Annotated in this window: 48 protein-coding genes (1 of these 48 running past the window's edge); 23 read left to right on the top strand and 25 right to left on the bottom strand. The window is 69.0% G+C overall.

Features of this window, described 5'->3' with window-relative positions:
- The 3 genes in view from ACTMTF_RS40690 to ACTMTF_RS40680 are tightly spaced (at most 55 nt apart) and all read left to right on the top strand, a layout consistent with a single transcriptional unit that may run on beyond the window.
- Positions 1-21, top strand: the 3' end of a protein-coding gene (locus ACTMTF_RS40690) for a YceI family protein (RefSeq protein ID WP_441115452.1). Its footprint begins 546 nt before the window's first position; 21 of the gene's 567 nt are visible here — the last part of the coding sequence; the start codon falls outside the window, past its left edge; it ends in the stop codon at positions 19-21.
- Positions 22-76: 55 nt separating this feature from the next.
- A complete protein-coding gene (locus ACTMTF_RS40685) occupies positions 77-1,144 on the top strand; it encodes an LLM class flavin-dependent oxidoreductase (protein WP_441115451.1) in 1,068 nt (355 codons plus the stop codon).
- Complete coding sequence (locus ACTMTF_RS40680; protein ID WP_441115450.1) at positions 1,141-1,707, top strand: NAD(P)H-dependent oxidoreductase; 567 nt, start codon at positions 1,141-1,143, stop codon at positions 1,705-1,707. The genes ACTMTF_RS40685 and ACTMTF_RS40680 overlap by 4 nt, the downstream gene beginning before the upstream one ends.
- Here the strand turns inward: ACTMTF_RS40680 and ACTMTF_RS40675 are convergent.
- The 3 genes from ACTMTF_RS40675 to ftrA all read right to left on the bottom strand — a co-directional run bounded on the left by ACTMTF_RS40675 (position 1,704) and on the right by ftrA (position 3,841).
- Positions 1,704-1,880, bottom strand: a complete 177-nt coding sequence (locus ACTMTF_RS40675; RefSeq protein ID WP_441115449.1) for a hypothetical protein — start codon at positions 1,878-1,880, stop codon at positions 1,704-1,706. The two genes, ACTMTF_RS40680 and ACTMTF_RS40675, sit on opposite strands and share 4 nt — an antisense overlap.
- Positions 1,877-2,737, bottom strand: a complete 861-nt coding sequence (locus ACTMTF_RS40670) for an SDR family oxidoreductase (RefSeq protein WP_441115448.1) — start codon at positions 2,735-2,737, stop codon at positions 1,877-1,879. Before ACTMTF_RS40670 ends, ACTMTF_RS40675 begins: the two co-directional genes overlap by 4 nt.
- A 105-nt stretch (positions 2,738-2,842) precedes the next feature.
- On the bottom strand, positions 2,843-3,841 hold the full coding sequence (gene ftrA, locus ACTMTF_RS40665) for a transcriptional regulator FtrA (RefSeq protein WP_441115447.1): 999 nt from the start codon (positions 3,839-3,841) through the stop codon (positions 2,843-2,845).
- Between the two features lie 115 nt (positions 3,842-3,956).
- On the opposite strand from ftrA, the gene ACTMTF_RS40660 reads away from it, so the two are divergent.
- Positions 3,957-4,427: a rhodanese-like domain-containing protein gene (locus tag ACTMTF_RS40660; protein ID WP_441115446.1), complete on the top strand. Its 471-nt coding sequence runs from the start codon at positions 3,957-3,959 to the stop codon at positions 4,425-4,427.
- 88 nt (positions 4,428-4,515) lie between these two features.
- On the opposite strand, the gene ACTMTF_RS40655 is transcribed toward ACTMTF_RS40660, so the two are convergent.
- The 7 genes from ACTMTF_RS40655 to ACTMTF_RS40625 form a co-directional block, all read right to left on the bottom strand.
- A complete protein-coding gene (locus ACTMTF_RS40655; RefSeq protein ID WP_441115445.1) occupies positions 4,516-7,755 on the bottom strand; it encodes a BTAD domain-containing putative transcriptional regulator in 3,240 nt (1,079 codons plus the stop codon).
- Positions 7,756-7,936: 181 nt separating this feature from the next.
- On the bottom strand, positions 7,937-8,815 hold the full coding sequence (locus ACTMTF_RS40650; protein WP_441115444.1) for a C40 family peptidase: 879 nt from the start codon (positions 8,813-8,815) through the stop codon (positions 7,937-7,939).
- A 258-nt stretch (positions 8,816-9,073) separates the two neighbouring features.
- Complete coding sequence (locus tag ACTMTF_RS40645; RefSeq protein WP_441115443.1) at positions 9,074-11,026, bottom strand: ABC transporter ATP-binding protein; 1,953 nt, start codon at positions 11,024-11,026, stop codon at positions 9,074-9,076.
- Entirely contained in the window at positions 11,023-12,759 is a 1,737-nt protein-coding gene (locus ACTMTF_RS40640) for an ABC transporter ATP-binding protein (protein ID WP_441115442.1), read from the bottom strand. Before ACTMTF_RS40640 ends, ACTMTF_RS40645 begins: the two co-directional genes overlap by 4 nt.
- Positions 12,759-13,382, bottom strand: a complete 624-nt coding sequence (locus ACTMTF_RS40635; protein WP_441115441.1) for a TetR/AcrR family transcriptional regulator — start codon at positions 13,380-13,382, stop codon at positions 12,759-12,761. The genes ACTMTF_RS40640 and ACTMTF_RS40635 overlap by 1 nt, the downstream gene beginning before the upstream one ends.
- A 101-nt stretch (positions 13,383-13,483) precedes the next feature.
- Positions 13,484-16,663, bottom strand: coding sequence for an AfsR/SARP family transcriptional regulator (locus tag ACTMTF_RS40630; protein ID WP_441115440.1), 3,180 nt, complete (start codon positions 16,661-16,663; stop codon positions 13,484-13,486).
- A 238-nt stretch (positions 16,664-16,901) separates the two neighbouring features.
- A complete protein-coding gene (locus ACTMTF_RS40625) occupies positions 16,902-17,606 on the bottom strand; it encodes a carboxymuconolactone decarboxylase family protein (RefSeq protein WP_441115439.1) in 705 nt (234 codons plus the stop codon).
- A gap of 153 nt (positions 17,607-17,759) precedes the next feature.
- Here ACTMTF_RS40625 and sigJ point away from each other — a divergent pair, with 153 nt between their 5' ends.
- Both sigJ and ACTMTF_RS40615 read left to right on the top strand, forming a co-directional pair.
- A complete protein-coding gene (gene sigJ, locus ACTMTF_RS40620; RefSeq protein ID WP_441115438.1) occupies positions 17,760-18,647 on the top strand; it encodes an RNA polymerase sigma factor SigJ in 888 nt (295 codons plus the stop codon).
- Positions 18,648-18,705: 58 nt separating this feature from the next.
- On the top strand, positions 18,706-18,999 hold the full coding sequence (locus ACTMTF_RS40615) for a hypothetical protein (protein WP_441115437.1): 294 nt from the start codon (positions 18,706-18,708) through the stop codon (positions 18,997-18,999).
- A 40-nt stretch (positions 19,000-19,039) separates the two neighbouring features.
- Here ACTMTF_RS40615 and ACTMTF_RS40610 read toward each other — a convergent pair whose 3' ends face one another.
- The 6 genes from ACTMTF_RS40610 to ACTMTF_RS40585 form a co-directional block, all read right to left on the bottom strand.
- Positions 19,040-20,065 carry an SGNH/GDSL hydrolase family protein gene (locus tag ACTMTF_RS40610; RefSeq protein WP_441115436.1) on the bottom strand — a complete coding sequence of 342 codons (1,026 nt, stop codon included), beginning with the start codon at positions 20,063-20,065 and terminating at the stop codon, positions 19,040-19,042.
- A 67-nt stretch (positions 20,066-20,132) separates the two neighbouring features.
- Positions 20,133-22,382, bottom strand: coding sequence for an FAD-dependent oxidoreductase (locus ACTMTF_RS40605; RefSeq protein WP_441115435.1), 2,250 nt, complete (start codon positions 22,380-22,382; stop codon positions 20,133-20,135).
- A 20-nt stretch (positions 22,383-22,402) separates the two neighbouring features.
- On the bottom strand, positions 22,403-23,263 hold the full coding sequence (locus ACTMTF_RS40600) for a carbohydrate ABC transporter permease (RefSeq protein WP_441115434.1): 861 nt from the start codon (positions 23,261-23,263) through the stop codon (positions 22,403-22,405).
- Positions 23,260-24,162 carry a carbohydrate ABC transporter permease gene (locus ACTMTF_RS40595; RefSeq protein ID WP_441115433.1) on the bottom strand — a complete coding sequence of 301 codons (903 nt, stop codon included), beginning with the start codon at positions 24,160-24,162 and terminating at the stop codon, positions 23,260-23,262. The genes ACTMTF_RS40600 and ACTMTF_RS40595 overlap by 4 nt, the downstream gene beginning before the upstream one ends.
- The gene (locus ACTMTF_RS40590) at positions 24,159-25,478 is read right to left on the bottom strand and encodes an ABC transporter substrate-binding protein (protein ID WP_441115432.1); all 1,320 of its coding nucleotides are present in this window, start codon (positions 25,476-25,478) and stop codon (positions 24,159-24,161) included. Before ACTMTF_RS40590 ends, ACTMTF_RS40595 begins: the two co-directional genes overlap by 4 nt.
- Before the next feature lie 85 nt (positions 25,479-25,563).
- Positions 25,564-26,325 carry an IclR family transcriptional regulator gene (locus tag ACTMTF_RS40585; protein ID WP_441115431.1) on the bottom strand — a complete coding sequence of 254 codons (762 nt, stop codon included), beginning with the start codon at positions 26,323-26,325 and terminating at the stop codon, positions 25,564-25,566.
- 90 nt (positions 26,326-26,415) lie between these two features.
- On the opposite strand from ACTMTF_RS40585, the gene ACTMTF_RS40580 reads away from it, so the two are divergent.
- The 5 genes from ACTMTF_RS40580 to ACTMTF_RS40560 all read left to right on the top strand — a co-directional run bounded on the left by ACTMTF_RS40580 (position 26,416) and on the right by ACTMTF_RS40560 (position 36,496).
- Entirely contained in the window at positions 26,416-27,108 is a 693-nt protein-coding gene (locus ACTMTF_RS40580) for a FadR/GntR family transcriptional regulator (RefSeq protein ID WP_441115430.1), read from the top strand.
- Positions 27,105-28,574: a sulfatase family protein gene (locus ACTMTF_RS40575; RefSeq protein WP_441115429.1), complete on the top strand. Its 1,470-nt coding sequence runs from the start codon at positions 27,105-27,107 to the stop codon at positions 28,572-28,574. Before ACTMTF_RS40580 ends, ACTMTF_RS40575 begins: the two co-directional genes overlap by 4 nt.
- 85 nt (positions 28,575-28,659) lie before the next feature.
- A complete protein-coding gene (locus ACTMTF_RS40570; RefSeq protein ID WP_441115526.1) occupies positions 28,660-30,831 on the top strand; it encodes an alpha-galactosidase in 2,172 nt (723 codons plus the stop codon).
- A gap of 134 nt (positions 30,832-30,965) precedes the next feature.
- Positions 30,966-32,828, top strand: a complete 1,863-nt coding sequence (locus ACTMTF_RS40565) for an exo-alpha-sialidase (protein ID WP_441115428.1) — start codon at positions 30,966-30,968, stop codon at positions 32,826-32,828.
- Positions 32,829-33,034: 206 nt separating this feature from the next.
- Positions 33,035-36,496 carry a WD40 repeat domain-containing serine/threonine protein kinase gene (locus ACTMTF_RS40560; RefSeq protein ID WP_441115427.1) on the top strand — a complete coding sequence of 1,154 codons (3,462 nt, stop codon included), beginning with the start codon at positions 33,035-33,037 and terminating at the stop codon, positions 36,494-36,496.
- A 360-nt stretch (positions 36,497-36,856) separates the two neighbouring features.
- Here ACTMTF_RS40560 and ACTMTF_RS40555 read toward each other — a convergent pair whose 3' ends face one another.
- Positions 36,857-37,444, bottom strand: a complete 588-nt coding sequence (locus ACTMTF_RS40555; RefSeq protein ID WP_397013825.1) for a TetR/AcrR family transcriptional regulator — start codon at positions 37,442-37,444, stop codon at positions 36,857-36,859.
- A 118-nt stretch (positions 37,445-37,562) separates the two neighbouring features.
- Here ACTMTF_RS40555 and ACTMTF_RS40550 point away from each other — a divergent pair, with 118 nt between their 5' ends.
- The 4 genes from ACTMTF_RS40550 (at position 37,563) to ACTMTF_RS40535 (ending at position 42,084) form a co-directional block, all read left to right on the top strand.
- The gene (locus ACTMTF_RS40550; protein WP_441115426.1) at positions 37,563-38,423 is read left to right on the top strand and encodes an SDR family oxidoreductase; all 861 of its coding nucleotides are present in this window, start codon (positions 37,563-37,565) and stop codon (positions 38,421-38,423) included.
- Positions 38,424-38,460: 37 nt separating this feature from the next.
- Entirely contained in the window at positions 38,461-39,918 is a 1,458-nt protein-coding gene (locus ACTMTF_RS40545; protein WP_441115425.1) for an aldehyde dehydrogenase family protein, read from the top strand.
- A 283-nt stretch (positions 39,919-40,201) separates the two neighbouring features.
- Positions 40,202-40,825 carry a TetR/AcrR family transcriptional regulator gene (locus tag ACTMTF_RS40540; RefSeq protein ID WP_441115424.1) on the top strand — a complete coding sequence of 208 codons (624 nt, stop codon included), beginning with the start codon at positions 40,202-40,204 and terminating at the stop codon, positions 40,823-40,825.
- Positions 40,822-42,084: a glycosyltransferase gene (locus tag ACTMTF_RS40535; protein WP_441115423.1), complete on the top strand. Its 1,263-nt coding sequence runs from the start codon at positions 40,822-40,824 to the stop codon at positions 42,082-42,084. The genes ACTMTF_RS40540 and ACTMTF_RS40535 overlap by 4 nt, the downstream gene beginning before the upstream one ends.
- A gap of 221 nt (positions 42,085-42,305) precedes the next feature.
- Here the strand turns inward: ACTMTF_RS40535 and ACTMTF_RS40530 are convergent, their stop codons facing one another.
- From ACTMTF_RS40530 to ACTMTF_RS40515, 4 genes are all read right to left on the bottom strand, one after another.
- Positions 42,306-43,457 carry an alginate lyase family protein gene (locus ACTMTF_RS40530; RefSeq protein ID WP_441115422.1) on the bottom strand — a complete coding sequence of 384 codons (1,152 nt, stop codon included), beginning with the start codon at positions 43,455-43,457 and terminating at the stop codon, positions 42,306-42,308.
- Positions 43,458-43,665: 208 nt separating this feature from the next.
- Entirely contained in the window at positions 43,666-43,959 is a 294-nt protein-coding gene (locus tag ACTMTF_RS40525) for a putative quinol monooxygenase (RefSeq protein WP_441115421.1), read from the bottom strand.
- A gap of 350 nt (positions 43,960-44,309) precedes the next feature.
- Positions 44,310-44,729 carry a DUF6640 family protein gene (locus ACTMTF_RS40520; protein WP_441115420.1) on the bottom strand — a complete coding sequence of 140 codons (420 nt, stop codon included), beginning with the start codon at positions 44,727-44,729 and terminating at the stop codon, positions 44,310-44,312.
- A 201-nt stretch (positions 44,730-44,930) separates the two neighbouring features.
- Positions 44,931-45,869: an NADP-dependent oxidoreductase gene (locus ACTMTF_RS40515; RefSeq protein ID WP_441115525.1), complete on the bottom strand. Its 939-nt coding sequence runs from the start codon at positions 45,867-45,869 to the stop codon at positions 44,931-44,933.
- Between the two features lie 107 nt (positions 45,870-45,976).
- Here ACTMTF_RS40515 and ACTMTF_RS40510 point away from each other — a divergent pair, with 107 nt between their 5' ends.
- Positions 45,977-46,543: a TetR/AcrR family transcriptional regulator gene (locus tag ACTMTF_RS40510; protein ID WP_441115419.1), complete on the top strand. Its 567-nt coding sequence runs from the start codon at positions 45,977-45,979 to the stop codon at positions 46,541-46,543.
- Positions 46,544-46,815: 272 nt separating this feature from the next.
- On the opposite strand, the gene ACTMTF_RS40505 is transcribed toward ACTMTF_RS40510, so the two are convergent.
- On the bottom strand, positions 46,816-47,409 hold the full coding sequence (locus ACTMTF_RS40505) for a TetR/AcrR family transcriptional regulator (protein ID WP_441115418.1): 594 nt from the start codon (positions 47,407-47,409) through the stop codon (positions 46,816-46,818).
- A gap of 87 nt (positions 47,410-47,496) precedes the next feature.
- Between ACTMTF_RS40505 and ACTMTF_RS40500 the strand changes: the two genes are divergently transcribed.
- The 3 genes from ACTMTF_RS40500 to ACTMTF_RS40490 all read left to right on the top strand — a co-directional run bounded on the left by ACTMTF_RS40500 (position 47,497) and on the right by ACTMTF_RS40490 (position 49,036).
- Positions 47,497-47,958 carry a cupin domain-containing protein gene (locus ACTMTF_RS40500; RefSeq protein WP_441115417.1) on the top strand — a complete coding sequence of 154 codons (462 nt, stop codon included), beginning with the start codon at positions 47,497-47,499 and terminating at the stop codon, positions 47,956-47,958.
- A 182-nt stretch (positions 47,959-48,140) separates the two neighbouring features.
- On the top strand, positions 48,141-48,611 hold the full coding sequence (locus tag ACTMTF_RS40495; RefSeq protein ID WP_441115416.1) for a zinc ribbon domain-containing protein: 471 nt from the start codon (positions 48,141-48,143) through the stop codon (positions 48,609-48,611).
- A gap of 263 nt (positions 48,612-48,874) precedes the next feature.
- Positions 48,875-49,036 carry a hypothetical protein gene (locus ACTMTF_RS40490; protein ID WP_441115415.1) on the top strand — a complete coding sequence of 54 codons (162 nt, stop codon included), beginning with the start codon at positions 48,875-48,877 and terminating at the stop codon, positions 49,034-49,036.
- A gap of 253 nt (positions 49,037-49,289) precedes the next feature.
- On the opposite strand, the gene ACTMTF_RS40485 is transcribed toward ACTMTF_RS40490, so the two are convergent.
- Positions 49,290-49,880 (bottom strand): TetR/AcrR family transcriptional regulator, encoded by a 591-nt coding sequence (locus tag ACTMTF_RS40485; RefSeq protein WP_441115414.1) that lies wholly within the window; start codon positions 49,878-49,880, stop codon positions 49,290-49,292.
- 89 nt (positions 49,881-49,969) lie between these two features.
- Here ACTMTF_RS40485 and ACTMTF_RS40480 point away from each other — a divergent pair, with 89 nt between their 5' ends.
- Positions 49,970-50,869: an SDR family NAD(P)-dependent oxidoreductase gene (locus ACTMTF_RS40480; RefSeq protein WP_441115413.1), complete on the top strand. Its 900-nt coding sequence runs from the start codon at positions 49,970-49,972 to the stop codon at positions 50,867-50,869.
- 867 nt (positions 50,870-51,736) lie between these two features.
- Here ACTMTF_RS40480 and ACTMTF_RS40475 read toward each other — a convergent pair.
- Positions 51,737-53,590, bottom strand: coding sequence for an extracellular catalytic domain type 1 short-chain-length polyhydroxyalkanoate depolymerase (locus tag ACTMTF_RS40475; protein ID WP_441115412.1), 1,854 nt, complete (start codon positions 53,588-53,590; stop codon positions 51,737-51,739).
- Positions 53,591-53,835: 245 nt separating this feature from the next.
- Here ACTMTF_RS40475 and ACTMTF_RS40470 point away from each other — a divergent pair, with 245 nt between their 5' ends.
- The 3 genes from ACTMTF_RS40470 (at position 53,836) to ACTMTF_RS40460 (ending at position 56,098) form a co-directional block, all read left to right on the top strand.
- Positions 53,836-54,306, top strand: a complete 471-nt coding sequence (locus ACTMTF_RS40470) for a MarR family winged helix-turn-helix transcriptional regulator (protein WP_397013863.1) — start codon at positions 53,836-53,838, stop codon at positions 54,304-54,306.
- 578 nt (positions 54,307-54,884) lie between these two features.
- Positions 54,885-55,511 (top strand): ClpP family protease, encoded by a 627-nt coding sequence (locus tag ACTMTF_RS40465; protein WP_355041006.1) that lies wholly within the window; start codon positions 54,885-54,887, stop codon positions 55,509-55,511.
- On the top strand, positions 55,508-56,098 hold the full coding sequence (locus tag ACTMTF_RS40460; protein ID WP_091081201.1) for a ClpP family protease: 591 nt from the start codon (positions 55,508-55,510) through the stop codon (positions 56,096-56,098). The genes ACTMTF_RS40465 and ACTMTF_RS40460 overlap by 4 nt, the downstream gene beginning before the upstream one ends.
- Positions 56,099-56,124: 26 nt before the next feature.
- Here the strand turns inward: ACTMTF_RS40460 and ACTMTF_RS40455 are convergent, their stop codons facing one another.
- Positions 56,125-56,487: a helix-turn-helix domain-containing protein gene (locus ACTMTF_RS40455; RefSeq protein ID WP_091081204.1), complete on the bottom strand. Its 363-nt coding sequence runs from the start codon at positions 56,485-56,487 to the stop codon at positions 56,125-56,127.
- Between the last annotated feature and the right edge of the window lie 1,184 nt (positions 56,488-57,671).

Raw genomic sequence — 57,671 nt, 5'->3', positions numbered from 1 at the left:
GCCGCCACCAAGCCGGTCTGACATGTCACTGTCCGCCGGGGGCGGTCGCCTCCCAGATTCGCATTCGAGGACGGAAATGACCCATCCATTCGAAGTCGGGATCATCACCTTCGGCGAGATCAGTCCCGACCTCAGGACCGGCAAGCCGATGTCACCACGCGACCGCATGGCCGAGATCGTGGAGCAGGCGGTCGTCGCTGACGAAGCCGGTCTGGACCTTTACGGTGTCGGCGAGCATCACCGATCTGATTTCGTCGCGTCGGCCCCGCCGGTCATCCTGGCGGCGATAGCCGCCCGGACGAAACGCATCCGCCTGACCAGCGGCGTGACCGTGCTGAGCTCGGAAGACCCCGTCCGGGTCTTCCAGAACTTCGCGACCCTGGATCTGCTCTCCGGCGGCCGAGCCGAGATCATCGCCGGTCGAGGCTCCTTCAGCGAGTCGTTCCCGTTGTTCGGTTACGACACGGCCGACTACGCGGACCTGTACCGGGAGAAGCTCGACGCCCTTCTCGCGATCCGCGGCGGCAACCCCCCGGTCTGGCGTGGCGGGCCGTACACTCGCGACCTCACCGGACTCGACATCGCGCCCCGGCCGGTCGGCGAGCTGCCGATCTGGATCGGCAGCGGAGGCACCCCCGCCTCTGCCGTCCGAGCGGGCTCACTGGGCCTGCCCCTGGCACTCGGTCTGGTGCTGGGGCCGATCGGCCAGTTCGCCGACGGGGTGGCGAAGTACCGCGAGGCGTTCGAGGCCGCCGGCCATCCGGCGGCGAACGCGCGGGTCAGCATCACCGCCCACGGCTACGTCGGCGCGACCAGCCAGGGCGCTCGAGACACGATGTATCCGTATTTCACCGTAGGTATGCGCGAGAACAACCACCAGCGCGGAGCCGGATTCGACCTGCCGCGACGCGCCTTCGACGCGCAGGCCACGCCGGGCGGCGGGCTGCTCGTGGGAAGTCCACAGGAGATCATCGACAAGTTGATGACCTACCACGAGGTGTACGGGGTGACCCGAGCCGTCTTCCATCTCGGCTACGGACACATGCCGCACCGGGACCACCTCGCCGCCATCGAACGTCTCGGGGCCGAGGTCGCGCCGGTGATGCGGCGTGAGCTGTCCCGCACCGCCGGGAGCCTGGCATGAGCCACCCCCTGAGAGTCGTCGTCGTCAACGGCAGCCCCAACGAGCGGTCGAAGACCATGGGGCTCGCCGGCCTCGTCACGTCCCGGCTCAGCGAATCCCTGCCGGTCGAACTCCATCAAATCGATGTCTACCGGCTCGGGCCGAGCTTCGCCGGAGCCACCGTGCGCGAGGATGTGCCGCCCGAGGTCGAACACCAGATCCGTCTGGTCGAAGAAGCCGACGTGGTCATCGCGGCGACACCGGTGTTCCGGGCGTCGTACTCCGGAATGTTCAAGCACTTCTTCGACCTGGTCGACCAGTACGGCCTCGCCAACAAGCCCGTCATCCTGGTGGCCACCGGGGGAAGCGATCGGCACGCGCTCGTCATCGAGCACGCGCTCCGGCCGCTCTTCGGCTTCTTCCAGGCCGCGACCGCGCCGGTCGGCTTCTACGCCAACGCGGGTGACTTCGACGGCACCGTCGTCCTCAACGGCGAGGTGTACAGCCGCGTCGAAGTGGGGTTGGCCGACATCATGCCGCAGCTGAAGGCGCTGGCCGCCGGCCCGCACCGTGCGCGCGGCTAGCGGCGTATCTTGAACCTCAGATGCAGCACCCGTTCGCCCTGGATGACCACGTGGGGATCCTCCAGAAGATGCTGCCCGTCGATGCTGCCGAAGTAGCGTTTGCCCGACCCGAACACCACCGGCACCACGTCCATCGCCACCTCGTCCACGAGTCCGGCCGCGAGGACGTTCATCCGTCGGTTCCGGGGGCGGGTACGGCGTGTTCGGCGGCGCGGCTGACCTGCTCCCAGGCGGCCCAGGTCGCCATCCGCCGCCGGGAGATGTCGAAGGCCAGGTCGTAGACCATGCTGCCGAGCAGCAGCCGCAGCGGCGGGTCGTCGCTGTCGACCAGCTTCAGCAGCGCCTCGGCGGCCAGCCGCGGTTCGCTGTCGATCGAGCCCTCGGCCCACTGCTTTTCCAGCTCGGCGCGCAGCGGGCCGTACTGCGCCGAAGGCGACGTGGTGGTCATGCTGGTGTACAGGTCGGTCCAGTAGCCGCCGGGCTGGACGATGCTGAGCTTGACGCCGAACGTGGCGGCTTCCATCGCCAGCGCCTCGCTCATGCCCTCCAGCGCGAACTTGCTCGCGCTGTACATCCCGGTGCTCGGGAAGCCGCCCAGGGCCGCGATGCTGGAGACCTGCACGATGTGGCCGGAGCGCTGGGCGCGCAGCTGCGGCAGGACGGCCTGGCAGACCCACATCGCCCCGAAGAGATTGACCTCCAGCTGGGCGCGCGCCTCGGCTTCGGTGAACTCCTCGATCATGCCCGAGGACATGGTCCCGGCATTGTTCACCACGATGTCGAGCCGGCCGAAGTGCTCCACGGCGGTGTTCACGGCGGTGAACACCGCGTCGCGGTCGGTCACGTCCAGCGGAAGGGCGAGCAGCCGATCGCCGTACCGGTCGTCGAAGTCCTGTCGGGTGATGGTGCGGGCGGCGGCGGCCACGTGATCGCCGCGCTCCAGCGCGGCGAGAGCGAACGCACGGCCCAGGCCGCGGCTGGCTCCCGTGATGAACCAGGTGCGGGAAGGGACGGTTTCCGGGGTGCGCATATGCAGGACTCCGATGGGTTGCCTACCTTATACGAGACGGTTCGTCTCGCCTTGAGACGTGACAGTACCCACTCCTCTTCGCTGAGTCAAGACGGACCGTATCGTCTAGTTAGTGGCCGGCGCAGATCTCCCTGAACCCAAGTGGAAGGCGCGGCGGTAGGCGGACGGCGAGGTCCGCATCGCCTGGGCAAAGTGGTGGCGGTAGGTGACCGCGGTGTCGAAGCCGACCGTCCTGGCGATCTCCTCGATCGGCGTGCCGGTGGTCTCCAGCAGAGCCAGGCTTGCCTGGATCCGTTGGTCGATCAGCCACCGGATCGGTGTGGTGCCGGTCGAGCGGGTGAAGTGCCGCAGGTAGGTGCGGGCCGACATGCGCGCCTGCCGGGCGAGCGCGTCCACCGTGATGGGACTCGGGAGGTTCGCCAGCGCCCATGCCATGCTCCGCGCGACCCGGTCGTCGTCGGAGTGGGCGGACATGGGAGCCTCGATGAACTGTGCCTGACCGCCATCGCGGTGTGGTTGGATCACCAGCCGCCGGGCGACCGCGTTGGCGATCGCGGCCCCGAAGTCCCGTCGAACGATGTGCAGGCACAGATCCAGGCCGGCGGCGCTGCCGGCGCTGGTGAGCACGTCCCCGTTGTCGATGTAGAGGACGCCGGGGTCGACGTCGACGCCGGGATGGCGCCGGCGCAGTTGGTCGGCGTAGCGCCAATGGGTCGTGGCCCGGCGGCCGTCCAGCAGTCCGGCGCCGGCGAGGGCGAATGCTCCCGAGCAGATCGACATGATGCGCGCACCCCGGCGATGGGCCTGGCGCAGCGCGGCGACCAGCTCGGGCGACGGGTCTGCCGTGATGTCGGACACGCCGGGCACGATCACGGTCTGCGCCGTCGCGAACGCGTCCAGGCCGTGTGGCGTGTACAGGCTCGCGCCGCCGATGACGCGTAGCGGGCCGGGATCCTCGGCACACATGGTGAGGTCGTACCAGGCGACGTCGAACTCCGGCCGGGGCAGGCCGAACACCTCGGTGACGATGCCGGTCTCGAAGACCGACATGCCGTCGTAGGCCAGGACGGACACGCTCGGGCCGCGCCGCGCTGGTGGATGCATGGCGGAAACTTAGCAAACAGCGTCATCTACGCAACGTGACAGATGGCGGGATCTTAGCGGGGGACGTCGTTCCCGACACTGGTGCCGGCCGGTGGCCATGACCAGGATCGTGGACATGACAAACGTGATCTCGGTCGTCCTCTCAACCCCTCCGGCCGCGCCGGCGGCGGCCGCCGCCCACTTCGCCGCGCGGCTGACCTTCGAAGCCGATGTCAGCGACGTCCATGCCGACCTGGAGACCGGTGCGCCCGGGCTCGTCGTGGTCGATTCGCGCGGCGTCGAGGCATGGCAGCAGGGGCACCTGCCCGGCGCTGTGCACCTGCCGACCCGGGAGATCGCCGCTCGGGCGGCGGAGGTCATCCCGCCCGGCACCGCCGTCGTCACCTACTGCTGGGGGCCCGGCTGTAACGGCGCCACCCGGGCGGCTCTCGAGTTCGCCGAACTCGGCTACCAGGTCAAGGAGATGATCGGCGGCTACGAGTACTGGGTGCGCGAAGGCTTTCCGGTGCGGACGGAGGACGGCTTGATCCGCCGGCCGGTGGACGATCTGACCGCCCCGCCTCTCGCCGACTCCTGTGGCTGCTGACATGACCGCCGAATCGATCATGACGAGTCGCGTCCCCTCATGCAGGACGAGCGTGCGGGTCGGCCCTCCCCGATCGCGCCCGTGGCCCCTATCGTCTGGACGCGTGCAGCGCGGTCAGGGCCTGCCTTTCGAGCAGGCGGAAACCGCAGGATCCGGCGATCGCCACGGCCTGCTCGGCGTTGTAGCTCGCCGAGGCCGGGTCACCGGCGGCGAGCCGGGCGGTGGCGAGGCCGACCAGCGCCCGTGCCTCCACGTAGGGGTAGGTGTTGTGCGCGATCGTCACGCAGCGCTCGAACCACTGGGCGGCGGCCGTCGCGTCGCCGAGCGCGAGGTACGCCTGCGCCGCGGTGGCCGCGGTCTGCGCCGTGGCCTTCCTGTCGTGGACCGCGATCGCCATGTCGTGCGCTCGCCTGGCCACCTCCAGCGCGGTGGCGGCGTTCCCGCGCTGTCTGTGCACCTGGCTCAACTCGTCCAAGGTGGACAGCTCGCCGCGCAGGTTCGACCTCTTCCGGTACGCCGCGAGCACGTCGGTGAGCAGGTCGGCGGCGCGCGCCGGCGCTCCGAGCTGCCGTAACGCGCTCGCCAGATTGCCCCGGTTGGCCAGCGCCGACGTCTCCCGGCCGGTCGCCTCGTTGATCTCCAGGGCCGCTTTGAGCAGCTCGGCGGCGTCCCGCAGCTCGCCCTGGCACAGCCGCATCACCCCGAGCCCGTTGAGCGCGACCGCCCGCACGTGGCCGAGCCGGTCGTTCTCGGTCAGCTCAAGCGCGCGGTGCAGCCACTCCTCCGCGTCGGCGAGCTTGCCCTGCTCCAGATAGAGCCATCCGATGGAATGGGACAGGTACGCTGCGGCGGTCGTCCAGCCCGTGGTGACCGCCAGCTGTTCACCGGCCAGGCAGTCGGACAGCGCCTCCTCGTCCCGGCCGACCGACCACAGCGCCTGGCCACGGCTGATCAGCATCGCGGTCCGCGCGACGTCGTCGCCGGCTCTGGCGGCCGCGTCCAGACCGACTTCCGCCGCGGGCAGCCAGCCGTCGATGTGCCGGCGGATCAGGAAGTAGCCGCGGAGCTGGTCGGTGATCCGCCAGGACAGCGCGCGGTCGGCGGACTCGGCCGTGTGCCTGACGACGGCGACCAGCGCGGGCAGCTCGGCGTCCAGCCAGGCGAGCGCGTCGGCCTCGGTGGCGAAGAACGTGTCCCGCTCCGCATGCGTGTCGAGCCGTACGAGCTGCGGGTACACCCACTCCATCGCGGCCGTCACCGCGTCGGTGTACCAGGTGTACAGCCGGGAGCGCGCGCTTTCGCCCTCGGCGTCATCGGCGAGCAGCCGCCGGGCGTACAGGCCCAGCAGGTCGTGGAACCGGTAGCGGTCCGTCGCGTACTGCATCAGCATGTTGGTCTCGAGCAGGTCCTCCAGCACGCGGTCGGCGTCGGTCGGCGGCATCGCCAGCAGGACCCCGGTGCTGTCGGCGCCGAAGTCGTCACCGGGGTGCAGGCTGCACAGCCGGAACGCGCGCTGGGCGGCTGCGCTCAGATCGGCGTAGCTGAGCTGGAAACTGGTGAGCACGCTCGACTCGCCGGTGGACAGCTCGGTGAGTCTGCGGTTGTCGTCGTGCAGCCGACGGGTCAGGTCGGCGATGGTCCACGCCTGCCGGGTGGCCAGTCGCGCGCTCGCGATGCGCAGCGCGAGCGGCAGCCGTGCGCACGCCTCGGCGAGCTCGCCGGCCGCGTCGGGATCGGCGTCGATCCGATGTGATCCCGCGGTCGCGGCGATCAGGGTGATCGACTCCTCCCGGTTGAGCGGTTCGAGATGGACGGCGCACGCACCGGCGAGGCCGAGCATCCTGCGCCGGCTGGTCACGATCAGGTCGCTGCCGCCCGCACCTGGCAGCAGCGGCCGGGCCTGGTCGGCGTCATGCGCGTTGTCCAGCAGCACCAGCATCCGCCGGTCGGCGAGCTCACTGCGGAACAACGCGGCCGCCTCGGTCTCGTCGGTCCCGATCCGCCTGCTCGGCACGCCGAGGGCGCGCAGGAACCGGCCGAGCACCAGCATCGGTTCGAGTGCGGTCGCGGTGGTGCCGCGCAGGTCGGCGTAGAGCTGACCGTCGGGATACTGCGCGCGCAACCGGTGCGCGGTGGCGAGCGCGAGAGCGGTCTTACCGACTCCGGCGATGCCGTCGATCAGCACGATTCTGGACGAGGCCGGTCCGGACTCCTGGCCCGTCCTGGCGAGCGCGGCCTCGATCCTGGCCATTTCGTCCGCTCTGCCGACGAAGTCCGGCGGCGCGGCGGGCGCCTGCTGGATCGCGGTCCGCCCTCTTGTCCGTCGGCCGCGCCGCTCCTGCTGCCGGAGCACCGCCAGCTGGGCGGACCGCAGCCGGTCGCCGGGGTCGATGCCGAGCTGGTCGGCGAGTGCGGACCGGATCCGGTCGTACGCCGCGAGCGCCTCCGCCTGCCGGCCGCTCGCGGCCAGGGTCAGGATCAGCTCGACGTGCAGCGGCTCGTCCAGCTCGCGCCGATTCGCCAGCTCCCGCACCGGTTTCAGGGCCCGTTCCGGCTTGCCGAGATCGCGCGCCAGCGTGGCGAACGTCTGGACGGTGGTGGCGTACTCGGTGGCCAGCGCGGTGTACAGCGGACTCGACGCCACCCGCTCCGCGCCGATCTCACCGCGCCACAGCGCGATGGCTTCGGCGAGCCGGCCGAACGCCTCCTCCGGTGTGTCATACGCCGCCCGTGTGGTGAGGTCGCGGAACGCGAGCAGGTCCAGCTGGTCGGCGGTGACCGCGAGCCGGTAGCCGGTCTGACCGCCGAGGAGCACGCCGTCTGCGTCCAGCAGCCGCCGTAACCTGGCGACGAGCGTATGCAGCAGGCTCACCGGGTGCTGGGTTTCGCCGTGCTGCCACAGCAGGTCGATCAGCTCGTTCTGGCCGACCGCCGCACCGGCGCCGAGCGCGAGCCGCGCGAGCAGCGTGCGTTGCAGGTCGGAGCCGAGGGATGCCTGGACATCGCCGTGCCAGACCTCGATCGGACCGAGCACACGGATGCGCAGCGAGCCGCCACGGACCGGACCGGCGTCGGCGCGCTGGGCGCGATGGGTCTCGGCGGCGGCGGCGTGCAGTCGCTCGACGTCGGGCCCGCTCACCCCGAGTGCGGCGGCGATGGCCTGGACCGAGTCCCGCTTCGGGCTTCTCGTCCGGCCCTGTTCCAGATCGCGGATCGTGCCCGCGCTCACGCCCGCCCGCTCGGCGAGTTGCCGTTGCGTCAGTCCGGCTCGGAGGCGATGGGCTCGAAGCAGCCCGCCGAAGCTCGTCTCCCTCACTCGCGCCCACACCGAGTGAGCAGACCGTTGATCCGCGATCTCCGGGACACCAGACGATCCTAGGCCAGGAGACGCCACGAACCCCAGCGTGCGGCGGAAGCACGTTGGGGTCCGTGTCATGCGTATCTGCTGGGGGATCAGTAGTCGTCTGTCCTAGATGTCCCGGTCGCGGCCTGGATATCCAGGAGCGATGTCATCCGGTGGGGACGGTCGCGACACCGAGGATGCGGAAGGCGTCGACGCGGACGTTGCGGAGACCGCCTTCGGGATGGACCGAGACCTCGGTGCCCGGCTCGAGTGCGTCGAGGACGTTTCCGTCCCCCTCCCAGAAGGAGACGTGGCCGACCGCTTCGTCGGTCGTCTTGTAGAAGATCAGGTCACCGACCTTGAGGTCCGCGTAGTCGACCGACTTGGCGTAGAACTTCGACGGGGTCTGGTGGTCCTTGGCCCAGTTCCACATGTCGACGGCGCGGCGGACCGGCCAGCCGGGGAAGTTGCCGATCGGGTTGTAGGAGGCCATGACCAAGCCTGAGCAGTCGAGGCCCGGACGCTCCGGGGTGTCCTCACCCCCGAGGACGTAGGGTATGCCGCGCTTGCCCATGGCGTTCTTGTGGCCGATCATGGTCCAGTTGTAGATCTCCCGAACCTCGGTGCAGTGGGTTCCCTGATCGGTCGTCCCGTTCTGGACCTGCACCCTGAGGTGGTTGATGTTGGGGATGTTGTCGGGGTTCCAGTCGGACTTGAGCCCGACCTCGTGGTGGCCGTTGCCGCCTCTGAGGACGAAGTGCGGCTCGCCGCTGGGGAAGATGAAGGGCGCCCCGTCGTGGTCGGCGTCGTGGGCCTGGATCCGCAGCACCGGAGAGATGGCGGTCGCCGTGCCGGTGTCCTCGAGACGCCAGCGAACGGTCACCCTGTCGCCGGCCTTCCAGTCGACCTGAATGAAGGCCTTGGCACCCGGGCATTCGACGGTGAGGGTGCCGCTCGGGTTGCTCAACCCGTCGGCGGACGCCGGCGGCGCGGCCACGAAGACGGCACCGGAGATCGAGACGACGAAGGCCACGAGCAACGTCATGATTCTGGGTTTCACGTGCTTCCTCTCATGGTGGAGATTCCTGTCGTCGTGGAATCGGCGAGACTCGCAACCCCTGGCGGCCTGTCGCTTTCGAGGAATGTGGGAATGGCAAAGTCAGGCGTTGCCGCACGTCCACGGCTGTCGGCCGCGGGCCCGTACAGGTCATGGCGGCTTGCTCCGAACGTTAGGGATCGCCACTGGCACGGCGCTGTCCGTACTCCACCCGTACCGGACACGCGCCGTGGCGTGGTACGGGCGCTAGTCCACCTCGGCCACGGGCTGGGTGAACTGGGCGGCGTGCAGCCGGGCGTAGGCGCCGCCCGAGGCCAGCAGCGACTCGTGCGTGCCCTGCTCGACGATCCGCCCGTTCTCCATGACCAGGATCAGGCTGGCGTCGCGGATCGTGGACAGCCGGTGGGCGATGACGAAGCTGGTGCGGCCCTCGCGTAGCGAGCTCATCGCCTGCTGGATGAGCACCTCGGTCCGGGTGTCGACCGAGCTGGTCGCCTCGTCCAGGATCAGGATCGCCGGCTCGGACAGGAACGCCCGGGCGATCGTGATCAGCTGCTTCTCGCCCGCGCTGACGGTCGCGCCCTCCTCGTCGATCACCGTGTCGTAGCCGTCGGGCAGCGTGTGCGCGATGCGGTCCACGTGGGCGGCCGCCGCGGCGGCCTCGATCCGTTCGAGCGTGGCGCCTTCCGCGCCGTAGCCGATGTTCTCCGCGATCGTGCCGCCGAACAGCCAGGTGTCCTGCAGCACGATGCCGAGGTTGGCGCGCAGCTCTTCCCTGGACATCTCGGCGATGTCGACGCCGTCGAGGGTGATGCGGCCGCCGGTCACCTCGTAGAAGCGCATGATGAGGTTGACCAGCGTTGTCTTGCCCGCCCCCGTGGGGCCGACGATGGCGACGGTCTGGCCGGGCTCCACGGTCAGCGACAGGTCCTCGATCAGCGGCCGGTCCGGCGCGTAGCGGAAGGACACGTTCTCGAACGCCACCCGGCCCCTGACCTGCGCCGGCCGCGCGGGTTCGGCGGGCTCCGGTGACTGCTCCGGAGCCTCCAGCAGCTCGAAGACCCGCTCGGCCGAGGCGACGCCCGACTGCACCAGGTTCGCCATGCCGGCCACCTGGGTCAGTGGCTGGCTGAACTGGCGGGAGTACTGGATGAAGGCCTGCACGTCGCCCAGCGAGATCGAGCCCGAGGCCACCTTGAGCCCGCCCACCACGGCGACCAGCACATAGTTGAGGTTGCCGATGAACATCATCGCCGGCTGGATGAGGCCGGAGATGAACTGGGCGCGGAAGCTGGAGGTGAACAGGGCCTGGTTGTGCTCGGCGAAGGTCACGGCGGCCTCCTGCTGCCTGCCGAACACCTTCACCAGCGTGTGCCCGCCGTACATCTCCTCGATATGGCCGTTGAGCTTGCCCGTCGTCGCCCACTGCTCGATGAACTGCGGCTGCGACCGCTTGCCGATGACCGCGGTGACGTAGATCGACAGCGGCACCGTGACCAGCGCGATGAGCGCCAGGAGCGGCGAGATCCAGAACATCACCGCCAGCACCGCCACGACCGTCAGCACCGACGAGATGAGCTGGCTCATCGTCTGCTGCAGCGTCTGCGCGATGTTGTCGGTGTCGTTGGTGGCGCGGCTGAGGATCTCACCGCGTGACTGGCCGTCGAAGTGGCTCAGCGGCAGCCGCGCCAGCTTGGCCTCGATCCGCTCGCGCAGCCGGGACGCCGCCCGCTGCACGATGGTCGTGGTCAGCCGGAACTGCATGATCCCGAGCAGCGCCGCGAGCAGGTAGATCGCCAGCACCCAGCCCAGCACCTGGGCCAGCGCGGTGAAGTCGATGCCGCGGCCGGGCACCACGCTCATCGACGACACCATGTCGGCGAAGGTGCCCTGGCCGTCGGCGCGCAGCCCCGCCACGGCCTGCTCCTTGGTGCTCCCCGCGGGCAGCCGGGCTCCGATGATGCCGGCGAAGATCAGGTCCGTGGCGTGACCGAGGAGCTTGGGGCCCGTCACGGTCAGCGCGACGCTGGCCGTACCGAAGGCCAGGACGACGATCAGCAGCGCGCGCTCGGGACGCAGCAGGAGCAGCAGGCGGCGGAGTGAACCGCCGAAGTCGAGTGCCTTCTCGGCGGGTCCGGACATCATCGCGCCCGGGCCGATACCGCCCTGAGGACGGCGCGGGGGCGCCTGGGTGGTCATGCTGCGGCCTCCTGTTCGGTGAGCTGGGACAGCACGATCTCGCGATATGTCGGGCAGGTGGTCATGAGCTCGGCGTGGTCACCGGAGCCGACCACGCGGCCGTCGTCGAGCACGAGGATGCGGTCGGCGTCGCGGATCGTGTTCACGCGCTGGGCCACGATGACGAGCGTGGCGTCGGTCATCTCCGCTGCCAGCGCGGCGCGCAGCCGGGCGTCGGTGGCGTAGTCGAGGGCGGAGAAGGAGTCGTCGAACAGGTAGATCTCGGGCCGGTGCACCAGGGTCCTGGCGATGGCCAGGCGCTGGCGCTGACCACCGGAGACGTTCGTGCCGCCCTGGGAGATCGGCTCGTCCAGACCACCGGGCATCTCCTCGACGAACTCACGGGCCTGGGCCACCTCCAGGGCCTGCCACAGCTCCTCGTCGGTCGCGTCCGGCCTGCCGTACCTCAGGTTGGAGGCGACGGTGCCGGAGAAGAGGTAGGGCGACTGCGGGACCAGGCCGACCGCCCGGGAGAGCACGGCCGGATCGAGATCGCGTACGTTGACGCCGTCGACCAGCACCTCGCCCTCGGTCGCGTCGAACAGGCGGGGGATGAGGTTGAGCAGCGTCGTCTTGCCGCTGCCCGTGCTGCCGATGATCGCGGTGGTACGGCCAGGCCGCGCCACGAAGCTCACCTCGGACAACACCGGCTCCTCGGCGCCCGGGTAACGGAAGTCCACGGAGCGCAACTCCAGCTCGCCGAGGCGTCTGTCCGGGATGACGGGGGTCGCCGGCGGGTGGACGGTCGGCTCGGAGTCGAGCACTTCCTCGATGCGCTCGGCGCAGACCTCGGCCCTCGGGATCATCATGAACATGAACATCGCCATCATCACCGACATGAGAATCTGCATCAGGTAGGAGATGACCGCGGTCAGCGCGCCGACCTGCATGGATCCGTCGGCGATGCGGTGGCCGCCGAACCAGACCACGGCGACACTGGACACGTTCACCACCAGCATGACCGCGGGGAACATCAGCGCCATCAGCCGCCCGACCCGCAGCGACACATCGGTCAGCTGCTCGTTGGCCACGGCGAAGCGCTCGCGCTCGTGCCTGTCGCGAACGAAGGCCCTGATCACCCGGATGCCGGTGATCTGCTCGCGTAACACCTGGTTGATCCGGTCGATGCGCTCCTGCATCGCGCGGAAGTGCGGGCGCATCCGCACCACGATCACGCCCACGACGAGGATCATCACGGGCAGCGCGACGAGCAGCAGCGACGACAGCGCCACGTCCTGGCGCAGCGCCAGCACGATGCCGCCGACGCACATGATCGGCGCGGCCACCATCATCGTGAACGCCATCAGCACGAGCACCTGGACCTGCTGAACGTCATTGGTGGTACGGGTGATCAGCGACGGCGCGCCGAACCTGTTGACCTCCTGGGCGGAGAAGTCCTGTACCCGGTGGAAGATCGCGGCCCGCAGGTCCCTGCCCAGCGCCATCGAGATCAGGGCGCTGTAGTAGACGGCCACGAACGAGCAGGCGATCTGGATGAGCGTCACACCGAGCATCACCAGCCCGATGCGGGTGATGTAACCGGTGTCGCCCTTGACGACGCCGTCGTCGATGATGTCGGCGTTCAGTGTGGGGAGATAGAGCGTGGCCAGGGTCTGGACGAACTGGAAGAGGACGACGAGCGTGATCTCTTTCCCGTACGGCCTGAGCTGGGCCCGCAGAAGGCGGAGCAGCATCACGAGGGGCTTTCTGTGGGAGGGATCGAGGAGGGTCGCACGAGCAGCCCGTCGAGCAGAACGGAGACGATCTCCTCGTCGTCCATGTCTCCGAACTCGCCGCCCTGGCCGAGGTCACGGTGCACGCTCACCGCGATCAGCATGAGCAGCAGCTGCGCCGTGGCCTCGGGAGAGCGGCGCAGCCGGTCGCGATCGGGCTCGACCAGAAGGGCGAGCCCGGCCGACATGCGACGCCGGCTGTCCATCATCCGCTCGCGGAATTCGGCGTCTTCGGCCATCAGCTCCCTGGGCGCGGCGATGAGGTTGATGTTGGCGTTCATTCCCGCCCGCAACATCGTGACCGCCTCGCGCAGCCGTGCGCGCAGCTCGATCCGCGTGTCGATGGCCGCCAGCGCGTCCACCGCCGGTTGTGGGTCGAACGCGCTCATCAGTGCCGCCCGGAGCAGCGAGGCCTTGTCGGGGAAGACCCCGAAGATCGTTCCCTCGGCCACGCCCGCGGCCTCGGCGATCTGCCGGGTGCTCACCGCGGTGCCGTGCTCGCGCAGCAAGGGGAGCGTGGCGGCGATGAGCGCGGCACGGCGGTCTTCTGGTGCCATGGCCGGCACCCTTCGCCTTCTGGTCATGCGACTCACTCTAATGAGCGAGTACTCACTCGTTCAAATGGTTTTAGGCCAGGCATCGACCGCGACGCCCCGGAAACGGCCGGTCGCGTCGGCGGGGACGGTCAGAGAGTGGGTCCCGCGAGCCGGGCGTCCAGCGTTCTCATGCCATTCTCGTGCGAGATCTCGCGGAAGAGTTCGCGGGCCTCTTCCCAGACGGCTTTGGCCGTGCGGTGGTCGCCGGCGGCGCAGTGGGCGTCGCCGAGGGCGCGGAGCGTCCGCGCCAGGTAGGGGATCGAGCCGCGGGTCCGCCACACCTGGACCGAGCGTTCGAGGGTGGCGATGGCGGCGGGCAGGTCTCCCTCGGCCAGGTTCAGCTGCCCGAGAACGCTGAGCGCGTCGGCGAGATAATGGCCGAAGTTGCCGTTCTCGCTGTGGGCCAGCGTCAGTTCGGCGGTCGCCCTGGCCCGCTCGTCCCCGACCGCGACGAACAGCTTCGACAGGTAGAGCAGCGAGAACGTCTCCAGATAGCGGTAGTTCAACCGCCGTGCCATCTCCAAGGAGCTCTCCAGCAGCTCCTGGCCGCCCGTGATGTCACCGCAGAACGATTTCGCCGCGCCGAGGAACTGGGTGATCGTCGTGGTGTAGTGAGCGTTGCCGAGCACCTCGGCCACCTTCGTCGCCTGCTCCAGGACCGTGAGCGCCGCTTGAGGGTCGTCCTCGCCGTGGATGATCGCCATCACGTGATAGGCCCGCGCCTGGCCGCCGAGGTAGCCCGCGTCGGCGGCCAGGCGCAGAGCGCGCTCCGCCAGGGCGAGCGCTTGTGCGCCACCGTTCCCGTCGGCCGTCATGCTCCAGGCCAGGGTCGCCAGGGCGTCGGCCATCCCGACCGGATCGTCCAGCATGGTGAACAGGTCGAGGAGCTGCGAGGCGTCGGCCCGCATCCGCGTCATCGCCGGTCCGGGGCCCGCCGGTGAGCTCCAGGTGGTGACCTCCAGGAGGCCGCGCATCAGCACGGCCTCGCCGCGCTTGTCGCCGCTCTCCCGGCAGAGCGCGAGCGCCTGCTCGTGCATGCGCTGCCAGCCGTCGTACAAGCCGCGCACGTTGAGGTAGGTCTCGGTGGACCCCGCGAGGTCCCAGGCGAGTTGGGTCAGGCGCGCCTCGCACGCTTGGGCGACTCCCGCCATCAGCGCGGCGTACTCCGCGCCGAACCAGGCCATCGGGTCGGCCAGCAACGGGCCGGAGACCGCCGCGGGCAGCCGCCAGCGCGGCGCACTGCTGTGCATGGGTGCGTAGCAGGGGCCAGGGACGTGCGCCGCCGCGACCTCCGCCAGCGCCAGCCACGCACCCAGGGCCCGCTGGAGCGCGGCCTGGCGCTCGGGTTCGGGATCCTCGCGCTGCGCCCGCTCACGCGCGTACAACCGGATCAGGTCGTGGAACCGATACCTGAGCCTGCCCGTCTCGTCCGTCCCGGTGAGGTTCAGCAGATGAGCGTCGACCAGGCTTTCGATCTCGCGTTCCGCCTGCCGCTCCGGCACGTCCAGGAGGGCCGCCACCGCCCACGAGGCGAAATCGGGCGCGTCGAGCAGCCCGGCCAGCCGGAAGGCCCGCTGCGCGCCCGCCGGAAGCGTCCGGTAGCTCATCTCGAAGCCCGCGCGGATGTCGAGGTCGCCCGCCACAAGCTCGTCCAGCCGGTGCCGCTCCTCCCCGAGGACGCCGGCGAGGTGGGACAGACTCCACTGCTTTCTGCCGAGGAGCCTGGCCGCCGAGATGCGGACCGCCAGCGGGACCCGGCCGCACAACCGGGTGATCTCCAGAGCCGCTTCCGGGTCGTCCCGGACGCGTTCGTCGCCGGCGATCCTGCCCAGCAGGTGCATGGCCTGGGCCGACGGCAGGACGTCGAGTTCCAGCAGGCTCGCGCCTTCGAGACCGACCAGCCGGACACGTCCGGTGAGGAGCACGGCCGTGCCGGGGGCCCCCGGCAGGAGCGGCCGCACCTGCTCCTCCCCGGCGACATTGTCGAGCAGGATGAGAATTCTGCGTCCGGCCAGGCAACTCCGGTACAGCGCCACGCGTTCTTCCAGGGATTCGGGTATGCCGGTGGCGCTGATGCCCAGCGCGAACAGGAACCGGCTGAGCACGTCCTCCGGGCGGGCAGGCTCGGCGGAGACGCCGCGCAGGTCCGCATAGAGCTGGCCGTCGGGAAAGCGATCCACGACCCGGTGCGCGACGTGCACGGCGAGCGTGGTCTTACCCAGGCCTCCCAGACCCGCGATGCTGGCCATGGCGACGGTGCCCGGCCGTGGCTGGGTGATGACCTCGGTGAGATCCGCCACCTCGCATTCCCTGCCCGTGAAATCCGCGATGTCCGGCGGCAACTCGGCGGGGGTGAGGGCCGTGGCATGGACGGGACGGTCGCCGGACCGGGCACGTGGGTGCGGGTGCGGGTGCCGCACTGTCCTGCTCGGCTCGATGCCCGGTTCGTCCGACCGGCGCGGACGATAGACGTGCGTGTACGGGCCCGGCCTCGCAGCAGAGCCCGTCGTCCTGACGTGAGGAACGAGGTCGAGTGAGGGATCCTGGGTGAGGATTCGCTGGTGCAAGTCGTGCAGCTCTTCGGCCGGGTCCAGACCGGTCTCCTCGACCAGGGTCTTGCGGGCACGCGCGTATTCGGCGAGCGCGTCCGCCCGCCGGCCGCAGCGGTACAGCGCCAGCATCAACTGCGCGCGCAGCCGCTCCCGCAGGGGATACTCGCTGATGAGCGCGGTCAGCTCGCCCAGCAGCCCGGTATGGCGTCCCAGCCTCAGATCCACGGCGATCCGCGACTGCAGGACCGACAGGCGGACCTCGTCCAGCCGCGCGGCCTCCGCGGCCAGCATCGGGACATCGGTCATACCGACGAACGCGGGCCCGCGCCACAGATTCAGCGCCTCGCGCAGCCAGTGCGTCGCCTCCTCCGGCTCACCGGCAGCCTCCAGCGCCTGCCCTGATCGGGCCAGACCCTCGAACCTCGCCGCATCCAGCTCGTCCTGGATCATCGGCACCAGATAGCCGGCGCCCTGCCGCACGACGCGAGCCGGGTCACCCAGGTGCCGCCGGAGCCGGTGGACGTAGGTCTGCACATTCTTGGTGGCGCTCTTCGGCGGGGTGTCCCCCCACAGGGCCACGGCTAGTTGATCTTCCGAGACAGGGTTACCCGCTTGGCACAGCAGAACCGCTAACAGCACCCGCACCTTGGGCGTGCCGAGATCGACCTGCTGATCCTCTCGCCACACCGTAAGCGGGCCCAGTATCCCAAACTTCATCGTGCTCCCTTGGCTGGAGGCACTGTAAACCTGGACGGCCTGTCTCGGTGGTGCACTGGGCGAGAAACAATGACGACCCTTCTCGCCCGGCCCTTCGATTCCCCCAGCGCGGGAGTCGACACCTGCGCCGTCAGCACTACGGCCTGATCTCGTGATGTCCGAACCGGGGCATCAGGCGGTGCCCAGGGTGAGGCACAGGCTGCGTGTCCTCACCCTGAGCGAGATTCCCTGGTGGCCGCTACTTCGTCCACTGCTCGGCCGGGGACACACCGGGCAGCGGCTTGCCGATGAGGGCCAGCGGGAGGAAGAAGCAGACCTGGCCGATCGCCATGATGAGCGTGGCGAGCGCCTTGTCGTCGTAGTGCCGCGACGCCCTGGCGTACAGCTCGTCGGAGACGCGCTCGCCCGCCGGGTTCGGGGTCAGGACGGATTCGACCAGTTCCAGCGCGACCCGTTCGGCGTCGGTGAAGTGGGGCGCGTCCCGCCAGGAGACCACGGCGCTGATGCTCTCCTCGCTCGCGCCGGCCTCGCGGAGGTTGCCGGTGTGCAGGACCGTCAGGTACGTGCTGCCGGCGATCTGCCCGGCGCGAAGCTGGACCAAGCTGATGGTGGTCCGCGGGATCGTGCCGTTCCCGGTCGCCCTGTACAGGGCGCCGCCGATGTCCTTGAGCTCGGGGACGAGCACGGCGGGGTTGGGGAGGCGCGACTGGCGGTTCTCGGTGGTGGTCATGGTGATGGGGTCCTTTCTGTACGGTGTTTCGCTGCTATGACGGATCGCCCCGGGTGGAGGTGACGGATTCTTGCCGATGCCGTCGGCGAGCTGCGCGGGCAGGGGATTCTGGTCCGGGGTCAGCAGGCTGAACCAGCCCACCGTCGCGGCGAACGCCTCACGCACCTGCTCGAAGCCATCCGCCACCGTCCCGTGAACATCCGTGCCACTCATCGTCGTCAGCAACCTGTCGTACGTGTCGGTCCGTGTCGGTCGCCGGCATGACGGCTGGCGCGGGGGGAACAGGTGACCGGTGCGTTTCGCGGTCACCTTTCACTGGTTCGATACGTCAGCGGTATGACGTAGTCGAAGGAGAGGAACGCGACCGTGGCACCCCATGACTTGCTGGCTGTCCAGTTCGAGGGGCATCGCCCCCATCTGCGGGCGGTCGCTTACCGGATGCTCGGCTCGCTGAGCGAGGCCGAGGACGCGGTCCAGGAGGCATGGCTCCGGCTGGCGCGCTCGAACTCCGGTGACATCGACAACCTGGGCGGCTGGCTGACCACTGTGGTCGGCCGGGTCTGCCTGGACCTGCTCCGCACCCGCAAGGCCCGGCGCGAGGAGTCGCTGGCGGACCGCCTGCCGGATCCGGTGGTCAGCCGTGCGGACGTCACCGATCCGGAGCAGGAAGTCCTGCTGGCCGACTCGGTAGGGCTGGCGCTGCTCGTGGTGCTGGGATCGCTGACCCCGGCCGAACGGCTGGCGTTCGTGCTGCACGACATGTTCGGCCTGCCGTTCGACCAGATCGCGCCCATCGTGGACCGCACCCCGGCCACGGCCAAGAAGCTCGCCAGCAGGGCCCGCCGGCGGGTCCGCGGCGCGGCCCCGAACCCCGACCCCGACCTGGCCGATCAGCGCCGGGTGGTGAACGCGTTCCTGACCGCCGCGCGTGGCGGCGACTTCGAGGCGCTGGTCTCCATCCTCGACCCCGACGTGGTGCTGCGCGCCGACGGCGGGGTGCTCACCAACGGCATGAAGGTCATCCGCGGCGCCGCGGCCGTGGCCGGACAGGCCGACACCTTCCGGCGCATGGCCACCAGCGCCGCCACCCACCCAGCGCTCGTCAACGGCCTCGCCGGCCTGGTCAACACCATCGACGACCAGCTGATCTCCGTCATGAGCTTCACCATCTCCGACGGCAAGATCGCCACGATCGACATCTTGTCCGACCCCGACCGGCTGGCCCACCTCGACCTGGCCGGCATGGAGTCATGACCTCCGCGCACTCGCCGACGTCAGGCCGTCCCATGAGAAACCATGAATCAATGGAGCAATGACCGGAGCGGCGGCCGGCTCCTACGCCCTGTGGGAGGCCGAGTATGACAAGGCGTACGACAACCCTTCAGCCGTTCACACACAGGCATGTGCGGGCTGCGGTGAGCGCTGCCTTCATCTGATGTTCGTGGTGGACGCCGGACAGCCGGAAAAGGGACGCCCTCTTTTCTGGTGCTCCACCTGCAACCGGGGGATCTTCTTCTCCCGGACCGACATCCCCGAGGGCGCCGAACGGATCAGCGAGGAGCAGGCGGAAGAACTCCCGGACTATCAGGTCGTGATACCCACCTGAGTGGCGGTGCCCGCGCCTGTCCTTGAGGGCGGTACGTCGTTCAGGCTTGGTCGTTCGGAAGGTGTGCGCGTACGAGCGGTGTGATCGAGGTGGCCATGTGGGCGTAGCCCTCTGCGTTCGGGTGCAGGCCGTCCGGCAGTAGGTGCTCCTGGGCGGGGCCGAACACGTCGAGCCCGTCGACCAGGTGCACATCCGCGTCGCCGTGTTCGCGCAACAGGCGCACGGCCTCGGCGATGTCGGCACGCATCTCGGCCAGGCTCATCCCGGCCGGCCCGGCCTGCTCCTCGCGGCTGGGTGAGAAGATCGGCGACATGACCAGGATGGGCACCCGGGGGTGGCCGTCCCGGATCGTACTGACGAACCCCAGGACCGCGGGCAGGTACGAGCGTTTGGTGAACGTACCGGCGCCGTAGACGTTGATGCCGAGGCAGGTGATGATCACCTCGGCGGGACCGTCCCGGATCAAGCGGGCGATCATCGGGTCAAGGTGGCACTCACCGTCGAACCCGAGACAGGTCAGATCCATGCCGAGGCCACGCGCGACCAGGGCGGGCCAGGTTCGCGTCGGCGACGCGGCCGCGCGGCACTGGGTGATCGAGCTGCCGTAGGTGATGAGCCGTGGGCGAGGCGTGGCCGGGGCCACCCAGGTCCGCGCCGACTCGTCGACGGCCAGCTCCACCAGCCGGAAATCGCCGCCGTGAGGCAACCAGATTTCCATGATCTTCTCGCCGGCCGGCAGTTCGGCGAAGTGAAAGGACCCGTCCGAGGCTACGGGGGCGTCGAGGAGTGTCTCGTGGACCACGAGGTCGACCGGGCCGATGCCGTCGGCTGACAGGCATTGCCCGCGGAGCACGGTCGCGTCGGTGCCGAACGTGATCCGGACACCCGCCTGCGCCCGGGCATGGCCGCGCAGCCGCTCGCCGGGGAAGAGGCGAAGCCGGCTGCGCGGCAGCCGCCAGCCCCGTGACCAGCCCGCCGCGTGCTCGACCTCGATCGCACCGGCCCAGGTGAGGACCGAATCGCTCGCGTGGATGGACCGCAGAGCCTTGCCGGGGAGGGTGTTCATCGGGAGACCTGCTGGTCGGTAAGGGCGCCATGGGCTGCGTGGATGTGATGCCACCGGGAGCGAGCCGTCACGCGTACACGCGAAGGGAGATCACGTGTGCGGACGGGGCACCGTTGGTGGCGGTGAGACGTAGCCGTACCGCGGTGGTGGTGACCGCCTCGGTCAGGTCGTGGACGCGGTGGCGGCGGCGGTTGCCGGTCTCGACGTGCTGCTCGACCCAGCCGCCGTCAGGTCCGGCGGTTTCGATGACGTAGTCGCGGACCAGGGTGGGCATCTCGCGGCCGGGGGTGCGGTGGTGGTGCAGGTTGATGAGGTCTTCGTGGACGTCGTCGTCGAAGATCACGTCGATGTGGCGCACCGTGGTCGCCTGCGGCCAGTCCAGTCGCAGCCACGGCTCGTCGTCGGCCGGGTCGGAGCACCACAGGTGCGGGCCGCTGCCATAGGGCCGTTGGTAGCCGTCGAGCACCCGGGCGGGCGCGAGCGCGTCGGTGTCGGGGCTGAGCCGGATCGCCGGCGTACGGCGGTGCAGCGGGATGGACCGCCAGGCCAGCACCTGCTGCGACCCGAGCGGCATCTGGGCGTCCGGTGACCGTTTGCCCGGCTGGTTGATCAGTGCCAGCACGCCCGGGACCGTGTTGTCCGCCAGGTGCACGGTCACCCCCGGAACGCTGCGCAGGACAACGATCACCGGCAGGCCCTCGGGCAGCTTGATCGGCTGCCCGGCCAGGACGAAGCGCACCCACTGCGGCCGGTCACCGGCGACGGTGGCGGTCGCTGACGCCAGTCGCCGAGCCGGTACGTAGTTCTGGCCGCGGTCGCCGACGCATACCTCGACGGTCACCTCGCCGTCGCCACTGAGCAGCAGCGACACCGAGTCCAGCAGCGGCCCGGCCGGCACCACGACCGCGACGTCGCTGGTCAGCTCCAGGGTCTCGCCGTTGGGCCGCAACGCCGGCGACCGGATGTACGACGACGCGGTCACGGACGCGGCGACGGCCAGGTCGGCCGGGTCGTGCGCGGCCAGGCCGACGATCGAGCCGTCCTGCCGCAGCAGCGTCTGCACCAGGTCGCCGCTGTGACGCTCGCTCAGCTCCCGCGGGTCGAGCCCGCGCTGGACGCACAACGCGGCGGCGGTGCCGGCGGCCTCCCCGAGGGTGCCGCACGTGGCCATCACCCGGGTGGAGCCGAACGCGACGTGGCTGGCGGAGATGTCGCGGCCCGCCATCAGCATGTTCGTGCAGTTCACGGAGTAAAGGCTGCGGTACGGCACGTGGTACACGCCGGTGGAGTACAGGTGCTTCGAGCCGGCTTCGGTGGCGTACATGCCGCCGGGCGGGTGCAGGTCGATCGACCAGCCGCCGAAGGCGACCCGGTCGTCGAACTCGACCTGGTCGATGATGTCGTGCTGGGTGAGGGTGTGGTCGCCGACGAACCGGCGGTACTCCCGTTTGCCGGGCAACGCACCGACCCATTCCAGGCTCATCGTGTCGGCGTCGAAGTTGCCGTGGTTCTTGATGTAGTCCCAGATGCCGTAGATGACCGACCACAGTTCGTCGCGGATGCGGTCGTTGTCGTGCACCGTGTCGAGCTCGCCGCCCCACTCGATCCACCAGTACGCGCAGCCGTTGTCGCCGGCCCGGATGATCCGATGTTCGGGGATCGGCGTGGTGGTGATGTCCTTGGCGAAGCTCGGCGGCACATACTGCGTCGGTTCGCCGGTGTCCTTCGTGTAGAACAGCAGCGTGCTGCCGAGGGTGATGTCGTCGGCGGTCTCGGGCGCCCACGGCTCGCCGTACTCCGATCGGGCCTCCCGGCCGATCCGGTACCTCGCCTCGGCGAGGTGGCCTACCAGGCCGTCGCCGGTGCAGTCGAGGTACAGCGGGCTGTCGAACCTGATCAGCCGCTCCGAGCCCATCATCCAGCCGGTCACCGAGTCGATGCGGCGGGCGTCGCCGGGGCCGCCGGCGGCGACCTCGCGGACGTCGGTGTTGAGGAACAGCGTGATGTTCGGCTCGGCGCGGACCGCGTCGAGCACCACCAGATCCCAGTAGTACGGGTTGCCTTCCGGGTTGCGGTACTGGTTTTCGACCAGCAGCTCCCCCATGACACCGCCTTCGCGGGCGAAGTGGTGCACGCCGTGGCCGGTGGCGCCGCACACCCACACCCGTACCTCGCTGCTGGAGTTGCCGCCCAGCACCGGTCGGTTGGTGACCAGCGCGACCCGGCGGCCGAGGCGCGCGGCGGCGATCGCCGCGCACACCCCGGCGAGCCCGCCGCCGACGACCGTGATGTCCGAGGTCACGACCTCGTGTCGCATGAGCTGTCCTATCTGTGGCTTTACTTGATCCCGGAATGGGCCAGCGCTTCCACGAACTGGCGCTGGAAGATCACGAACGCCGTGGCGACCGGTACCAGTGCCGACACCGCCGCGGCCATCGCGAGTCCGGCGGAGATGCCGCCCTCGGAGTCCGCGAAGGTCGTCAGGCCCAGCGGGATGGTGAAGTTGCTCGGGGTGGTCAGCATCACCAGCGGGGTCTCGTAGTCGTTCCAGGTGCTGACGAAGCTGACGATGGCCAGCGCCGCCAGCATCGGCCGCACCAGCGGCAGGTACACCCGCCAGAACACCTGCCATTCGTTGGCGCCGTCGATCCGGCCGGCCTCGCCGAGCGCGTCCGGCGCCGCGGCGAACGCCTGGCGCAGCAGGAACGTGCCGTACACGGTGAACACACCTGGCAGGATCAACGCCCACAGCGTGTCGTACAGGCCGAGCTGCTGGAAGAACAGGAACCGGGGGACGAGCAACAGTTGCGCCGGAATGATCGACGTCGCCAGGTACAGCAGGAAGATCTTGTCCCGGCCGCGGAACTTCAGCCGGGCGAACGCGTAGCCGGCCATCGCCGACGTCGTCAGGTCCCCCACCACGCCGGTCAGCGTCACGATCAGCGAGTTGACGTAGTAGGTGACCATCGACTTCTCGCCGATCCACACGTCGGCGTAGTTGGCCCAGTGCACCGGGTCGGGGATCCACCTGATGGGCAGCGTGAACACGTCGATGTTGCGTTTGAGCGACGACGACAGCATCCATAGGAACGGCACCACGAACAGCGCCGCCAGCGCCCACGCCAGCAGCGAGGCGCCCAGCTTGCCGCCGCGGCGCCGCCACCGGCGGCGCACACCCGCCGTCTGCAGAGTGCTCACGTGTACAGTCCTCGTCCCCTTTGGAACCGCCAGAAGAATGCCGTCAGCAGCAGGACCCCGGCGAAGCTGATCATGCCTACGGCGGCGGCGTAGCCGAACCGGTAGAACTGGAATCCTTGCTGGTACATGTAGTACGACACGGTCGTCGTCGCTTCGCCCGGCCCGCCCTGGGTCAGGAACGCGATCAGGCCGAAGCCCTGCGACTGGCCGATCGTCATCGTGATCGCCAAGAACGTGGTGGTGGGCATCAATGCCGGCCAGGTCACCGTGACGAACCGCCGCAGCGCGCCGGCGCCGTCTATCGCCGCCGCCTCGTACAGGTCGGCCGGCACGGCCTGCAGCGCCGACAGGTAGATGACGGCGTTGTAGCCGACGGCCGACCACACGGCGATCATCACCAGCGACGGCAGCCCCCAGATCTGGGAGACCAGCCAGTCCGGTGGGGAGTCGAGGCCGATCGCCCGCAGCCCGGCGTTGACCGGACCGCTGTCGGGGTTGAGCAGCAGCAGCCACACCAGGCCGATCGCGACCGAGGTCACCACGTGCGGCAGGAAGAACAACACCCGCAGGAGTGTGCGGCCGACGATGTCGCGGTTGAGGAGCATCGCCAGGCCCAGGCCGCCCATCATGGTCACGGGAACCGCGATGCCCGCATAGAACAGCGTGCGGCCGACAGCGGCCCACAGCGCGCCGTCCCTGAGCGCCTCCGCGAAGTTCGCCAGACCGACGAAGGTGAGGCCGGAGTAGCCGGACACCACGTTCCAGCTGGTGAACGCGATGGCGATCGCCGCCAGCAGCGGCAGCAGGGTGAAACTCAGGAAGCCGAACAGGTTGGGGGCGATGAACAGCCAGCCGACTCGGCCGTGCCGGCCGCTCACACCGGGAGCGTCGGCGCTCACCCCGCCGCCTTGATGGCGGCGTCGGCCTCCTTGGTCGCCTGTGCCACCATCTGGTCGACCGTGATCTGGCCGAGCAGCACCTGGTCGTAGAGCTTCTTGTAGATGGTGTCGACCTGGTTGGACGCCGTGGTGATGGTGTCGATGGGGTATTTGTACTCGGTCCCGAAGAGCACCTTCTCGAACGACGCGACGTCGTACAGCTTGTCACGTTCCGGGCCGAGCAGGTCCGCGATCGCCTGGGACCGCTTGCTCGGGTCGAGGATCGACGGCAGCCGGCCGCCCCTGGTCATGAGGTTGCTGTTGAGCATCCAGAACTGCACGAACGACCACGCCGCGTCCTGCTGCTTGGACTTGGCGCTGATCGAGATGTGGTCACCGATCGGGCCGTCGTTCCAGAACTCCTGGCCCTTGACGGGCGCGGGGTTCGGCAGGGCGCGGACCTTGAAGTCGTGCGGGAACTCCTTGAGGTCGCTGATGTAGCGCAGTGCGAACACCTGCGACGGCAGCATCGCCACCCGGCCGGTCAGCAGCGGTCCGTGGCTGAAGGTCTGCAGCTTCTCGGAGATGATCGTCCGCCGCGGCAGCGCACTGCCTTCGGCCTGCATCGCCAGGGCGAGCTCGAAGTATCGCCGCCACACCGGATCGCCGAACGACGAGGACTTGCCATCCTCGCTGTAGTAGTAGTCCGGGCCCAGGGTGTACCGGTGGATCGGCGGCGTGCTGAACGTCCCGAACACCGTGTCGGCCTTGCTGAGCTTCTTCGCCACCTCGCGGTATTCGTCGATGTCCCAGCCGTCGGGGATGGTGACGCCGGCCTCTGACAGCATCTTGTCGTTGGCGAAGATCAACGACGGCGCCTTCTGGGCCGGCACAGAGTAGATCTTGCCGTCGTACACGAGGTTCGCCGCCGGGGACGCGTCCGGCCCGAACTGCGCCAGGCCGGAGTCCTTCTTGACCCGGTCGGTGAGGTCGACGGTCAGCCCTGCCTGGACCCGCTTGCCGAGGGTCGGGTTGTCGTACGAGAAGAACACGTCGATCGGCACGCCACCCTGCAGCGATGTGTCGAGCTTGAGTTTGCCCTGTTCGTCGTTGACGTACCGGGTGTAGGTGACCTTGATGTCGGGGTGTTGCTTCTGGAAGGCCTCGATCATGGCGTTCGGGCCGCTCTCGGGCGGGACGCCGCCCCACACGCTGAGGGTTACGCCGGTTGCGGAGGTGCTGCCGCCGTCCTTGCCGCAGGCGGCGAGGACGGCGATTCCGGCGGCGCCGGCGGCCGCTTTCAGGGCGGTACGCCGGGAGAAGGGTGTGCCGATCACATCAGGCTCCTTTTACGGGACGCGCGATCCTTTTGCGGGACGCGCGATTCGGGGAGGGATGGGGGACCTCGGGAGCACGGGTGCTTCAACGCGCGGCGAGGCTGGCTTCGACGACGCGGCGGGCATCGTGCAGCCACAGTCGCAAGGTCGGTGGGTCGGCGATGCGGATGTCGCCGGTGAGTGCGAGTGCCACGGGGTGGTCCTCGTCGGTCTTGATGGGGATCGCGGCGCCGACCATCTCGGCGAACCCCCACTCCGGCAACACGAGCACGTCGTGCTCGACGTTGGCGCGGGCGAAGGCGAGGACTTCCTCCTCGGTCGCCGGCACCGCTGCGGTGCCGGGCCAGCCGTACCGGTTACGAGATTGCCGGAGGACGTTCAGCGCCTCGTCTTCGGGCAGGTCGACGAGCATCCGCAGCCCGGGGGCCGAGAGGTGGACCGGGAAGCCCGCCCCGAAGTCGACGGTGCCGATGCCGGTGCCGGTCCGCAGGAAGTAGACCATCTCTCCGCGCCACAGGACACACAGCGTGACGTCGAGCCCCGGGTGGGCGGAGGAGATCTCCTCCATCGCCGCCCGCGGCTTGCGGATCAGCGGGAACCAGGTGGTCGCGGACATCAGTGACAGCACCCCGAAGTCCGGCGCGAACCGTCGATCCGGGGTCTTTCGGACGTATCCCACCTCCGTCAGCGTGGCGAGGATCCGGGACACCGAGCTCTGGTGCACGCCGATCCGCCGGGCGATCTCCGTTGCGGTCAGGGGCGCACCCTCGTCCACGAGCTCCCGCAGCACGTGCAGCCCTCGGGCAAGGGCCGAGGTGTTGGGCGCATCAACAAGCGTACGACGCATGGAAGGGAACGTAGCGTGCGTCAGACGCATGAACAATAGGTCACAGCCGTGTTATTGAACTGCTAGCAGCTAGCTGTTAGCTTACAGATCATGAGGCCAGTTCACGGGGAAACGTTCCGGTTGGCGCAGCAACGGTTGCGCGAGTACATCGATGAACACGACCTGCGTCCGGGAGACCCGCTGCCGTCGGAGGCGAAGCTTGCGGAGAGCCTCGGGATCAGCCGGATCTCGTTGCGCGAAGCGACGCGAAGCCTGCAGGCGCTGGGCGTGATCAACGCGGTGTCCGGGCGGGGACTGTTCGTGAGCGAGTTCTCGTTCCGGCCGATCCTGGAGCAGCTTCCGTACCAGGTCGCCATCGGTGGCGCATCGTTGTATGAGGTGCTCGTCGTGCGCGAGGCGCTCGAAGTCGGCCTCATCGAGATGGTCTCCAAGTGCCTGACGCCCGCCGACCTCGACGACCTGAGGGAACTCGCCGACGAGATGGAGCGCAGGGAACTGTCCGGCGAGCCCCTCGGCGACCTCGACAAGGCGTTCCACGAGCGGCTCTATCAGCCACTCGGCAACGGGCTGGTGTCGTCGCTCATCGACCTGTTCTGGGAGCTCTTCCACCGGCTGTTCGACTCGCTTCCCGGCGAGCCCGGCCATCCCGCGCGCGTGCACCAGGACATCGTCACGGCGCTCGCCGCCGGCGAGGGGATGTCCGATGCGATGGTCGCCCACTTCAGCTACATCCGTCATCGGCTCGAGCCGCTGGCGCCCTCCCGTCCTGACGAGAACCAGTGACCAAGCGTCCGAACATTCTCTGGCTCTGCGCCGACCAGCAGCGCTTCGACACCGTGGGCTGCTTCGGCAATCCGTTCGTCGAGACGCCGAACCTGGACCGGTTGGCCGGCGAGGGAGTGATGTTCGAGCACGCCTATGCGCAGAGTCCGGTGTGCACCCCGTCGCGGGCGAGCTTCCTGACCGGCCGCTACCCGCGCACCACCCGCGCCCGCCAGAACGGCGGGTCCATCCCGCCCGATGAGAGGCTGATCCCCCGGATCCTGGCCGATGCCGGCTACACCTGCGGCCTGGTCGGGAAGTTACACATCCGGGCCGCCCACCCTCGCCCGGATCGTCCGGTGGAAAGCCGCGTCGACGACGGCTACAGCTGGTTCAGCTGGTCGCACCAGCCGCCGCCGAACGCCGCGCAGGCGGCGATGGACTGGCCGACCAACGCGTACAGCAACTGGCTGCGCGCCCGCGGTGTCGCGTTCACCCGGCAGGCCCATCCGGAAACGGAGCATGTCCAGATCGGCCTGGACGAGCAGCACCAGCACACGACCTGGTGCGCGGGGACCGCCACGGAGTTCGTCGAGACGATGGCCGGCTTCCCGCAGCCATGGCTGCTGTCGGTCAACTTCTACGATCCGCACCACCCGTTCGACCCGCCCAAGGACCTGCTCGAGCGATATCTCGACCGGCTGGACGACATTCCGCTCCCACGTTTCCAGCCTGGCGAGCTCGACGACAAGCCGCTGCTCCAGCAGGACCACTACGCCGGCGGGCACAGCGCCGCGCGCACCTTCGTCCATGCCGACATGGGCGAACGAGAGCACCGGCTGATCCGCGCCGCGTACTGGGCGATGATCGACCTGCTCGACCGGCAGATCGGCCGCATCCTCGACGCGCTCGAACGCACCGGCCAGCGCGAGGACACGATCGTCATCTTCCACGCCGACCACGGCGAGATGCTCGGTGACCACGGCATCTATCTCAAGGGCCCGTACTTCTACGACCCGGCCGTGCGCGTCCCGCTCATCCTGAACTGGCCCCGTCGACTGCCGGCCGGGCGACGGGTGAGCGGCCTGGTCGAGCTCGTCGACGTGGCCCCGACCGTGCTGGAAGCGGTGGGCGCGGAGCCGGAGCCGGGCATCCAGGGCCGATCACTGTTGCCGTTGATCGACAACAGGGTCGCCGAGCACCGTGACGACGTTTACAGCGAGTTCTACAACGCCGGCGGCCCGCACCGCGGCCGGCGGACGTACGCCACCATGGTCCGTTCGGAAAGGCACAAGATCGTCGCGTACCACGGTAGCGGCGACGGTGTCCGCGGCGAGCTGTACGACCTCGAAGACGACCCGGGCGAGCACGTCAACCGGTGGGACGACCCGGCGTACCTGACGGCCAAGACCGACATGCTGCAACGGATGGTCGACCGCATGGCGATGACCGCCGACCCCCTGCCTGTGCGAGACGACGTCTGGTGACCGCGCCTACCGGACGGTGCGCTTTTCGCCCGTCCCGCAGCGCGTTGTGGTCGACCAGGTAACGGTGAGAGAGGTGAGCGACGACATGGTCGCATCGGTGACGGATGTCGACGGGCCGGCGCACTTACGTGCCGGTGGCGTCTCGGTGATCGTCGACACGGGGGGCGGTGGCCTGCCGCGGGTCGTGTACTGGGGCGCGGACCTCGGTGACCTCGACCGCGACAGCTTGGCGGCGCTGGCTGCGGCCTCCATCCCGCCGGTCGTGCGCGGACCTGTCGACTCGGTCGTCCCCGTCGCGGTACTGCCCGAACAGTCCGCCGGTTGGCTGGGTACGCCGGGGCTGTCGGGGCACCGCGACGGGCGGGACTTCTCGGCGAAGTTCACCGTGACCGATGTCGAGTCCGAGCGGACGCCGGGCCCGGTAGCGCACCGGCTGGTGGTCAGCGCCGAGGACCCGCACGCCCGGCTGGGCCTGCGGATCGAGCTTGAGCTGACCGCGTCAGGCCTGCTGCGGCTGCGTGCCGCGCTGGCCAACCACGATCCCGAGCGGACTTACACGCTGGACGGCTTGGTGCTCGCCCTGCCGGTGCCGGCCCAAGCTCGGGAGATTCTGGACTTCTCCGGCCGGCATCTGAAGGAACGTTCGCCGCAGCGGCACGAGTTCACCCTCGGCACCTACCAACGGGACAACCGTCGGGGGAGGACGGGGTTGGACGCGACGCTGTTGCTGCTCGCCGGGACACCGGCGTTCTCGTTCGAGAGCGGCGAGGTCTGGGGGGTGCACGTCGCGTGGAGCGGCAACCACCGAACCCTGGCCGAGCGCACCCCGGACGGGTACAGCCTGCTCGGCGGCGGGGAATTGCTGCTGCCCGGCGAGGGCACGCTCGGTCCGGGCGAGTCGTACCTGTCACCGTGGGTCTTCGGCGGCTGGGGACGTGGTCTCAACGACCTGTCCGCCCGGTTCCACGAGTACCTGCGGGCCCGCCCGCAGCACCCGTCCGCCCGCCGCCCGGTGGTGCTCAACACCTGGGAGGCCGTCTACTTCGACCAGGACGTCGCGGTGCTGACCGAGCTCGCCGACCTCGCCGCCGAGGTGGGTGCACAGCGGTTCGTGCTGGACGACGGGTGGTTCCGGCACCGCCGTGACGACCGGGCCGGACTGGGCGACTGGTACGTCGACGAGCAGATGTGGCCAGGCGGATTGCACGCCTTCGTCGGCCACCTCCGTGCGCTCGGTATGCAGTTCGGCCTGTGGTTCGAGCCCGAAATGGTCAATGTGGACTCGGACGTGGCCCGCGCACATCCGGAGTGGATCCTCTCCGCCGGTCACCGGCTGCCGCCGGAGGCCCGCCACCAGCAGGTGCTCGACCTGGCCCATCCGGACGCGTTCGCGTACATCCTGGCGCGGATGGACGCGCTCGTCACCGAGTACCGCATCGACTACATCAAGTGGGACCACAACCGGGACCTGGTCGAGCCGGGGCGGGCCGCGCACGGCCGGGCCGGGGTGCGCGAGCAGACCCTGGCGGTGTACCGGCTGATCGACACCCTCAAGGCCAGGCACCCCGGGCTGGAGATCGAATCGTGTTCGTCCGGGGGAGGCCGGGTGGACCTCGGCATCCTCGACCGGACCGACCGCGTCTGGGCCAGCGACTGCATCGACGCACTCGAACGGCAGCAGATCGAGCGGTGGACCGGGCTGCTGCTGCCCCCCGAGCTGATCGGCTCGCACGTCGGCTCCCCGTCCGTGCACACCACCGGGCGTACCCACGTCCTTGCCTTCCGCGCCGGCACCGCGCTCTTCGGCCATCTCGGCATCGAGTGGGATCTGCGGTCGGCCGCACCCGCCGACCGGGCCGCCCTCGCCGAGTGGGTACGGCTGCACCAGCGGCATCAGGTACTGCTCCACACCGGACGGGTCGTCCGGGTCGACCACCCCGACCCCGCCGTCCACGTGCACGGCGTCGTCGCCACCGACCGGTCCGAGGCGCTGTTCACCGTGGTCGCCGTCGCCACCTCGGAACTCACCCGCACCGGGCTGGTCCGCATCCCGGGGCTCGACCCGGACGCGGCCTACCGGATCACGCCGCTGGACCTCACCGCGGACGTCGCGGCGTTCGCCGGGCGCGCCTGCCCGCCGTGGTGGGCCGGCGGCACCACGCTGCCCGGCCGGGTGCTCGCCGAGCACGGAGTTCAGTTCCCGCCGCTCTTCCCCGAACGGCTCACCCTCGTCCACCTCGTCCGCCTCGACCAGTAGGAGGTATCGCACGTGAAACCGAGACAAGCATCCGGCCCGAGTCACCGACGGCTGTTATCCGCCGTGAGGCCTTTCGAGACCGCCCGGGAGCAGACATGGTAACCCGCCGGCTGCTTTCCGCAATGATCAGGCCGATGGTGGTCGCGCTGATGGCCGCCACCGCCCTGGTGGCGTCCGGCTCCGCCGCCACGGCGGCCGAGCCGGTGGTCACCGACGACGTCCTGTTCAGCCGCGGAGAGGCGGGGTACTTCTGCTACCGCATCCCCACCCTGGTCAAAGCCGCCAACGGTGACCTGCTGGCGATCGTGGAGGGGCGGGAGCGAGCCTGCAACGACGACGCCGACATCGACCTCGTGCTGAAGCGCTCCACCGATGGCGGCGTCACATGGGGGCCGGTGCAACGGATCGCGGAGGCCGGCGGGGACACCCTCGGCAACCCGATACCGGTCGTGGACGAACGCACCGGCCGCATCGTGATCCTGGCCAACCGCAACGCCTACGGCGCCTGCCCGCCCTGCGACCGGGACGTGTACCTGCTGACCAGCGACGACCACGGGGCGACGTGGACCCCCCCACGCGAACAGCCGCACCTCAAGCGGCCGGAGTGGGACCGGTTCATCGCCAACGGGCCGGTGCACGGCATCCAGCTCAAACGCGGCCCGCACGCCGGCCGGCTGATCGTCAGCTCCATGCACGAGATGAGCGACGGCGACCGACTGCCGATCTTCGGCGCCCACCTGTACTACAGCGACGACGGCGGTGACACCTGGCAGATCGGTGCCACCATCGCCGACGTCGAGGGGCGGGCCAAACCCACCGAGACCACGGTGGTCGAGCTGACCGACGGCCGGCTCTACGTCAGTGCCCGCGAGGTCGCCTCCGCGTCGGACGGGGTGCGGGCGTACGCCTACTCCAGCGACGGCGGCGAGAGCTTCGACGGCTACTTCCAGATGCTGCCGACATTCACCACGGTCCAGGTGCAGGCGTCGCTGCTGCGGCTGACCGCCACCGACGAAGGTGACGCCCGTAACCGCATCCTGATCTCCACGGTCGCGCATCCCGGCGCCCGCGAGGTCATGGCGATCCGGTCGTCGTTCGACGAGGCGCGGACGTGGCAGACCTGGGACCAGGGCAAGGTCTTCTGGTGGGGGCCGACGGCCTACTCCGACATGATCGAGATCGGCACCGACCCCACCCACGGGATCATGGCCGGGCTGCTCTACGAGGCGGGCACCGCCAACCCGTACGAGACCATCCGCTGGGCCCGATTCAACGAGGCGCACCTCGAGACCCCGAACGGCACCCCGGACGGCTTCCCACCGCCACCGGTGCCGGGCCCGACGACCCCCGACGTGTCACCACGCTACGACAACACCGCGTACGTGCGGGGCGACGCGACGCTGACCCGCGGCCGGTACGGCAAGGGCCTGGCGCTGGACAAGGTCGACGACGGCGTCGAGGTGCCGTACACGCCCGCCGTGGACGTGGAGGACGGTGACTTCACGGTCATGACGTGGTTCCGGTACAACGCGGCCACCGGCTCGCACGCCATCATGTGGGCGTACCGGATGAATGCGGCGCCGCAGATGCGGCTGCTGGCCGAACCGGCGAACAACCGCATCCGGGCCTACCTCGGCACCGGCCTGGGCACCGCCGTGACGCTGACGTCGCCGTCGGCGTACAACGACGGGGCCTGGCACCACATCGCGCTACAGCGGATCGACCGCGGGCTCACGATGTACGTCGACGGTGTCTCGGTCGCGACGGGCACCACGCCGCCCGGCTCGGTCACCAACGGCCGCGATTTCGGCGTCCACGGCCTGTACGTCGGCCAGCGGCTCGACGGCGCCGACCGGTTCCTCGGCACGCTCGACGAGTTCCGGTTGTACGGCCGCGCGTTGACGGCCGACGAACTTCTCAAGATCCGTACCCGCAACGTCCCCATCGCCGGCCGGCTGCGGCTGCGGCTGCCGTTCGAGACGATCGACGCGAGGTGACGTGATGACCCATCGGTTGCCGCCCGTCCTGACAGCCGCCGTGGCGGCCGGCCTTCTCATCAACCTGTCGTAGCAGTCTCGGCGCCCTACCAGCGCCGACCAGGCCCCGGCGGTGTCGAGGGTCTGGTCGGCGCAGCTCGACGACGGGTGAGGATCGATCGGGCGCGCGGCCGAACCATTCGCCGCATGTGCGCGTCCCATTGATCATGAGTGCGTTACGGGGAGAGGACCCGCACACGATCGGCGGCTACTGGCTGGCCGGCCGCCTGGGGCAGGGGGGCCAGGGCGTCGTTTACGAGGCTTACGACGGTGAGGGCGCCCGGGTGGCGCTCAAGCTCCTGCACGCGGACGGCGGCCGCACGCAGCTGGACCGGTTCGCCCGGGAGGTCGAGGCCGCGCGAAGGGTGGCCTCTTTCTGTACGGCTCGGGTTCTGGACGCCGATCTGGCCGGCCCGCGGCCGTACATCGTCAGTGAGTACGTCAGCGGGCCCAGCCTGCGCACAGCCGTACGGGATGGGCGATCGTTCGCGGGGGATGACCTGCACCGGCTGGCTACGGCGATCGCCACAGCGCTGGCCGCCGTTCATGAGGCGGGGGTGATCCACCGCGATCTGAAGCCCGACAACGTCCTGCTCGGTCCGGACGGCCCACGGGTGATCGACTTCGGTATCGCGCGTACTGAGGAGATGTCGCTGACGTCCACCGGGCTCATCGCCGGCACGCCTGCCTACATGGGGCCCGAGTCGTTCAGCGGGCGGCGGGCGGGCGCGCCGGGCGACGTGTTCGCGTGGGGCGCCGTGGTGCTCTTCGCCGCGCAGGGAAGGGATGCCTTCGCCGGGGACAACGCCGCTGCGGTGATCCACCAGGTTCTTTCGGTCATACCCGACGTGAGCGAGCTACCGCCCGTGCTGCGCCCGCTGGTGGCGGCGGCGCTGGCCAAGGAGCCGGAGTCGCGGCCGACGGCCCGGGAGTTGCTGCTCGCCCTGGTCAGCGGCCAGGGCGAGGCGGCCGGGCTGTTGCGCGCGGGCAGTGAGAGGGCGGGGCAGATCGCATCCGACCAGGGCCGCGACCCGGGATTGGGGACGATCGCCGAGGATGCCTACGCCGCACTCCCGGAGGTGCAGCGGCGACTGGTGCCCGGAGTGTTCCTACGGCTGCTCACCCTGGACGAGTACGACGTGGAGATGACCCGCCCGGTGCCCGTGGCCGAGCTGGATTACGGCGGGCAGGACCTGAAGGAGATTCTCGGGGCGTTCTCCTACGTGCTTTCCGAGCGCGACGGCCAGATGGTCCTGACCCGCCCCGCCGTCCTGCGCGCGTGGCCTCGCCTGCGCGGTTGGGTGAGCGAGGAGAAGGCGGGCCTGGCGGTCGTCGCGCAGCTCGGCCAGGCCGCCCGCCACTGGGATGACAGCGGTCGCGGCGACGGCGACCTGCTGCGCGGCAGCCGGCTGCAGGCTGTCGAGAGCTGGGCCGACTCCGAGCGCCGCCATATGACGCTCACCAGGCTGGAACGTGACTTCCTCGACTCCAGCCGCCAGGCGCTGGTCCGGTCCAGGAGGGTACGGCGAGGCGCGATGGTCACGCTTGTCACGTTGCTCGTCGTCGCTCTCGCCGGCGCGGCCTCGGCCGTGTACGCCGCGGGCGAAGCCAACAGCGAGCGGCAGCGGGCGGAGGCACAGAAGCGGCAGGCGTTGTCCAGGCAACTGGCGACGCAGAGCGTCCGGCTCGTCGGCACCGAGCCGACGGTCGGGCACCTGCTGGCGGTCACGGCCTGGCGGCTGGCGCCGACCAAGGAGGCCCGCCACAGCCTCCGTAACGCCCTCGCCGAGCCCGCCGTCTTCACTCGGCCCGGCCCGGCGATCGCGCTGGCCTTCAGCCCCGACGGCAGGGTCCTCGCGACCAACGGGGACGAAGGCGTGGTGACACTCCGGGACCCCGTCACACACCGTCCGACCGGCTCCCTGACCGGCCAGAAGCAGATGGTCACCGAGGTGGCGTTCAGCAGCGACGGCCGGCTCGTCGCGGCGGTGGCCGAGGACGTGCGGATCTGGGACGTCGCCACACGCGAGCAGCTCGGGGAGCCGCTCAAGGGCGGCGAAACCATCGCGTTCAGCCCGGACGGCAAGCTCCTGGCCACGGGCGGCGACAGGGTGCGGTTGTGGGACGTGGCCACGCGCGAACAGGTCGTTGACGCGCTCCCCGGAGCCAACGCCATCGCCTTCAGCCCCGACGGCAAGCTCCTGGCGACCCACTCCTCCCGCGACACCGAGGCCCGGGTCTGGGACGTGGCCTCGCGCAGGCAGGTCGCCTCGCTCGAAGCGCACACCTCGCCCGCCGGCACCAGCCACGTGGCCTTCAGTCCCGACGGGAAACTGCTGGTCACCGGCAGCCACGCGTTGCGCCTGTGGAACGTCGCCACGTGGCGGCCGATCGGCAAGCCGCTCATGAACAGGCAGATCGTCGGCATCCGCGTCGCCTTCAGCCCGGACGGCGCAGTCCTGGCGGCCACGAGCGACGGCGGCCGAGCCCGGCTCTGGGATGTGGCCACGCGCCAGGAGCTCGGTCCTGAACTCGCCAGTCACACGATCGCCCTGTACAGCGTGGCTTTCAGCCCTGACGGGAAACTGCTGGCCACCGGCGGCATCGACGGGCTGTGGCTGTGGAGCCCGTTCACACACCGGCAGCTGGGATCACCCCTGCCCACGGCGGGCACCACCGCGCGCGCTGCGACGTTCGGCGGGGATGGGCGGAGCATCCTGACCTCCGACGCTCGGCAGGTCAGGCTCTGGGACCTCGGCTCACGAACGCCCATCTTCACCATCAAGCCGGGGCACGACATCAACACCGTGGTGGCGAGCCCGGACGGTGGCACGCTGGCGATCGGGCTGGAGTCCGAGCTGACCTGGTGGGATGTCGCCACCCGACGTCAGGTGAGCTCGGTGAGAATACCCCGCCACGTCATCAGGTCGGCGGCCTACAGCCCGGACGGACGGGTCGTGGCCATCGCGCTCACACCGGACACGCAGACCGATGCGAAGCCCGAGGTGTGGCTCTTCGACACGCGCACCCATCGCCGGATCGGCCGGATCGTCCACACCGAACACATCATGCAGCTGGTCATCAGCCCCGACGGCAGATACCTGACCGTGGTGGACACCGGGGGGAACGCCCAGCTGTGGGAGCTGTCCACCCGGGTCAAGGTCGGCCCGCCCATCGGCAGGGCGCGAAGCGTCGCCTTCTCCCCGGACGTCAGGACCCTGGCCGTGGCCGGCACCGCGGGAACGCGGCTGATCGACCTGGCCTCCCGCAAGCAGCTAGGCCGGGACCTGGGCGGGCACTCCGGCGTGATCACCGCGGTGGCCTTCAGCGCCGACGGCGCCACCCTCGCCACCGCGAGCGACGACAAGAGCGTCCGGCTGTGGGACGTGGCCACGCACGAACAGGTCGGCGCCGCTCTTCCCGGCCGCAGCAGGGTCTCCGAGGTGGCGTTCGGCGATGGCGTGCTGGCCACGGTGAACGATGACGACACCTTCCGGGTGTGGGGCGTGGCCGAACCCGCGGACCTGGTGGCCGCCGCCTGCGCTCGCGCCGGCCGTACACTCAGCGCCCAGGAATGGGAGCAGTACCTACCCGGCGAGCCCTTCCGGACGGTGTGCGTGCCGTCCTGAGTCAGGCGGCCGCAAAGGGCCGGTGCTCTCTCAGGATGTCCCGACGACGCGGAGCGGCTGATCGGCCTGGTGCATCGGTATTGTGTGCCGCGCGGAATCGCCTTCACATTCCTGCGCGGGCCGCACGCCGTATTCCTGCGCAATGCGAAGTACGCCCCCCGCGCGGGCAGCGGAAAGGTCGTGACGATCTATCCGTACCGTCAAGCTGTACTCATGAGAATCGCTCAGCACCTGCCCGCGCCATCGATGCGGGATGGCGCGGGCGGATGCGAGCGATCATCGCAAGGGTGACGCACAGTCATTCGAGGCCAGACCAAGATCTCGGCCGGAGCAGCTGCCGGATCAGGGCGTGCCGGGCAGTCATGCGTGCCGGCTCTTGCCGGCGATCATGTCAACGAGGGTGTCGGTGAGGTCTTCGGCGGAGACGCCGCCCCACTTGGGGTCGGCGAGCTGGCCGCTGGCCTCCAGACCGGCGATCCCGTTCGCGCTGCTGATGAGCAGGGCTGCGTATCGGCGGGCGTCCGGCTCGCCGACCAGGTCGGCGACGACGGCCAGGAACTCGGTCTGGCTTCGCTGGGCGGCACGGGCGAGTGCCGCGGGGTCGCCGGGTGGGTTGCTGAACATGAGCTTGTAGAGGTGCGGCTGAGAGCGGCCGATGTCGATGAGCGCGATGAGGCCATCGCGCATTTTCTCGGCGGCCGACAGGCCCGGATCCGCGCGAAGGGCTTGCATGCGGTCTCCGAGTCTGTCCCAGGCTTGGGTCCCGACGGCGATCAGCAGGCTCTCCTTGTCGGGGAAGTGCCGGTAGGGCGCCCCGCGAGTCACTCCGGCGCGTGCTCCCACCGCGCGCAACGTCACGGCGTCGAGGCCACCGGAATCAAGCAGGTCAGCGGCTGCGTCGAGGAGGGCGCGGCGCGTGGCGGCGGCTGATTCGGCGCGGCTGGTCATGCGGACGATCCTAGCGTCCATGTGATGACTAAGTCACTTGGTCCAGTTGACAGCGTCATCTGAGTGCCCCACACTCGGGAAGATGACAACGTCATCTGGAATACAAGGACTCGTGGTCGTGACCGGAGCGTCAACCGGCATGGGCGCGGCCACCGCGCGGGAACTGGCCCGCCGCGGCTTCGCCGTCCTCGCCGGCGTGCGGCGCGACAGCGACGGTGAGCCCCTGCGCGCCCCGGGCGTCGAGCCGGTGATCCTCGACATCACCGACCCCGACCACATCGCCGCGCTCGCCGCACACGTCGAGCGGAACCCGCGGCCGCTGCGGGCGGTGGTCAACAACGCCGGCATCCCCGGCGCCGGCCCGGTCGAAGTGACGCCGCTCAGCGAATGGCGGCGCGTCTTCGAGGTGAATGTCTTCGGCCACGTCGCCGTCACCCAGGCCCTGCTTCCCGCACTGGTACGCAGCAAGGGCCGCGTCGTCAACATCACCTCGATGCTCGGCAAGCTCTCCATGGCCGGCTACGGACCGTACGCCAGCAGCAAGTTCGCGATGGAAGCAATGAGTGACGCGCTGCGCAACGAGCTGGCCCCGCACGGCGTGCGGGTGGTGGTGGTCGAGCCGGGCGGCGTCAAGACCGAGATGGCCGGCCACGGAACCACCGGCTTGGGCGAGCTCGGTGCCCGGATGACGCCGGAGCAGAACGGGCGCTACGGCGATCTGATGCAGGCGCTGCCCTCCCACATCGCCGCGTTCACCAAGGCCGGTGTGACCGCGGACGTCGCAGCGAAGACGATCGCCAAGGCGGTGACCGACCGCAGGCCCCGCACCCGGTACGCCATCGGCGCCACGGCCACCTTCCTCATCGGCGCCTCCCGTTTCCTGCCCAACCGGATGCTCGACCGGATGACGACCTCCGACCTGCGCAAGCACTACCCGGCCGGAACCCGTGGCCGTACGACCTTGGCACATACCGCCTGACCGACACCCCTGTCTGAGAAGAATCGAGAGGACGACAATGTCGACCACCAGCACCGCCCGCAATCTCATCAACGGCGAGTGGAGTGACACCGGCTCGGTCCACGAGTCGATCGACCCTTCCACCGGTGAGGTCGTCGGAGCCTACGTTTCCGCGGGCCGCGCCGAGGCGCAGGCCGCGATCGCTGCCGCTCGCTCCACCTTCGACACCACCGGCTGGTCGCGCGATCCGTCCCTGCGATCGCGGGCACTGAACGAACTGGCCGACCGGCTCGCCGAACGGGTGCCCGCCATCGCCCGGATGCTGGCTCAGGAGAACGGCAAACTGCTCGCCCAGACGACCTGGGAGCTGCTGACCGCGGTCGAATGGCTGCGCTACAGCGCCGCTTCCGCGCTCGTCCAGATCGCCGGGCGCGCCGCCGAGCCCACGCCGGGGTCCTACTACCACTCGGTCCCCGAGGCGGCAGGCGTCGCGGGCATCATCGTCCCGTGGAACTCCCCGGTGGTCCTGCTGGTCCGCGCGCTGGGCCCGGCCATCGGAGCCGGCTGCACCACCGTGGCCAAGATGCCCGGCCAGACCGCGCTGACCAACGCGTTGTTCGCCGAGGCCGTCGCCGCCACGACGTCGCTTCCCGCCGGTGTCGTCAACATCCTCACCGAGTCCGGTAACGAGGTGGCGCCGATGCTGGTCGCCTCACCCGACATCGACGTGATCAGCTACACCGGCAGCACGCACGTCGGGCGCGCCATCGCGGCCGCGGCCGCCCCCACGCTCAAGCGGCTCGGACTCGAGCTGGGCGGCAAGACCCCGCTGATCGTCTTCGACGACGCCGACCTGGACAGCGTGGTCCCCACGCTCGTGATGAGCAGCATCCTGATGAACGGCGAGTTCTGCTGCACCGGCTCCCGGATCCTCGCCCAGCGCGGCATTGCCGACGAACTACGCACCCGGCTCGCGGCAGCACTGGAAGGGGTCAAGGTCGGCCCCGCACTCGACCCCACCAGTCACATGGGCCCGCTGATCGACAAGGCCGGCGTCGCCAGGGTCGACCGCATCGTCGAGGACGCCGCCGACTACGCCAAGGTCATCGTCCGGGGCGGCCCGGTCACCGACCCCGACCTGACCGGTGGCGCGTTCTTCCGGCCCGCCCTGATCGAAGTCGACCGGGTCGACGTCCCCATCGTCCAGCAGGAAGTGTTCGGTCCGGTCCAGACCTTCGAAGTCTTCGACGACGAGACCGACGCGATCCGGCGAGCGAACGCCACCGAGTTCGGCTTGGCCGCCTCCGTGTTCACCCTCGACGACCGGCGGGCCCGCCGCGTCGCACGCGACCTGCGCTTCGGCGGCATCTGGTTCAACACCTGGGGCACGATGTCCGAACACTTCGAGCAGGGCGGCATGAAGCAGAGCGGCTACGGCATGCTGTGCGGGCCGTCCGCCATGAGCGAGTTCCAGCACCTCAAGACCTACGGCAGCATGGCCTCACACCCGGCCTGAGAGCCCGGCCCAGCGCCGACCCCGGGCCGGCGCTGGGCCCGCCACGCCACACCGCGCCGCGGTGCGGTGTCCAGGGCACACACCACCGCTTCAGTCCTGCCCGTTCTCCTGCGAGGGCTTACGAGCCCGGCGAGCCCTACCGAACCAGGCCGGGACGTCGCGCTCGTCGTCAAAGCCCCGCGCGACCACGATGTCGGTGGGGCGGTGCCGGCAAGACGACCTCGCTGGCCGAGCCGTCGCGTAGGCTTCCCATGGCGTTGAACATCTGTTTAGTATGCTGTTCATGCGTTCAGACAGTGATTTGACCGGGCGGGCCCGGATCCGGGATGCGGCGCTGGAGTTGTTCGGCGCCGAGGGGGTCAACCGGGTGAGTGTGCGGGCCATCGCGGCCCGCGCTGGTGTGTCGGCGGCGTTGGTGCTGCATCACTTCGGTTCGAAGGAGGGGTTGCGCAAGGCGTGTGACGCGTACGTGGTCGAGCTGGTGCGCGGTGGTCCCGAGGCGGATCTGGACGACGTCAGCGGGCTGGCCGCGATGCTGGAGGCGGGTTCGGCGGTGCGGCTCTATCTGGGGCGCGCGTTCCTGGACGGTACGCCGGAGGCGGCGGCGTTGTTCGACGAGATCGTCGAGGCGACGGAACGCTGGCTGGAGGAGGGCGTGCGGGCGGGCTGGGTGCATCCGAGCGATGATCCGCGAGCTCGCGCCGCCGTCTATGTGACGTGGCTGCTGGCGCCGCTGGCGTTCGGTGAGCACCTGTCGCGGGTGCTGCCGTCGGGCGGCCTGTCGGAGACGGATCGGACGCTGCGTTCCTCCCGCGCCGGGATCGAGATCTTCACCCGCGGCCTGTTCGCCGATGATCGGGTCCTGGACGCGTGGGACGCGGTCCGCAAGGAACGGGGTTCGCGGTGAGAGTGCTCATCCTGACCCACGGCACGCGCGGTGACGTCCAGCCGTACGTCGCCCTGGCGCTGGCCCTGCATCGGGCCGGGCACCAGCCGGTCCTGGCCGCGCCGGTGGCGATGGCGTCGCTGGCCGAGCCGTACGGGCTGCCGTTCGCGCCGCTGCACGACGGGCCGAACACGCTCATCGACGACCCCGAGATCCGCGAGGCCATCGAGACCAACTACCGGGGGCTGCGCGGCAAGCGGGTCGCGCTGCAGGTCATGCGGCGCAGTAAGCCGCTCATGGCGCGGGTGCTCGACGACATGGCCGGCGCGGCGGAGGGCGGCGCCGACCTGGTGGTGCACGCGCCGGGCATGCCGGGCCAGCACTTCGCCGAATGGCTCGGCGTGCCGGCGGTCCCGGCGGCGTTACAGCCGGTGTGGGTACCGACCGGCGCGTTCCGCAACCCGATGCTTCCGCTGCCTGTGCCCAGAGCGCTGAACCGGGCCTCCTACCTGCCGATCAAGCTGATGCTCCGCTCGTTCGGCGGCATCGCCGACAAGCTGCGCGCCGGACGGCTGGGGCTGCCACGCCGCCGTGGGCGGCACGACATCCTGCGCCGCCCGGACGGCGGGCCGGCCACGGTGCTGCAGGCGTTCAGCGCTCACCTGCTGCCCGCCGGGCTCGACTATCCGGCGTGGGTGCACACCACCGGCTTCTGGTACCTGCCCGCCGCCTCCGGCTGGTCGCCGCCGCCGGAGCTGGCCGCCTTCCTGGCCGGCGGAGATCCGCCGGTGTACGTGGGCTTCGGCAGCATGGCGGGCACCGATCCAGCCCGGGTCGGCCGCGTCGTCGCCGAAGCCGTACGGCTGGCCGGGGTGCGGGCCGTGCTGACGTCCGGCTGGGGCGGGATGAGGACCGGCGACCTGCCGGACACGGTGTTCTCGCTGGAGCAAGCCCCGCACGACTGGCTGTTCCCGAGGATGGCGGCCATCGTCCACCACGGCGGCAGCGGCACCACAGGAGCCGCGCTGGCCGCCGGCAAGCCACAGGTCGTCTGCCCGTTCGTGGCCGACCAGCCGTTCTGGGCCGCCCGCGCGCACGCCGCCGGCGTGGCCCCCGAGCCGCAACCGCAGCGCCGCCTCACCGCGCACGGGCTGGCCGCCGCCATCCGCCGGGCTGTCACCGACCGGACCATGGCCCGTGCCGCCGCCGAGACCGGCGAGCGGATCCGCACCGAGGGCGGCGTCCATCGCGCGGTCAAGTTGGTGGAAGAGCTGTCGTGAGCATCGTCGGATACGTCCTGGCACGTCAGGCGAAGTCGCCACCTGCTGAGACCCGCACCGTCACGGTGGACAAGGACCTGCCCATCGCCATGCCGGACGGCGCGGTGCTGCCGGCCGATCACTACGCGCCCCACGGATCGGCGACCGGCGAGAAGATGTCGGCCACGCCGTCGGAGTTGAAGTCCGGCGTGGCCGATCCACTCATCGCGGCTCAGCGCGGCTCAGCGCGGGTTCTTCGCGTGGGTGAGGGTCTCCCAGGCCAGGAAGCGCGAGGCGCCGACCGGGCGCTTCTGCTTCGTCCACTTCTCGGCATGGGGCATGTCGTATCCGAAACGCTGGTGCAGCGCGTTGTAGCCGACTTCGAGGTTCGGTCCGAGGCCGGGGGTGACCGTTCCGCCGCACAGCCACGGTGGCACCGTCGCGCCCAGTTGCAGGCGAGCGTGGAACTCCATGGCGAATCGCAGCCGGTGCTTGGCCGTGGCGTACAGGTCCACGCCCTGGTGGCGGGCCGTCTCTGCGACGTGGGAGATGGCCGCGAGCCCCCATCCGGTGTGCCCGAAGTCACGGCAGGTCTCCTGGGCCAGGCCGTTCACGAACTTGGTCTGCCCGTGCCAGTAGTCGATGATCTCGGCTTTGGTGTTGTGCTTGCTGTTCGGTGGCGCTTTGGGCAGCGAGCCGTCCGTCGCGAGGTAGATGTAGGCGGGCAGCCTGCCGCGCCAGGTCGTGACCGCTCGGTTGAAGGAGGCGCGGTCGTCCAGGTGCACGGCGATGCCGATGGCGGCATCGGTCATGATCAATTCCCAGTTGCCTTGATGGTTGGGCATACCGGCGATCAAGGTCGGCAGGTACACGGTGCGCAGCTTGCCGGCGAACCGGCCGGCCCGGGTCCAGCCGGTGTAGGTGTGCTTGATGAGCTCGGCGGCGCGGGAGAAGTTGGCGCCCGCGAAGCCGGTCTGTAGCGGCGCGTTGCTCCCGGTGTGTTCGGTGATCACGGCTGACCAGGCGTCCATGATCTGGATCGCCTTCTTGGCGTAGCGGGAGTCCTTGGTGAGGTACCACCGCAGGGCGTGGGTGTAGGCCGCATTGGCGTCCTCACGCTCGTCCGAGCAGCCGTGGTCGGGCTTCCCCCACATTCCGCACTCCACGACGGCGCGGGGCTTGGCCGTGTAGGACAGCGAGGCATAGGAACTGCGTTGCAGGGCCTTCCAGGCAGACTTCCACGGTTCGTTGCCGAGGTTGGCTCTGACGAAGTCGAGCTGAGCGCGGCTGACCAGGACGCCGGGATGCTTGAACGCGGCCGCCTGCGCGGGCTGCGGGGCGGACAAGGCGGCGGCCACGAGCATGGTGACGGCGAGAGGGCGAGCGAGACGCACGGATTTCCTTCCAGGCGCGGACGCCCATTCAGCCAGCCGCCGACTCAGCTGTCAACGTTCTCGCGCCGTGGACATCGGCCGCCGGCTGGTCACGCGGATCGCATGATCACGAATGATGGCTGTGGTGCCGGGGGGACTGTCATGGCCAGGACTCCGCTAGCGACGCCCGCTCAGAGGTCGTTTCCGCGGACCGGCCAGTCCGCTCGGGTCAGGCGACGACGCGGGTGTGCTGGACGGCAGCGGGCCCAGCGACGTACGGGCCGATCGCCGCGCGCCAATGAGCGTACTGCTCGGTGTCGCGGTAACGCTCGTGGGCCGCGATATCAGTCCATTCCACGAGAAGTACGAACTTTGTTGGGGTCTCGACCCCCTGGGTGAGGCGTGCCGAGAGCATTCCCTCGGCTGGCCCGAACGCCTCACTGGCCGCGGCGTGCGCTTCCGCGAATTCCTTCTCGCTGCCTGGCTTTACGCTCATCTCGGCGATTTCGAGGATCATGGTCATCGCTCCAAATTCTGGGAGGCTATGGCGTTCCGGGAGCCTCGACGAGCGTCGTGGCGACGGTCTCGGCATCCCGGATCGACTGGTCGTCCGGAACCTTGCACCAGTGAGTGTCATTGGGTGACATCACTGGGATCGTAAGTCGCTCTACTTGCCACAGCGCTCCCGCCTGACGTGGAGGGCGTGGGGCGGTGACGCACGGTCCGCCGGGTGGGTGGGAGGAGTCACTAGGGCCGGTGCAGAAGTCGTCCCCGCCGTCGAAGACGGCGACGATGGCGCGGCCGGTGGTGATCTTGAGGCTGAGCAAGCGGGTGTCGCAGAGAGCCGGGGCCGCGTGAACCTTGCCTTGAGTGCTAATTCCGGGTGATGCGGCGGCGCTCGATCAGATAGCCGGCGAGGACGAACCCGAGGCTGGGCAGGGTGGTCATGAGCTGCGGCCAGGTGTCGCTACCGGGCGGGTCGACGCTGGCTGTTCCCGGATAGAACGCGACGGACAGTTGGGTGACGCCGTACATGCTCGCAATGATGGCGGCAGTTGCCAGCGACGCGCGCGTCTGGTCTGGTTTCCACAGGTAATAGAGGACCGCCAACGACAGCGCGACGCCCATGCTCATGGTCTGCGCGTTATGGAACTTCGCGTGCGGTGGCCACGCCGGATTGTAAATGTGCGACTCGTTCCAGTCGGCGATGTACGCGCCGACTGCGGTTCCCACCGCGGACAAGGAGATGAGCACCTTCCCCAACGGGAACTTCCTGCGGTTGCGATCTGACACCTTATTCTCCCTCGGGTGAATGTCCGACCCAGGTTCGCGCCCGATGGGCGGTCTCCGCCTGGTCCGGCAGCTGCTTCTCTTCGGCATCTCGAAGTGCTGCGAATTCAGTTATGTTCGTGTCCCCGTGAAGGATTCCCACCGCCATGAATGTCGGTGACGTGGCCTTGTCCTTTTGATTCGGGATTTCGAACGATGCGATGGTCAGTCGGTCGTGATGACGAGCTTGCCGCCCGTGGGTGCGCGGTGCCGTTCCAGCTCGGTGAGCGCCGCGATCGCCTCGCCGAGCGGCACGGAGCGGGCAACCGGAATCCGCAGTAGACCCTCTCCGGCAGCCCGCACGACCGCATCGAGGTCCGCGACATTGGCTTTGCCCATCAGCACTCGGTACGGTCCCGGTAGCGCGCTGCGAAGGAACCTCGCCGGCGTGGGATTGATGTCGATGATGCGGCCACCGGGCTTGAGCAACGCTTTCGCCCTTCCGATCGGCAGCGTGCCGGCGGTGTCGAAGACGACGTCGAATCGCCGCGGGTGTTTCCTGGTATCGACGTCGAATCCGACGACCGGGTCGATACCCAGCTCCCGTGCCTCATGCATGGCGGTGTCGCGGCAGCTGCCCGCCACGGACGCGCCGTGCGCCAGGGCGATCTGCGCGGCGGATCGGCCGACTCCGCCGAGGCAGCCGTGGATGAACACGGCGCGCCCGGCGCATAGCTCGCCGATGCCGACCATGGCCTGGAAGGCGGTGAGCCCGACGACGGGCAGCACGGCGGCTTCCTCCCAGGAGAGACTCGCCGGCTTCGACGCGACCGCGTTCTCCTCGGCGACGACCATCTCGGCGAACGCCCCCGCCGCCTTCAGGCCCGTCCCGCCGAGCACCTCGTCGCCAACGCCGAGCCGGGTGACGCCGGCGCCGACCGCCGCCACGACGCCCGCGAAGTCGTGCCCCACGCCGCGCGGGAACTTCCGGCCGGTCATGACCTTCATCTCCCCGCTGCGGATCTTCCAGTCCATCGGGTTCGCGGCCGCCGCCTTCACGCGGACCAGCACCTGACCGGGGCCGGGCGGCGCCGGCGCGAAATCCTCCAGCCGCAGCACCTCCGGCCCGCCGTACCGGTGGTACTGGATGCGTTTCGTCGTCATGGCGAACACCCCTCAGTGATGTCATCTGATGACATCACTGTAGCATGGCGATGTCACCTGATGACATCACTACGAGGTTCGGCACAGGGCAGCACTAAACTCGGCGTATGGGACGTTGGGAGCCGGGAGTCAGTGGTCGACTGCAGGAGGCCGCGCTGGCCCTGTATCTCGAACGGGGCTTCGAGCAGACCATGGTGGCCGACATCGCCGACCGGGCCGGCGTGACCGCCCGTACCTTCTTCCGCCACTTCGCCGACAAGCGCGAGGTCCTCTTCGATGCCGCGGCCGAGCTGGAGGAGAAGGCACTGGCCGCGCTGGAGGCCGCGCCCGCCACGGCGACAGCGCTGGATCTCGTCGCTGCGGCGCTCGACGCCATGGCCGACATCATCGGACACGACCGTGGCCTCGCCCGGCAGAGGCACACGGTGATCAGGGCCAACGCCGAGCTCCGGGAACGCGAATTGATCAAACTCGAACAGATGTCGGCCGCGGTCGCCGACGGGCTACGACGGCGCGGCATCGGCGACACGGAGGCCAGCCTGGCAGCCGAGACCGGCTCCGCGGTGTACCGCGTGGCCTTCCAACGATGGGTGGACGCCGCCGACGAACTCGACCTCCGCGACACCATCCACCGGTCGTTCGCCCAACTGCGCACCTTGACCGCTACGCACTGACCCCGTGCTGGTGCGCTCGCTACACCACGATGACCGGCGGCGACGGAAGGCGTGGTGGAGATGTCGAAGCCGTACGCGCCAGCCCGGGCGAACACAGCACGTCGCGCACCCGCAGCCGGTCCAGGCGCTGACCCGCCCGTCAGGGTGGGCGATCGTGGTTGCTTGGTTTGAGACCCTTGCCCGCTGTTGCGATGAGATCTCCGACCATGTTTCAAGCTGGGACAAGGCCGACTCGCGTCGCCGACGCGGACGGCGCTGCGTCGGCGATGCCGTCAAGCCGGGAGGGGCGGGTCGACCGAGTTCTGGTTGACGGTCGTGCGCAGAGAGTGCAACGCGTCCGGCAGAAGATCGCGCAAGGTCCGGGTCTCGCCCGGTCGCGTCCAATTCCGGAATGCCGCCTGCTGCGCGAGCATGGCGGCACCGGCGGCGAGGAACGCGGTTTCAGGATCGCCGCACCGCGCGTACAGCACGGCTGCGATGGCGTCGGTGAGCGCGGCGTTCTTGCTGAGTTCGCGCTCCTGCAACTCCGGGTTGGCGGCAATAACAGCGTAACGGCGCGTCACCACAGCACGGCGATTCTCGAACATCTTGTCGGCAACGACTTCCAGCGCGCGCACGACAGCGTCGAGCGGTGGCAAGGTGTCGCCGCCGGCCGCGATCTCGCGGATGATCTCCTGCTGAAGCTCTGAGCTCAACCCGAACAGCACCTCGCGCTTGTCGGCGAAGTGGTTGAAGAACGTTCGCTGGGTGAGCCCCGCCCGCTGGACGATCTCGGCGACCGTCGTGCGCTCGAACCCCTGTTCGTCGAAGAGCTCCAACGCGGCGGTCTGCAGGCGCTCGACTGCGTCCGGTTTCCATCGCGGCATGCCATGAGTCTAGCGACTGCACAATGTGCAGTCGCCAGTGCTACGGTAGTGATTGCACAAGATGCAATCACATCAGGAGGCTTCCTCATGGTTGAGGTATCGATCGTCGGCCCCGGCGAGGGCGAACTCATCGCCAGCGGTCCGTCGCAGATCCGGATCCTCGAAGACGGCAGTAACACCGATCACCGCTTGGGAATCGGTGAAGTCGTCATTCCCCCGCACACTCCCGGTCCTCCGCAGCACCGCCACGCACAGCACGACGAAGGCTTCTATGTACTCTCGGGCAACGTGCGGTTCACCATAGGGCTGGACAACCATGACGTGGGTGCCGGCACGTGGGTCACGGTCCCGCCGGGCGCACCGCACACCTTCGCCAACATGGGCGACGACCCGGCGGTCATGCTGACCACCTTCACGCCGGATCTGTACGTGCAGTACTTCCGCGACCTCAAGGCCATGGTCGAGTCCGGGCAGCCCATGACACGCGAAACCATGGCGCCGATCTGGAAGAACTACGCCACCGAACCATCCACCGAATTCGCACCGTAACCTCCTGCCAGCACCGCCCCCGCTGCGGAGGAGGTCGCCGTAGTACTCGGGAAAACCGGGCGGATATGGCTGAGTGGACTCCTGACCCGGGAGATCCGGCAGGAGGTTGCTGCTGCCCGGTCTTCCTCGCCGACCGGCGGCCCGCCCTATGCACCTGGCCCGCTGATCGCAACGAGTTCTGTGTGTTGAAGCCTCGGGAGATCTACCGGGACACCGGGCCGGTGGCTGGGGTGGTGGTCGACTGCGCGGAATCGCGAGTCATCGTCGCCGCGCAGGCGATCCGGGCTGCTCGACCCACCCAGTACGGCAGTCCGCGCGTCTATCTGCTCGCGGGTCTACTGAAGTGCGGGTTCTGCGCGCGCCGTCTGGATTCGCGTTGGGTGAACGAACAGCCCGGATATCGGTGCCGTCACGGTTACACCAGCGCCAGGCCTCGCGAGGCGTCCGGCCCGAAGTTCCTATATGTGCGTGAGGATCGGCTGCTGGCAGCGCTATTAGCGCATGTCGGCGGCAGAGGACAGGAGGAGCCGGCGGAGATCGTCTCTGCATTACGAGCCAATGGCCTGATCATCATCTGCCACGCGGCGACCCGTGTCGTAACTGAGCTCAACACAGAAGAGCCCGCCCCTCGGGACGAGCTCTTCATAGGGTAATCCTGTGTCCGAGGCGAGCCCCACCGGCCGCACATGGCCCAGCGCCATCCCCAGTCCCATGCACCGCATCCGCGTAGCTTGAGGCGGTTTTATGCCCAACGCCAAACCAAGAATTCGGCCGTCGAGGACAGCGATCCGGCCTCTCGTGTTTCTTCCGTTCGCCGATGCGGCGGAGACCGCTGTACGTGCCTGCAAATCCTGCGGCCGCGTGCGCCCGGTCTCTCCTCGAAGGGGCAGCCGCTTTCTCCTGCGAAACCGGTGACATGATCGGCGACTGGGATTCGTTCAAGCGCAGCGGGATGCCCACCGCCGAAACGATCCAGAAGTTCGCCGAATCCTTCGGGCGGCGACTCGCGAGAGTCCAGTTCGGGAGCCGTCTCGATGAGTCAGCGGAAACCAAGCCGCCGATTCAGAGCACTAACTAGTGAGGCGCAGTCAGATCGTCTACAGGAACAAGATCAAGCGGATCAGGCCCTCCCACTGATCGTCCGTGAGCGGGACGGCTGCGTCTCATGGGACTTCGCCTGTGGCGCCGCCCGGACGATGCGGGTCGCCCATGAACACACCCTGGCGGCGCGCCGGCCTGCCTGGTCGCCTACGACGTCCACCGCGCCCAGGTGGTCGGGCACCACTCGCCCAGGACCGACCGACATGTGAGGTCGTAATGGAACCTGTGCGTCAGGACCGATCTGATGGCCGCAACCCATCGAAGATGATCGTCAGGACGCGGGTAAGGAGTTTCCGGTCGGAGCCCGCGTGTTCGGCCGCCCGGGACACGCCGATCATCATGGTGACCACCTCCGGCACCCGTACGTCGGCCCGCACCGCCCCGGCTCGTTGCGCGTTGGTCAGCAGCGTGTCGATGGCGGCGTGAAGCCGGCCCACGACTTGAGGATGTGTGCGTCCGACCGCTGTCACATCGACCCCCACGGCGGCCAGGGTGTCGGCAAAGGCGTACTTCGTGACCGACAACTCAGTCAGGTGGGTGAAGAACGTGAAGAACGCCGCAGCCGGATCGTCCGCTGTGGACAACGTCTCGGCCTCGTCGACGAGCCGTTGCACACGCTCGGCGAACACCGCCTGGACGAGATCCTCCTTGGTGGGGAAGTGCCGGAAAACTGTGCCGATGGCGACACCGGCCCGCCGGGCGACCTCCTCCGTGGACGCGGACGGCCCGCTCTCGGCGAAGACCTCCTCCGCCGCCAAGAGGACCCGGGCCCGGTTGCGCCGGGCGTCGGCGCGCAGCGGTCTGTTCTCGTCCTGGGCCATGCGGCACCTCTCTTGACAAGTCGAGTGATCACTCATATTTTGAAGTCGAGTTATGACTCATTTTATCCCGCTGTGGAAGGACATCCGGCATGACCACGATCGTGATGACCGGTGCCACGTCCGGCATCGGCGAGATCGCCGCGCGGAAGATGGCGACCGTACCGGGGAACCGGTTGATCCTCGGGGCGCGGGGCCGTGCGCCGAGAGGCCTGAACGCGTACCGGCTCGACCTGGCCAGCCTGGACAGCGTGCGGTCCTTCGCGGACGCCGTCGGCGAGCAGGCGCCGGAGATCGACGCCTTGGTGCTCAACGCCGGGCTCAGCCGCACCGACGCGGACGGCCGGACGGCTGACGGCTTCGAGACGACTTTCGCCGTCAACCACCTCGGGCATTATCTGCTGCTGCGTCTGCTGCTCGCGCGACTCACGGACGGCGGCGTTGTGGTGCTGACGACCAGCGGTACGCACAACCCCGCCGAACGGACGCTTCTTCCGCCGCCGCGCCATGCCGACGCGCGGCTGCTCGCCCACCCCGACCAGGATCCGGACCTTGACCGCGAGCCGCGGACCGCCGGCGGGCGTGCCTACGCCTCCTCGAAGCTCTGTACCGTCCTGACCGCTCGGGCCCTCGCCGCCCAACCGGAGGCGCAGGCACGCCGGCTCACCGTGGTCGCGTATGACCCGGGACCGACTCCCGGCACCGGTCTGGTCCGCGAGGCACCGCTTCCCGTTCGGGCCGGCTGGTGGCTGCTCGGCTCACCGCTCCGCCGGATCGTCCCGCGGTTCAACAGCCGAGCCGCGGCCGGCCGCGCCCTGGCCGAACTGGCACTCGGCACCGCCCGCCCACCCGCTGGACACGTCCACGCCGCCCTGCGTCGTGACCGCCTCACCTGGCCCGCCCCATCCGACCTGGCGCTACGCGACGACCTGATGACCAAGCTGTGGCATGACAGTGCGGCACTGGTCGGTCTGCCCACTCATTCACGCTGATAGCGCAGACTTCGCGAAGCCGTATCTAGACGGACCGGGTGATTCCCGTCCGCGACATCGCGCCCAGCCGTGTACGCCTGGGTCCATCCCCGATCCGCCGCACCTGATCGTGATTCCTCCGGCCTCAGCACGCTGATGGCCGCCTACCAGGCACTACGGCCCAGCGGGCGCCGGCTCGCCCATGGGCTATGGGTGCGTGGACGCGCGATGGCCAGCGCATGTCGGCGGCCGAGGACGGGAGGACCCGGCAGAGATCGTCTCTGCATTACGAGCCAATGGCCTGGTCATCGTCTGCCACGGGCGACCCGTGTCGTAACTGAGCTCAACACAAAAGAGCTCGCCCCTCGGGACGAGCTCTTCATGGGGTAAACCTGTGTCCGAGGACTGAGCGCCACTGGAAGCACATGGCCTGCTGATGTTCCTGGCCTGACATGCCGGATTTACGTAGTGTGACCTGTCATCGCCCAGTTGAACAACCGGGGCATGCACAACGAATGTCACGGCCGGGGCTCACGGGACGGCCGCCTGCGAGTGCCGAAGGCGACGGGTTCACACCAGGCGTTCCGGCCGGGCGACGCGAGTCGCGCCTACGCAGCAGTGAGAGCGGATGCGCCGCACGGGGGCAAGAGCGACGGCCAGCAGGTTCACGTTCCTGCTGGCCCTGGCTACGAGCAGGCCCGCTCCGTTATCGCCGCCGTTGGCCGGCTACCGGGAACTCGCCTGGGATGCGCGGCTCGACCTGCCGGAGACCGGCGGGTGCTCCTGCGGCCTGGCCGAGTACCAGCGGATGAGGACGTCCGGTCTCTCGGCAAGCTCACCCAGCCGGTTATCGTTGATGACGTTCTCCATACCGCGTGAGGCTGACGGTCAGGCGCAGGTGTAGCCGGACGGCAGGGCGGTGTCGCCGTTGGGCCTGCTCGCTTGGAAGCCGAAGCTGGTGGTGCCGGCTCCCGGCGCGAGCGTGCCGTTGTGGCTGACGCTTCTGACCGTGACGGTCTGGCCGCTGGTGGTGATGGTGGCGTTCCACGAGCCGGTCAGGGTGTGCCCGGCCGGCAGGGTAAAGGTGACGGTCCAGCTGGTGATCGTCGAGGTGCTGGTGTTGGTGATGGTCAGCGGCTGGATCACATACCCGTTCCCCCACTGGGACTGCACGGTCGGGGTGGCCGAGCAGGCACCGGTCGTACCTCCCTGAGTGGTGATCTGGACGGTGTTGGAGACCGGCGAGACGTTACCAGCGGCATCGCGCGCCCGGACCTGGTAGCGGTAGGTGGTGTCCGGGGACAGGCCCGTGTCGGTGAACGAGGTCGTGGCCGAGGTGTCGACCTGGGTGAACGTGCCGCCCATCGCGCCGGGAGCGCGCAGGATCTCATAGCCGGTCACACCGGTGTCGTCAGTGGAGGCCGTCCAGGTCAGGCTGGTGCCGGTTGTGGTGGTGCCCGAGGCGGTGAGCCCGGCCGGGGCGGTCGGCGGCATGGTGTCGCCTCCGGTGGCGGCCGTGGTGAAGGTGGCCGGCGCGGAGTTGCCCGACAGGTTACCCGCGCCGTCACGCGCCCGTACGTACACCTGGTATTGGGTGTTGGCACTCAGCCCGGTCAGGGTGATCGAGGTGGTGGTGGACTGGCCGAGCTGCGGGTCGGTGGCGCCCTGCTCCCGGTAGATGTTGTAGCCGGCCAAGCCGGAGCCGCCCTGGTCGGTGGACGCGGTCCAGGTCAGCGTGGCACTGGCGGCGGTCACGTTGGACGCGACCGGCGTGCCTGGCGTGGTCGGTGGCGTGGTGTCGGTCGGACTGGTGGTCAAACCGAAGAACTCGATGGCGTAGAGGGCCATACCGCTCTGCGGAAGAGCATGCCCGGCGCCCTGGATGCTGTACGCCTCCACCTGCACGGTGCCGGACGGATTGGCGTACCGGCTGCGGTTCCAGCTTGCCTGCGGGGTGTCGGTGCTGGTCGGGGTCTGGCTCAGCCCGAACACATTGGTCCACTGCTCGATCGACTCTCGCAGCAGCGAGTAGGGCACGAGGGTGTCGTTGGTGCCGTGCCACAGCTGCATGCGCGGGCGGGAGCCGGAATATCCCGGGTACGCCTGGCGGACCGCATCGCCCCACTGCTGGGGTGTTCGGTCCATGCTCCCGCCGGTGCACCTGCTGCTTCCGGGCGGGTAGTCGGAGGCGCCGGCGAAGCAGTTGAAGGGCACACCCATGAAGGAGGCCCCTGCCTTGAACATGTCCGGGTAGACGGCGAGCATGTGCTGGGTCATCATGCCGCCGGACGAGCTTCCAGTGGCGTAGACCCGGTTCGGATCTCCCTGATGGTTCCGCTCGACGTAGTCGATCATCGAGGCGATCGAGACCGGATCGCTGCCGCCGCCGCGCTGCTTGGCCGCGTCCGACCAGGTGTCGAAGCAGTTGCCGAACCCTGCCGACTGGGTGGCGGTCGGGTAGATGACGATGAAGCCATATCGATCCGCCAGCGAGGCGAACTCACTGCCCTGGTAGAAGCCGGGACCGGAGCCGCCGCAGCCATGCATCGCAACCACGATCGCCGGCGAGGCCGGGCGCGAGTCCGGCACATAGACGTGCATCCGCATGTTGCCCGGGTTGTTGCCGAAGCTGGTCACCTCCACCAGGGTGGCGGCGACGGCCGGCGATCCGAGTACAACGGTCATGACGGCAAAGAGCGCCGCGGCGCAGGCACTAGCCAGCACCGTGGTCAATCGTCTCATTCGCACTCCTCCTCTCCATATCCGCGGCGCGCCACGGATCGGTCTGCCGCGTATTGACGTCGGTCGCTGGAAAATAGAAGGGCCACGATCCACCGTCAATGCACGCTTGGCGCGCATGCCCGCCAGTTCACCTGGCAATGAGCCGTTTCCCCTGGTTATCAAGTAACTTGTTATCAAGGTCCTTGATAACGGTGTGAGAAACTTACATTGGAGCCCGTCCTGACGGGGCGCGATATCGTCTCCTGGTGACCGATCCGGGTGTCCCCGCGGCCGCTGCGCCGGACGCACCGCCGCCCCGTGTGAGCTACCTGGTGTTCCGGCTGGAACGCCGCATCCGCGCCTGCCTGGATGAAGCGCTCGCCCGGCACGGCATGACGACCACCGGATACATGGCGCTCAGCGAGCTGCGCCTGCGCGACGCCCCATCCTCGGCCGATCTGGCCCGCATCGCCTTCGTCACTCCGCAGGCGATGAACCTGGTCATCCGCGATCTCGAACAACGCGGCCTGATCCGCCGCGATCCGCATCCCTGCGGCGGCCGCGCTCTGCGCACCCGCCTTACCCCGAAAGGTTTGAGCACCCTCCGGCGATGCGACCGCTCCCTCGACAGCATCGAAGCCGTCATGCTCGCCGAGATCGACGACCCGGACCGCACGACACTCACGGAAGCGCTCACGCTGTGCGCCCGAGCCCTCCACCCGGACACACGCCCCTGACCCCGGTCCTTCGGATGAGGCAAGCAGGATGGCGCGGGCCGAGCGGCCTGCTTCCTGAACGGTACTGCGGAATCGCGCGCCCAGCCGCGGGCGCGTTGAAAGCACGGTGCCTCAGCGCGGCGTATCACCAGGCGTTAGTGGCGAATTCTGATCGCAAAGGCGGGAGAGGAGTCGCCCTTCGTCAGGGCAGGGCGCTGTCCTCGATCCAGCGGGTGTCTTCGATGGTCTCGTCTGGAGCCCGCCCCTCAAGGCGAGCTCTTCATGGGGTAATCCTGTATCCGAGCGAGCACCATCGGCCGCACATGGCCTGCCGACATTTCTATTCCCGTACATCGCATTCATGTGGCCTGACGATGTCCGTGACGGATCAGGTTGGAGACCTTCGCGCAGGTAGTCGCACTGTGCGGCGGCGCCGGGTTCCAAGATCGCGACCAAGTTGAACCCCGCTGACCGTCGCCACCTTCCCCAACCCGTTGGCCGCCGAGTCGTCCCAGCTCAGGAGATCGATCAGCTCACAGCAGATCTGCCCCAGGCAGATCGCGTCACCCCTGGTCCGAATCGCTGCACATGATGGACGCATGAGCGAAGAATCAAAACTTCCGCTGTTGAACGCGCAGGTAAGACGCGAGCTTTATGAGCAGCGTGTTCTCGTTCTCGACGGCCCTCTCGACGATGACAACGGGACGCTGCTGGCCACGCAATTGATGACACTCGCCACCCAGGACGCGTCGACCGACATCGCATTGTGGATCCACTCCCCGGGCGGCTCGGTTCCCTCGATGCTGGCGATTCGCGACGTCATTCGACTCATTCCCTGTGACGTATCGACCCTCGTGTTGGGCATCGCCTACAGCGCCGGGCAATTCCTGCTGTCCTCGGGAGCCCGCGGGAAGCGCCGCGCCCTGCCGCACTCACGCGTCCTGATGCACCAGGGCTCGGCGGGAATCGGCGGCACCGCGGTTGACATCGAACTGCAGGCCAACGACCTTCGGCATACGCGCGACACGGTGCTCGGCCTCATCGCCGAGGACACGGGACAACCCGTCGGGCGCATATTCGAGGATTCCCTGCACGATCGTTGGTACACAGCGCAAGAAGCACTCGACTACGGCTTCATCGATGCGATCGTGCAGAACTTCGGCGAAATCGCGCCCCACCATCGCCCGCGGCCCGGATTCGGCATCACCGAAGGAGTCGGCAAGTGACCTCATATACGATCCCGAACGTAATCGCCCAGAATCCTCGCGGCGAGCGGATCATGGATGTCTACTCGCACCTGCTCACCGAGCGAATCGTTTATCTGGGCACCGCCATTGACGCGGGCGTCGCGAACGCGCTCATCGCGCAGCTGATCTTTCTGGAGTCGGACAACCCCGATGCCGAGATCCAGTTCTATATCAACTGCGAAGGCGGCGACCCGAGCGCGATGCTCGCGATCTACGACACGATGCGTCATATCCGCCCGCGGGTCTCGACCACCTGCGTCGGACAGGCCGTCGCCGTGGGCGCTGTCCTTCTCGCCGCAGGCGCCGAGGGAAAACGTGCCGCTCTCCCACACGCACGGGTGATCTTGCACCAACCGGCCGCTCAAGGGCGCGGAACGATCCCCGATCTCATCTTGCAGGCTGACGAGGTCGTACGTGTCCGGGCGGACATTGAGCGCATCCTGTCACGCCACACCGGCCAGACGATCGAGACCCTACGCGCCGACACCGATCACGATCGCGTGTTCACCGCGACCGCGGCCTTGGAGTACGGGCTCCTCGACCAGATCATCGAGGAGCACTCCTAACCCCGTGGACACCCCGGCAAGCCGCGCTATGCGGCCAGTGCGTACGCCGTCGCCGCCGAGCAGGTAGCGCCTCTCGACACGCTGTGCTGAGCGGGGCGCAGGCTCTCGGCCACGGCAAGGGTCAGATCGACCAGGGTCACATCCAGCGCTCCGGCGACCGCAGCGATCATCTCGCTCGACGGCTCTTTGAGCCCTCGTTCTATCTCGGAGAGATATTGCGGTGAGACTCCGGCGCGACTCGCCGTCTCGCTCAACTTCTCGCCTCGCTCGTGACGAATGCCTCGCAGACACTCACCGAGCACCTGCCTCCACAGCCGCTCGCGAACCGGAGAGAACTCGGGGGCGGTCCGATCGATCGCCGGACGCAGCGGCGGGATGGAGGAGGCCATGCCTACACCATAGGGAGACCTCACGTTCGAGTCCTGTCGGCTTCGCGTAGAGCAGAACCAGTCACTGGCCCCTCCGCCCGCCCTCAGGGCGCCTCCGCCCGCTCACGAGTGGGCGCTGCGGCGGCGACCACTCGGTGACACCGGTCACCCGGCCACGTGACCAGGGCGCACACCGCGCTCTGCAAGGTGAGGCGGGGTCCGGAAGCCGGGTTGCGGTCCTTCCAACGCCAGGCCGGCCACTCGTGTGAGGCGCGGGCATCCTGAACGCCATGTCCGTCGCCGGTACCGACCGCCCCTCCCGCACTCGCCGTACCGACCCCCAGGCCCAGCACCTCGGCGCATCAGGACCCGAGGTGCTCAGCCCGCCGCCGGCTCTTCACCGACGGCGTACTGAGGGCCATGGGCTTACCGTGTATGTCGGAGGGGGAGATGAACCCCCATACGCCTGGCCTGGGGCTATAGGTTCCCCGACTTGAACCCTCAGCGCCAAGACAAAGCAAAAGCGCCAGGTCAGAGACCTGGCGCTTTTATGTGACCGGTGTCCGAGGGGCGAGCGCCACCGGACGCACATGGCCCACCACCATCCCCAGCCCCAGACACCGCATCCACGTAGCCTGATGCGCCATCGCTGTTTCGTCGTGCTCGCCCTGCCGGTCGAACGCGTCTGTACCGGCGAGCCGCTCGGTTGGTCGTGGGCCCCTAAAATCAGGCCCGTAAACAGCTCGCCGACCAGGGTTGCATCCCGGCCCAGGTGACAAGCGCCGCGAAACCGGGTGCGGAGCCTGGTGTGACTCGGCAGCGATGAGCCAAGGTCCGGCGATCAGTGTCGCCCCTGGCAGAGCGGTCAGCCCGCTGGTCACGCCTGCTGGTCGTTCGCTCAGTAGATCATCTCAAGCATGCCAATTTCGCCTGCAAATCCTCGGTATCGCGATGACCCAACTCCTCCATGATGGAGAGTGCTTGAATCCAGGATTCCCTCGTCCCGGTGCTGTCCTGGAGCTCGAGGAGGCTTGTCGCCAAGGTGGTGGAGAATATAGGCCTCACCGTATCGATCGTGAACCTTGAACCGCGCCGGGATCGGTGGAGACTCTATTGGTTGACTCCAGTCGCCGGTTGGGGCTGGTGTTGAGCGTAGTAGACGGCTTCGTGTTCGGCGGGCGGGACGTCACCGATGGCGGTGTGCA

Origin of the sequence: Nonomuraea sp. ZG12, from assembly GCF_052068115.1 — a bacterium.
Classification (GTDB): Bacteria; Actinomycetota; Actinomycetes; order Streptosporangiales; family Streptosporangiaceae; genus Nonomuraea.
The sequence above is the reverse complement of the archived record's forward strand: the minus strand, read 5'-3'. Positions and strand labels throughout refer to the sequence as shown.

Coding starts and splice junctions, on each gene's coding strand:
- ACTMTF_RS40685 (WP_441115451.1), top strand. CDS start 77: ATGACCCATCCATTCGAAGTCGGGATCATCACCTTCGGCGAGATCAGT.
- ACTMTF_RS40680 (WP_441115450.1), top strand. CDS start 1,141: ATGAGCCACCCCCTGAGAGTCGTCGTCGTCAACGGCAGCCCCAACGAG.
- ACTMTF_RS40675 (WP_441115449.1), bottom strand. CDS start 1,880: ATGAACGTCCTCGCGGCCGGACTCGTGGACGAGGTGGCGATGGACGTG.
- ACTMTF_RS40670 (WP_441115448.1), bottom strand. CDS start 2,737: ATGCGCACCCCGGAAACCGTCCCTTCCCGCACCTGGTTCATCACGGGA.
- ftrA (WP_441115447.1), bottom strand. CDS start 3,841: ATGCATCCACCAGCGCGGCGCGGCCCGAGCGTGTCCGTCCTGGCCTAC.
- ACTMTF_RS40660 (WP_441115446.1), top strand. CDS start 3,957: ATGACAAACGTGATCTCGGTCGTCCTCTCAACCCCTCCGGCCGCGCCG.
- ACTMTF_RS40650 (WP_441115444.1), bottom strand. CDS start 8,815: ATGACGTTGCTCGTGGCCTTCGTCGTCTCGATCTCCGGTGCCGTCTTC.
- ACTMTF_RS40645 (WP_441115443.1), bottom strand. CDS start 11,026: ATGACCACCCAGGCGCCCCCGCGCCGTCCTCAGGGCGGTATCGGCCCG.
- ACTMTF_RS40640 (WP_441115442.1), bottom strand. CDS start 12,759: ATGCTGCTCCGCCTTCTGCGGGCCCAGCTCAGGCCGTACGGGAAAGAG.
- ACTMTF_RS40635 (WP_441115441.1), bottom strand. CDS start 13,382: ATGACCAGAAGGCGAAGGGTGCCGGCCATGGCACCAGAAGACCGCCGT.
- ACTMTF_RS40630 (WP_441115440.1), bottom strand. CDS start 16,663: ATGAAGTTTGGGATACTGGGCCCGCTTACGGTGTGGCGAGAGGATCAG.
- ACTMTF_RS40625 (WP_441115439.1), bottom strand. CDS start 17,606: ATGAGTGGCACGGATGTTCACGGGACGGTGGCGGATGGCTTCGAGCAG.
- ACTMTF_RS40615 (WP_441115437.1), top strand. CDS start 18,706: ATGACCGGAGCGGCGGCCGGCTCCTACGCCCTGTGGGAGGCCGAGTAT.
- ACTMTF_RS40610 (WP_441115436.1), bottom strand. CDS start 20,065: ATGAACACCCTCCCCGGCAAGGCTCTGCGGTCCATCCACGCGAGCGAT.
- ACTMTF_RS40605 (WP_441115435.1), bottom strand. CDS start 22,382: ATGCGACACGAGGTCGTGACCTCGGACATCACGGTCGTCGGCGGCGGG.
- ACTMTF_RS40585 (WP_441115431.1), bottom strand. CDS start 26,325: ATGCGTCGTACGCTTGTTGATGCGCCCAACACCTCGGCCCTTGCCCGA.
- ACTMTF_RS40580 (WP_441115430.1), top strand. CDS start 26,416: ATGAGGCCAGTTCACGGGGAAACGTTCCGGTTGGCGCAGCAACGGTTG.
- ACTMTF_RS40570 (WP_441115526.1), top strand. CDS start 28,660: ATGGTCGCATCGGTGACGGATGTCGACGGGCCGGCGCACTTACGTGCC.
- ACTMTF_RS40565 (WP_441115428.1), top strand. CDS start 30,966: ATGGTGGTCGCGCTGATGGCCGCCACCGCCCTGGTGGCGTCCGGCTCC.
- ACTMTF_RS40560 (WP_441115427.1), top strand. CDS start 33,035: ATGAGTGCGTTACGGGGAGAGGACCCGCACACGATCGGCGGCTACTGG.
- ACTMTF_RS40555 (WP_397013825.1), bottom strand. CDS start 37,444: ATGACCAGCCGCGCCGAATCAGCCGCCGCCACGCGCCGCGCCCTCCTC.
- ACTMTF_RS40545 (WP_441115425.1), top strand. CDS start 38,461: ATGTCGACCACCAGCACCGCCCGCAATCTCATCAACGGCGAGTGGAGT.
- ACTMTF_RS40540 (WP_441115424.1), top strand. CDS start 40,202: ATGCGTTCAGACAGTGATTTGACCGGGCGGGCCCGGATCCGGGATGCG.
- ACTMTF_RS40525 (WP_441115421.1), bottom strand. CDS start 43,959: ATGACCATGATCCTCGAAATCGCCGAGATGAGCGTAAAGCCAGGCAGC.
- ACTMTF_RS40515 (WP_441115525.1), bottom strand. CDS start 45,869: ATGACGACGAAACGCATCCAGTACCACCGGTACGGCGGGCCGGAGGTG.
- ACTMTF_RS40510 (WP_441115419.1), top strand. CDS start 45,977: ATGGGACGTTGGGAGCCGGGAGTCAGTGGTCGACTGCAGGAGGCCGCG.
- ACTMTF_RS40505 (WP_441115418.1), bottom strand. CDS start 47,409: ATGCCGCGATGGAAACCGGACGCAGTCGAGCGCCTGCAGACCGCCGCG.
- ACTMTF_RS40500 (WP_441115417.1), top strand. CDS start 47,497: ATGGTTGAGGTATCGATCGTCGGCCCCGGCGAGGGCGAACTCATCGCC.
- ACTMTF_RS40490 (WP_441115415.1), top strand. CDS start 48,875: ATGATCGGCGACTGGGATTCGTTCAAGCGCAGCGGGATGCCCACCGCC.
- ACTMTF_RS40485 (WP_441115414.1), bottom strand. CDS start 49,880: ATGGCCCAGGACGAGAACAGACCGCTGCGCGCCGACGCCCGGCGCAAC.
- ACTMTF_RS40480 (WP_441115413.1), top strand. CDS start 49,970: ATGACCACGATCGTGATGACCGGTGCCACGTCCGGCATCGGCGAGATC.
- ACTMTF_RS40475 (WP_441115412.1), bottom strand. CDS start 53,590: ATGAGACGATTGACCACGGTGCTGGCTAGTGCCTGCGCCGCGGCGCTC.
- ACTMTF_RS40465 (WP_355041006.1), top strand. CDS start 54,885: ATGAGCGAAGAATCAAAACTTCCGCTGTTGAACGCGCAGGTAAGACGC.
- ACTMTF_RS40455 (WP_091081204.1), bottom strand. CDS start 56,487: ATGGCCTCCTCCATCCCGCCGCTGCGTCCGGCGATCGATCGGACCGCC.